We start from the raw sequence: 56,815 nt of genomic DNA, 5'->3' as shown, positions 1-56,815 counted from the left end.
GCAGTGCGACCTTACCGATCTGCTTCAGGTAGTCCTTGACCGCGTCAGCGGTCGCGCCGGTGATCGCGCTGGAATACACCGGCACTTCGTCCTCGTCGTCGACAAGCGAGAGGACAAGTGCGCCAGAGGGCAGCGGTTCGGTCTGCACCGGGCGCTTCGCACCGTCTTCTGTTTCGTCGTCCTCGAACTCGTCGGTGGCGTCTTTCCCAGCGGCCTTGTCCGGTTGCTCGACATCCGACTCGACATCGCCGGCCTTCGAGCGTTTTGCGGGAGCACGCTTCTTAGGAGCCGCCTTCGGGGCGTCGGTGGCCTGTGCGGCCGAAGCCTTCGCACCTGTGGTCTTCGCAGCTGTGGTCTTCGCAGCGGTGCTCTTCACAGCAGCAGCCTTCTTCGGCGCCGCCTTGGGGGCTGCTGCTTTTGACGCTGTGGTCTTCGTCGCTGTGGTCGTCGACGCAGCCGCCTGCGCGGCCTTCGTAGCGGTCTCTTCGGTCGGCTCAGTCTTTGTGGGGGTTGCCATTCGGACACCTCTCATACTGTGTTTTGTGCGCGTACAGCGCTCCCGGAATCCATCCCAGACCGGGCAGTATCACCCGATTTCGGGCAGTACTTGGACCCATGTCAAGTCCCGGGCGCCTCACTACAGCGCCAATGCCGCGATACACCCGGCATTTTGCGGGACCAGAACGGGTCCTATTGACAATTATTGCATGTTTTGCAAGGAGTGCGAGCCACCCGGTCCGCCAGCCATCGATCCGTTATGGCGAGCCCCTGCGGTGCCTCCACGCCCTTACCAATGCAACCCACAGGGGTGCCACCTGTATTCCCTCATCGCGAGACAACTGCAGGCGGGTGCGACGCCGCGCGCGAAGGAGGAAGCCGACGCCCGCGCCAATCACCAGGAATTGCACTGCGAAAGCCAGGCGGAAGGAGTCGAGGGCGTACAGGTCGCTCTGCTCGCCCTGCCCGACGCGGATGCCGTCCTGCAGGTCAAGAAGCACGCCGATCAAGTACATGGTCACGAAGCTCGCCGTGAAACCGCCGACATTCACCACACCGTTGGCCGAGCCAAGGCTTCGCTGCGGGTTGAACGTGCGTGCGAAGTCGAATCCTATGAGGGACCCTGGGCCTCCGACGCCCAGGACAACGAGCAGTGCGACGATCAACCACATCGGTTGCGGACCAGGCCAGAGAAGCACCACCGTCCAGGCGAACCCGATGACGGCGACGATGCCGAGCACGATATTGCTCCGCCTCAGCGGGTAGCGGGCCGTGAGGATTCCGAGCAGCGGTCCGAACACGATTCCAGCGCCCACCACGATGGTGAGCATTGCCGCTGCCAGTGCAGGGTCGTATCCCAGGCCGTAGACCATGAAAGGAAATCCCCAGAGGAGACTGAACACCGTGCCGGAGGACTGAGTCACGTAGTGCGACCAGAAACCGAGCTGCGTACCCGGCCTGGCGAAGCTGTGACGCAGCTGAATCAGGGCGTCCTTCCAACTGGTCGCCCGGTGCTGATCAGTCCCGAGCGCCGGTCGGTCCCTGACGACAATGAAAACCACGATCATCGCGACAACCGCAACGGATGCCGCCGAGACGAAGGCCGGGGTCCACCCCCAGAGATCGAGTACCCAGGCGAGCGGGATGGCGGAGAGCACCTGACCGAGTTGACCGATGTTTCCCATCCACTGGGACAACTGGGGAACGATTCGCCCGGAGAACCACGAGGAGATCAGCCGAATCATCGAGATGAAGATGGTCGCGTCGCCCCCGCCGACCAGAATGCGTCCGATCACAGCCACCGTGATGGTCGGCGCAAACGCGAGAGTCAGTTGACCGGCGACCATCATCGTTGTTCCGGTGACCATGAGCACTCGCGGCCCGAACCTGTCGATCAGGACACCGACTGGAATCTGCGCGCCGGCGTAGACGATCAGCTGCACGACCGCGAGGCTCGAGAGTACCGCTGCGGAGCCACCGAATCGCTCGGTTGCGGCGACACCGGCGATTCCGAGGGACGTGCGCTGCAGAACGGCGGAAAGGTAGGCGAACGATCCGATCGCAAAGATCAACCAGGACCGACGGGAGTTCACTTCTGTCAGTCTAGCCGAAGCTGACAGGTGCCAAACAGGGTCAGCCGAGCTGGCCGTTGTCCCTGGTGCGGCGAATGGCGAGGAACTTCTCGAGTTCAGCGGCGATCTCGTCGGCGCTCGGAAGCTCGCCGTCCTCATCCGTCAGCGGCGAACGCAAAGGACTGCCCTCCATGTAGGCGTCATAACGTTGCTCGAGTGTGCCGACCAGTTTGGCGAGTTCAGGGTTTTCGTGCACCTGCTCGTCGATGCGGGCGACGAATTCCCGGTTCTGTTCGCGGAGTCGGTCGGTGGGGAAGATCAGGCCGGTGGAAGCACTTGTGCTTTCCAGCGCGGAAAGGGCAGCAGAGGGGAACTCGGTGTCGGCGAGGTAATGGGGAACCAGCAGCACGAACCCGACCGTTGTGGCACCGCTCGACTGGAGCCGGTATTCAACCAGGTGCAGGGCATTCGACGGCACCTGTGTGTGCGGGCGCCAGACCGACATGCTTTCGATGAGGTCTGACCGGTTGCCGCTGACCGTGACCCCGATCGGCCTGGTGTGCGGAACCGGCATCGGGATGGCGTGAACCCAGGTAGTGGACGCGACCCGGAAATGCGCGGCGATCTCCAGCACGGCCGCGGTGAACTGCTCCCACCGGAAGTCGGGTTCGAACCCGGCCAGAAGGAGGAACGGCTGGCCGATCTCATCGGACGCGAGGTAGACCCGAAGGGTGGCCGGCTGATAGTCGGTCAGGTGGTCTTGGTCGAAGTAGATGATCGGCCTGCGTGCCCGGTAGTCCAGGAGTAGATCGGTGTCGAACTCCGCAACGATCGTGTGGTCGAGCGTACCGAGCAGGTATTCGGTGAATTGCGACACCGCTCCCCCGGCATCGGCGAACCCGGTGAGGCCCGCGACCAGGTGTAGGCCCTCCGGGACGCCCTCCGCATCCGCGGTCAGCTCGTACAGGTCACCAGGATCGCGCATGCTTCAACTCTAGGCGTCGGCAGAACCCGGTCACCCGGAAACCGGATGCTGGGGTTCATGCCCAGAGCGAACACGGCAACGGTGCGTTTCGGTGCACAGCGAACGGATGCGCTCATCGTTAGCATCGAAGAATGACATTCCCTTCACTTTCGGTATCACCCCTTTCCGCTCTCGATGCACAAGCCGACGTACTCGTTGTTGCAGCCAAAGTGGTCAATGGCAAGCCCACGCTGCACGCTGAGGCGGGCTTTGCTGTCATCGGAGATCACCTGGAGGCGCTCGGTGTCACCGGCGGGAAGGACGAAGTCACCAGGATTCCGGCGATTGTCGGCTCGGCGGCGAGCATTGCGATCGTCGGACTCGGCTCCGAGACCGGCCCAGACGCACTCCGGTATGCCGCAGGCAGTGCACTCCGCCAGCTCACCGGTGTGGAGTCGATCGCGTTTGCCCTGCCTCTGGAGAACGCAGCCGAGGTGGAAGCGGTACTCGAGGGAGCCGCTCTTGGTGCGTACGCCTTCACCGACTATCGGAAGGATTCCCTGGCCGGGACGAAGTCTCCGGCCGACACGGTGACGGTGCACACCTCCCACGATGCCGAAGATGTCCTGGAAAGGGCGATTGCCATCGCAGGGGCGGTTTCCCTGGTCAAGGATCTCGTGAACACCCCGCCGTCTGACCTCTATCCCGCGTCACTGGCGGATCGGGCCATCGAAGCAGCACAGTCACTCCCTGTCGATGTGCGGGTGTGGGATGAGGCCGAACTCGCCGCAGACGGATTCGGCGGCATCCTTGGCGTCGGCCAGGGTTCCACCAGACCCCCACGGCTGGTCAAGGTGAGCTACTCCCCCGTCGGCGCAGTTCGCCACCTCGCACTGGTCGGAAAGGGAATCACCTTCGACTCCGGCGGGCTTTCGCTGAAGCCGGCAGCATCCATGGTCGGGATGAAGTACGACATGACCGGTGCGGCCACGGTGCTCGGCGTCACGCTCGCCGCCGCGAGGCTCGGCCTTCCCGTGCGGATCACGGCCTGGCTCTGCATCGCGGAGAACATGCCGTCCGGTTCCGCCATCCGCCCGGAGGATGTTCTCCGGATACGGGGTGGAAAGACGGTTGAGGTACTCAATACGGATGCCGAGGGTCGGCTGGTGCTCGCAGACGGGCTTGTCGCGGCCAGCGAGGAGCACCCGGACGCGATCATCGACGTCGCTACTCTGACCGGCGCAGCAACCATCGCCCTCGGGACCCGGTATTTCGCCGTCATGGGTGATGACGACCTGGTCGCACAGGTGCGTTCCGCCAGTCAGGTCACAGGGGAACTCGCCTGGCCGATGCCGCTACCGGGGGAACTGCGGGCACTCCTGAAGTCGCCCGTCGCAGACATCGCGAACGCGAAGATCGGGAACAAGGCGGGTGGCATGCTGCTCGCTGGCGTCTTCCTCAAGGAGTTCATCGGCCGGGTGGGCGACGACGAGAATGCATCCACCATCCCGTGGGCCCACCTGGACATCGCGGGGAGCGCTCACAACGAGGGCTCTGGATGGGGATTCACCGCCGCGGGGCCGACGGGCGTTTCGGTGCGCACACTGGTGCAACTGGCCGAGGAGTTTAGCCGCCCGTAGTACAGTCGTATGGGCAAGTGACGCTTGCCGTTGAACAGCTGCCAGGCACGGCACAACCGTGCCGGCAGGACGTGGCACAGATCGTTAAGCGCGAGGGAGTATCTGGGTGTCGGAGCAGAATTTTGACATAGTCGTTCTCGGCGGAGGAAGTGGAGGGTATGCGGCGGCGCTGCGTGCCGTGCAACTCGGTTTCACCGTCGGACTGGTCGAGAAGGGCAAGCTCGGCGGCACCTGTCTCCACCGTGGATGCATCCCCACCAAAGCACTGCTGCACGCGGCTGAAGTTGCGGACGTCAGCCGGGAGTCATCGAAGTTCGGTGTCACGACAACCTTCGAGGGCATCGACGTCGCCGGTGTCACGGCATATCGCGAAGGCATTGTCGCCAGCAAGTTCAAAGGTCTCCAGGGCCTGATCAAGGCCCGCGGCATCACCGTCATCGAGGGCGAGGGCCGACTGGTCTCCCCCACCACCGTGCAGGTCGGCGACGATACGATTGTCGGAAAGAATGTCATCCTCGCGACCGGTTCCTATTCGCGTTCCCTCCCTGGGCTCGAACTCGGCGGACGGGTCATCACCAGCGAGCAGGCGCTCGAGCTCGACTTTGTGCCCAAGAAGGTCGCGGTGCTCGGTGGCGGTGTCATCGGTGTCGAGTTCGCCAGCGTCTGGAAGTCATTCGGCGCAGACGTCAGCATCATCGAAGCCCTCCCTCACCTGGTGCCGAACGAAGAAGAGTCCGTCTCCAAGCAGCTTGAACGAGCCTTCCGCAAGCGCGGTATCGAGTACACGCTCGGTGTTCGTTTCCAGAGCGTCACCCAGAACGACAGCGGAGTTGTCGTCACTCTTGAGAACGGCGCAACTGTCGAAGCAGACCTGCTCCTCGTGGCGGTCGGGCGCGGCCCGTCAACGGCTGGCCTCGGTTTCGAGGAAGTCGGCATCGAGATGGACCGCGGCTTCGTCATCACCGATGAGCGCCTGGCCACGAACGTTCCAGGCGTGTATGCCGTCGGCGACATCGTGCCCGGCCTCCAGCTCGCGCACCGCGGCTTCCAGCAGGGCATCTTCGTCGCCGAGGAGATCGCCGGCCAGAACCCGATCATCGTCGAAGACGTCAACATCCCGAAGATCACCTACTGCGACCCAGAGGTGGCATCCGTCGGCTACACAGAGGCAAAGGCCGGCGAGAAGTTCGGTGCAGACCAGGTGTCGAGTTACGAATACAGCCTCGGAGGCAACGGCAAGAGCGCCATCCTCGGAACAACTGGTTCGATCAAGGTCGTTCGTGTGAAGGATGGCCCCGTGGTCGGCGTGCACATGATCGGCGCTCGCGTCGGTGAACTCATCGGCGAGGGCCAGCTTGTTGTCAACTGGGAAGCATACCCAGAAGACATCGCGCCGCTCATCCACGCACACCCCACTCAGAACGAGGCACTCGGCGAAGCGTTCCTGGCCCTGGCCGGCAAGCCGCTGCACGCCCTCTGAACCGGTGCGGCACTCGATTCTCAGTAAGCTAATGACAGACAATCTGGTTTTGAAGGAGACAATCGCATGAGCGAATCCGTCAGCCTCCCGGCACTCGGCGAGAGTGTCACAGAGGGAACGGTCACCCGCTGGCTCAAGAACGTGGGCGACCGCGTTGAAGTCGACGAGCCTTTGCTCGAGGTGTCGACCGACAAGGTCGACACGGAGATCCCGTCTCCCGTCGCCGGTGTGATCGAAGCGATCCTTGTCCAGGAGGACGAGACCGTGGAAGTCGGCACCGCGCTCGTCACCATCGGTGACGGTTCGGGCGCCGGCGCAGCCCCAGAGGCACCGGCTGCTGAGGCACCGGCCGCTGAAGCACCCACTGCTGAGGCACCGGCTGCTGAAGCACCGGCTGCCGAGGCTCCCGCTGCCGAAGCCCAAGCAGCACCCGCACCCGAAGCGGCACCCACCGCTGCTCCCCAGGCCCAGGCACCCGCCGCCGTGGAGGTGCCATCGACCGACGCCCCGGCACCTGCAGAGGAGACGGCCGCACCAGTGGCGCCGCCGTCGCCAGCTCCCGCCCCGCCGGCACCCGCGGCTCCAGCACCCGCAGCTCCAGCTCCCGCAGCGCCGGCACCCGCAGCACCGGCCCAAGAGGCCGCTCCCGCCGCACCGGCAGAAGCCACCGCTCCAGCGCCGAGCCGGGGTTCGCACGCCGGTACGTCCGGCTACGTGACGCCGATCGTGCGCAAGCTCGCCAATGAGGCCGGCGTCGACCTGTCGACTGTCACCGGAACCGGAGTCGGTGGCCGCATCCGCAAACAGGACATCACTGCGGCCACATCGGATGCCGGTGGCACCGAGAAGGTCGCCGTCGAGGTATCCGAACTCCGCGGGACAACGCAGCCGATGTCGCGCCTCCGCAAGGTGGTCGCTGAACGCGCCGTCATCTCGATGCAGACGTCGGCGCAGCTCACCACCGTTGTCGAGGTCGACGTCACACGTGTCGCCAGACTGCGCGACAGGGTGAAGGCGGACTTCCAGTCCAAGACCGGCAACAAGCTGTCATTCCTGCCGTTCTTCGCGCTTGCTGCCGCGGAAGCCCTTCAGGCGTACCCGATCGTCAACGCGACGATCGACGGGGATTCGATCGTGTATCCGGCACAGGAGAACATCAGCATCGCGGTCGACACCGAGCGTGGCCTGCTGACTCCGGTGGTACGCAACGCAGCCGAACTCGACCTTGCCGGGTTCGCCGCGCAGATCGCCGATCTCGCGGAGCGCACCCGCGACAACAAGCTCAAACCAGACGAGCTCGCCGGCGGCACCTTCACTCTGACCAACACCGGGTCGCGTGGTGCCCTGTTCGATACTCCCGTTGTGTTCCTGCCGCAGAGTGCGATCCTGGGTACCGGGATCGTCTACAAGAAGGCTGCTGTCGTCACAAACGACGGCTTCGACTCGATCGCCATCCGTTCCAGCGTCTACCTCGCGCTCTCGTACGACCACCGCATCATCGACGGAGCCGACGCCGCGCGTTTTCTCACCACGATGAAACAGCGCCTCGAAGCGGGAGCATTCGAGGCAGACCTGGGGATCTGAGTCCTGCCGGGTTCACTGTCTCTCGGTTAATACCCGAAGATCTCACGAATGCCCCAACCGGCCTCGCCCTTGACCACAAGGACCGAGGCCGGTTCGCTGTGCATCTCCTTCCCGTTCAGCGGTGAACTCGGCTCCAGGGCGATGAGGGCTGAGTCACCGGTGCGTTCCACGAGGCTGAGGGTGTAACCCGTCGGATCGCCGATCACCGATGCTTGTGGCGCCGCGGTGGTCTCCCCGGCGTCAGCACCCTGCGCGAGCCGGTATCGATCCGTTGCGAGGGCCGCGGAACCGGCCTGGTCGACGGTATCCAGGCAGGCAACGGATGCGCCGGACAGACACTCATTACGCGCCCGCAGCAGCTCTGACGTTGCGGCCACCGGTTCGTCGCCGCCGACGGCATCAGCGTCATCCTTCGACGCGCTGCCGTCTGGGTCGGCCGGGTCGGTGGTCGCAGCAGGGTGCGGGTCTCCCGCTGCAGAGACCGGAGGATCGGCAGAGGCCGGAGGATCAGCAGAGGCCGGAGGATCAGCAGAAGCCGATGACGCCGCGTGCGGCGGATCGGCCTGACTCGACTGCCCAGCGGGCGGAATAAGGGTCAGTGCCAGAACGACGATAGCAGCCGAGATGCAGCCCGCGACCACGAGCGAACGACGACGAGGGCCAAGAGCCGCCTGCAATAGCGTCTTCACCGTCGTCATCGGCCGGGCGTCCACAAGCCTCGCCGCGACTGGGCCGTCAGTGCCGGCGCGATGGGTGGCTTCGGTGCCGGCGCGGCTTGTGCCTTCGGTTCCGGTGGCGGCCGCAGCCTGCTGCCAGGGTGCGCCGGCGGCATATGGCGGCGCGTTGACTCTGCTCGCAACTGCACGCGTCCCGTCCGAATCGGAAATCATGCCCATGCCGACGGGAGCGGCAGGCGACCACTCGAACAGTCGGCGTTCCAGTTCGTCCAGGCACGGCTCGAACGGGATCTTCGTTGCGGCCATCTCGAACCACGCGGCGACCGCTTCTGCGCGCCTTCCGTCTGAATCGCCGGACTTCAGATGGTCGAAGACGCTGCGGATGAGCACCGTGAGCCGACCGTAGTCGGCGCGAATCAGATCGTTCTGCGCCGCATCCAGTTCACGGAGGCCACCGAGCGCCGTGAGCAGAGGGCGACCAGAGCCCGTCACGTGCACCGCTGCCTGGCTGAGGGTGGTGTGCGCGAAGCCGGCCGCATGGAGGCCGGCGACAGCGACGATGATCGGAGCGAGGAGGGTCACCGCCTCCCCCGCTGCAAGACTGTCGCGAGCGGCGAGCACTGCGGGTAGGGAACGACCGTCGAGGCGTTCGAGAACGATGCACACTCCCTCGTCTGGCATTGTCGCCAGGTCGAGAAGGGCCGCCAGCCCGTCACCGCCGACGGCGACCCGCGCCCGGATCTCCCGATCGATCGAGTCCGACTCGACCTGTGGCCGGAAGACCTTCACTGCAACGCCGGCTGGGCCAGTAGACGGTGACACCCCAGGGTCGAGCGCGTGGCCGAGAAACACCTCAGAACGTTCCCCCACGCCGAGTTTCCGAATCAGGCGATATCCGGCGATGATGTCGAACCGCGGCGAAACTTCCATGTCAGAATCCTGCCGCTCCGCTTCCGCGCGCAGCGAGTCAGAGCCTCAATCTGTGGAGAACTCCGTGTGCAGATGCCCTGTGGAGGGTTGCCCCGTGGAGAGCCTAGACTGGCGGAATGCTCGACATTATCGTCGCGGGGCTAAGCGCCAACTCCGTGCCGTATACCGAGGGCCTTGAGCTCCAGCGCGCCGTCCATCGTTCAGTTGTCTCCGGCGAGAGGCCTGACACGGTCATCCTGCTCGAACATCCCGCTGTCTACACCGCGGGCAAACGCACCGAGCCCCACGAACGCCCCTCAGACGGAACCGCCGTCATCGACGTGGATCGCGGAGGCAAGATCACCTGGCACGGTCCAGGCCAGCTGGTCGGCTATCCGATCCTGCGATTGGATGAGCCCGTTGACGTCGTCGGGTATGTGCGCAGGCTGGAGGGCCTGCTCATCGGTGTCCTGGCCGGGTTCGGAATCGATGGCCGCCGCGTCGCAGGTCGCTCGGGAGTCTGGGTCGGACCGGTTGGGCTCGAAGACAAGATCGCGGCCATCGGCATCCGGGTCGCCGAAGGCGTCACCATGCATGGCTTCGCGCTGAACTGCAGCAACTCGCTCGCACCATACGGCCGAATCATCGCCTGCGGCATCGCCGATGCCGGCGTGACCACCATGTCAGTGGTTCTGGGCCGCACCGTTGACACCGCAGAACTGATCGAGCCGCTCAGTAACGCGTTCACCAGCACGAGCCTGGAGGTGGCAGCATGAGCGCCGTACCGGAAGGGCGACGGATGCTGCGGCTCGAGATCCGCAATGCAGAGACCCCGATCGAACGGAAACCGGACTGGATCAAGACGAAGGCCAGGATGGGCCCGGAATACCAGCAGCTCCAGCAGCTCGTGAAGAGCGAGAATCTGCACACCGTGTGCCAGGAAGCCGGATGCCCGAATATCTTCGAGTGCTGGGAAGACCGGGAGGCGACCTTCCTGATCGGCGGGTCCCAGTGCACCAGGCGGTGCGACTTCTGCCAGATCGACACGGGAAAACCGGCAGACTTCGACCGCGATGAGCCCAGGCGAGTCGCCGAATCCGTTGTCGCGATGCAGCTGCGCTATGCCACCGTCACCGGCGTCGCCCGCGACGACCTGCCGGATGAAGGTTCCTGGCTTTACGCCGAGACCATCCGCGAAATCCACCGGCAGAGCCCAGGCACTGGCGTTGAGATCCTGGTCCCTGACTTCTCGGGCAATCCAGACCACCTGGCCGAGGTGTTCTCGGCCACGCCGGAGGTCTTTGCCCACAACGTCGAGACGGTGCCGCGAATCTTCAAGCGCATCCGGCCCGCGTTCCGCTACGACCGTTCGCTCGACGTCATCACCCAGGGCCGGAACGCCGGACTGATCACCAAGTCGAATCTCATCCTGGGGATGGGAGAAGAACGTGCAGAGGTAAGCCAGGCTCTGCAGGACCTGCACGATGCGGGCACTGACATCATCACGATCACCCAGTACTTGCGGCCAAGTCCCCGGCACCTGCCCGTTGCCAGGTGGGTGAGACCGGAAGAGTTCGTCGAGCTCAAGGAGGAAGCGGAGGAGATCGGTTTCCTCGGTGTGCTGTCTGGACCGTTGGTGAGATCGTCGTATCGCGCCGGCCGGCTCTGGGCGCAGTCGATGCTCGCAACCGGTCGCGAAGTTCCAGCTGAGCTCCGCCATCTCGCCGACGCCACAACCGGTTTTGCGCAGGCCGTCTCGTGACCGAACAGTCACGAACCCGGACCCGGACTCGGTAGTCTTAGAACCATGGCACGCAGCAAGGACAAGTCTCCCCGCACCCCGAAAGAACACGGCCGCCTGAAGCAAATGTGGCAGGTGTTCCAGATGACGAGGCGCTACGACTCGAACATCGTGTTGTTCATGATTCTCGGCTTCCTGGTGCCGGTTGCGATCGGCATTGCGCTTGCCCTGATCTTCTCCCCGGAGAACGGGCTCACGATCGCACTCTGGATCGTTGCCGGCGTGCTCGGCGGCGTGCTCGCGATGCTGATCATCCTCGGCCGTCGGGCGGAGAAGGCCGCGTACTCTCAGATCGAAGGCCAGCCGGGCGCAGTGGGTGCGGTGCTTCGCAGTTCGCTGAAGCGCGGCTGGGTCGGCAGCGAGATGCCGGTTGCCGTCAACGGCAAGACCCAGGATGCCGTCTACCGGGCCGTCGGCCGCGGCGGCGTTGTGCTGATCGGTGAGGGTCCACAGACCCGCACCACGCGCATGGTCGAGGAAGAACGGCGCAAAGTCGCCAGGATCGGCGGTAATGTCGCCGTAACCGTCATTTCCGTCGGACCGGATGAGGATGCCGTGCCGCTGCACAAGCTGTCACGTCGATTGACCAAGATCAAGAACTCCCTGACAAAGGCCGAGGTGCTGGCCGTCAACAACCGGCTGAATTCACTGAAGGACAAGGGCCTGCCGATCCCGAAGGGTGTCGACCCGATGAAGGCGCGCCCGCAGCGCGGCAAGCAGGCGGGTTAGCGAAGCACACCCTCGCCGAACCGCGAGAAATCGTCAGAAGCGGATGAGGACCGTTCCCGCTACCTTGTCGTGGAATCCGCGCTGGTCGGAGTCCCACACCAGGGCGGGGATCACGATCCCGAGCAACACAGAGCGCACGACCGGCCGCCAGAGGCCGACCCACCCGCCGACAAGGGGCACAATCCGCAGGCCGAAGAGGCGATGCCCGATGCTGCCACCGATCGTGGGAATGAAAAGGATCTGCATCACGACGAAGATCAGCGAGGTCGCGAACGGATTGTACGAGAAGAAGATCATCGAGGCGGCGACGGCCAGCCCCCAATCGATGGCCAGCGCGCCCAATCGCCTGCCGACGCGGGCGACTGACCGTGGCCCGGCATCCGGAAGACCCAGCCGTTCACCCGGCCATTTGCTCGGGGGGAGCTGGCCGAAAGTGGTGGGTTTTGAGGCGGATGCTGGCACAGTTCGATTCTATCGACGTGGCCAGTCGCGTAACATGCAGGAAACATCAGCGTCACGGTCGAGTAACGCCACGGGTCTAACCTCAGGCATGGCCGCAATGCGCGACTAACTGATCCACACCATTTGGAGTACACCCCGCATGTTCCGCGATTCGTCAGAAGTGCTCTCGTTCATCAAGGACACCGACGTCAAGTTCCTTGACATCCGATTCACCGACCTTCCCGGCGTGCAGCAGCACTTCAACATCCCGGCTTCCACGGTCGACGAAGAGTTCTTCACGGTCGGCCAGCTGTTCGACGGCTCCTCGATCCGCGGTTTCGCGTCGATCCACGAGTCGGACATGCAGCTCATTCCCGACGTCAGCACGGCATACATCGACCCGTTCCGCGCCGAGCGCACCCTCATCATGCTGTTCGACATCTACAACCCGCGCAACGGCGAGATCTACTCCAAAGACCCCCGTCAGGTCGCCAAGAAGGCAGAGAAGTACCTCGCATCGACCGGCATCGCCGACACCGCGTTCTTCGCCCCAGAAGCCGAGTTCTACATCTTCGACGATGTGCGCTACGAAGTGAACCAGCACTCCAGCTTCTACGCCGTCGATTCCAGCGAGGGCGCCTGGAACTCCGGCCGCACGGAGGAGGGCGGCAACCTCGCAAACAAGACTCCATTCAAGGGCGGCTACTTCCCGGTCAGCCCGGTCGACCAGCACGCCGACCTGCGTGACGACATCTGCCTGAAGCTGATCGACTCCGGGCTGATCCTTGAGCGCAGCCACCACGAGGTGGGCACGGGCGGACAGGGCGAGATCAACTACCGCTTCGACACCATGGTCCACTCGGCAGACGACATCCTGAAATTCAAGTACATCGTCAAGAACACGGCGAATGAGTGGGGCAAGACGGCGACGTTCATGCCGAAGCCGCTGTTCGGCGACAACGGATCAGGTATGCACACGCACCAGTCGCTCTGGGCAGACGGCAAGCCGCTGTTCTATGACGAGGCCGGCTACGGCGGGCTGTCCGACCTTGCCCGCTGGTATATCGGGGGCCTGCTCAAACACGCCCCCGCTGTTCTCGCCTTCACCAACCCGAGCATCAACTCCTTCCGCAGGCTGGTGCCTGGCTTCGAGGCCCCGGTCAACCTGGTGTATTCCGCCGGCAACCGTTCCGCGTGCATCCGTATCCCGATCACGGGAACGAACCCGAAGGCCAAGCGCATCGAGTTCCGCGTTCCAGACGGCTCAAGCAACCCCTACCTCGCGTTTGCGGCTCAGTTGATGGCCGGCCTCGATGGGATCAAGAACCGCATCGAGCCTCACGAACCGATCGACAAAGACCTCTACGAGTTGCCGCCTGAGGAAGCCAAGAGCATCCCCCAGCTGCCGGCCTCGCTCGAAGCCGCATTGGCCGCGCTCGAAGCAGACCATGACTTCCTGCTCGCCGGAAACGTGTTCACGCCTGAGCTCATCGAGACGTGGATCGACTTCAAGCGCGAGCACGAGCTCAAGCCGCTCGCACAGCGCCCGCACCCGTTCGAGTTTGAGCTCTACTACGGGGTGTAGGTCGCAGTGATGACGGGGCGGTGTCCGGAAACGGATGCCGCCCCTTCACCATCTCAGCCTCCGGACGGACCAGGCCGCACTACCGGGCCGTAGAACTCGCGCTCGAAGACAGCGCGGGCGCGGCGGGTGAGCCCGAGGTAGTCCTCCTCGAGTTGGTAGGCGGAACCGGGCGGGTACAACATCACCCGCGCCACACCCTCCAGCTGCGTGCGGTCACTCGGCAGCACGTCGGCGGTCCTGTTGGTCCACAGTGTGATGGCCGACCGGGCTCTGGAGGCGAACACCCACGCGGCCTGCAGGATATCGGCATCCTGCTCGCTCACCAGTCCGGCTACGGTCGCCTCGTGAAGGGCGACCATGGTCGATGTGGTGCGCAGCGCCGGAATCGCGTCGGCGTGCTGTAGCTGCAGCAACTGTACAAACCACTCGACATCGCTGAGCGAACCGCGTCCGAGCTTGAGATGCAGCTGAGGGTCCGCCCCCTGCGGGAGCCGCTCGTTCTCGACCCTTGCCTTGATCCGCTTGACCTCACGCACGTCATGGTCGCTGATCTCGACCGGATATCGCACAGAATCTGCAACGGCCGTGAAATCAACCAGAAGTGCCGCGTCACCCGCCACGCCCTGCGCTCGCAGCAACGCCTGAGCCTCCCACGTCAGCGACCAGCGCCGATAGTAGGCGGCATACGAGTCGAGGGAACGCACGACGACGCCGTTCTTCCCCTCCGGCCTGAGATCGACGTCAAGGTCCAGCGGCAGGCGATTGTCGTCTGTGAGGCGATTGAGTTCCCGCACGATGGCCTTGGCTCGTTCGTGGGCCGCCTCGCCCTCTAGCGTCCCATTGCGGAACACGTACATGACGTCGGCGTCAGACCCGAATCCCAGTTCCGCCCCTCCGAATCGCCCCATGGCGATCACCGCGAACTCGATACCGTCGGGTGGGGCGTCCCCCTCCGCAGGATTCAGAGCCGCTCCCCTGATGGCAGCGAGCACCGCCTGCACGAAGGTGGCGTTCACGTTGGTGAGTCCGGCGGCCAGCTCGGCGACCGTGAGCTCACCGAGGATCGCCGAGAACGCGAGCCGAAGCATCTCCCGTCGTCTGGCCGTTCTCAGTGTCGCCGCCGCGGCATCCGGTCTCTCATGCCTGGAAAGCACGGCGCGCGCCTCGGCCTGGAGGGTGGCAAGCGGACGCGGACGAAGGTCTGCCTTTGATTCGAGCCAGGCCACCGACTCGGGAATGGCCTCAAGAAGTTCACCGACGAACCGTGAACCGGAGAGCACGGTGGTGAGCCGCTCTGCCGCACCGGATGAGTCGCGCAGCATCCGCAGGAACCAATAGGTCGACCCGAGATGGTCGCTCAGTCTGCGAAACGCCAGAAGGCCGTAATCGGGATCAGTTCCATCCGAGAACCACTGCAGCATCACCGGCAGCAGGTGTCGCTGAATGGCTGACCGACGCGACACTCCCCCGGTGAGCGCTGCAATGTGGGCCAGGGCTCCCTTCGGATCCCGGAAGCCGATCGCGGCCAGTCTGGCTTCCGCCTGGGCGCTGGTGAGGCCGAGTCCGTCTGGCAATGCCGCCACGGCTGAGAGGAGAGGCCGGTAGAACAGCCGCTCGTGAAGGCCCCGAACGCGCCGTTTCGTCGCCCCCCAGACGTCCTGAAGCCCCGACGCAGCGGTCGCGAGGCCTGACGCCCTGGCCAGGACCCTCAGTGAGTCTTCGTCGCGGGGCACCAAGTGGGTGCGGCGCAGTTTCGACAGCTGGAGACGGTGCTCCATCAGGCGCAGTACCCGGTAGTCGTGAGCGAACTCTGCGGCCTCAGCGCGTCCGATGTAGCCGGCCGCCGCCAGGGCACCGAGCGCGGGGATGGTGCCGGCCTGCCGCACATCCGGGTCGCTCTGGCCGTGGACCAGCTGCAGGAGTTGCACGGTGAACTCGATGTCGCGAAGGCCACCTGGGCCGAGCTTCAGCTGCACATCGACCTCGTCGTCTGGGATGTTGTCTGTGACCCGTTCGCGCATGAGCTGAACGGACTCGACGAAATTCTCCCTGGCAGCACTCGACCACACCTTCGGGGAGATGGAGTCCAGGTAGCGGTCGCCGAGATCCTTGTCGCCGGCCAGCGGTCTCGCCTTCAGGAGCGCCTGGAACTCCCAGCTCTTTGCCCACCGGTCGTAGTAGGCCACGTGCGACTCCAGGGTGCGAACGAGGGCTCCGTCCTTGCCCTCCGGCCGCAGGTTCGGGTCCACCTCCCAGAGACCCGGTTCGTGCGCCGCCTCGTCGATTCCCCGCATCATCAGGATGGCGAGCCGCGTGGCGATGTCGATTGCCCTCGAGTTGCCGAGTCCGGCTTCCTCATCGCCTTCCGCAACGAAGATGACGTCGACGTCGCTGACGTAGTTGAGTTCGCCGGCTCCAGCCTTCCCCATACCGATGACGGCAAGCCGGGTTGCCGCCACTTCACCGGTCGGAAAGACCCCTGGGCCGGCAACGTCTCCGCTCGACATAGTCCTGGCGACGGCCAGCGCCGCTTCGAGGGCGGCGGCCGACAGATCTGCCAGGCAGCGGCCGATCTCATCGACGCCGGTCACCTGGTCGGCCTGGTCGAGGTCGAAGGAGGCGATCTGGGCGAGCCTCCTTCGATATCGAACGCGAAGAGCGACCCACGCCTCATCGTCGACCTTCGTTGCGAATCCATCGCGCGCACCGACCGAATCGAGGAGATCTGCAGACAGCTCTGCAGCATCCGGAAGTCGGGTGATGGCCTCGGCCAGGGCATCAAGCTGTTCCGGATGACGCTGGAAGAACTCGGCAAGACCGGTGGAGGCTCCGAGCACCCGCACAAGCCGAAGCGCCGTTTCCTTCACCGTAAGAGCGGCGAGTGCTTCGTCTGGGGCGTCACGCAGAAGGGAGACCAGTGCGCCGAGGGCGTCATCGGGGCTGGCCGCCTGCCCAAGCAGGGGGAGCAGCTCCGCGGACTCTGGGCCACCGAGCGAGGCAACTTCTTCCAGGCGCGGCCGTGCGTCGTCAAGACGGACAAATCCGGTTCGCGCGAGTTCGGTCAGTGTGAGCTGCTGCCTGGCCATCTACTCTGCCTGCTCTTCTCTTCTGGCTGCTCTTCTTCTGGCCGCTAGAGCATTTCCAGGTTCTTGTGCAGCTCGAACGGTGTCACCTGTGAGCGGTACTCCGCCCACTCCTGGCGCTTGTTCAGCAGCACAAAGTTGAACACCTGCTCACCCAGGGTCTCCGCGACGAGCTCGGACTCCTCCATGTACTGGATCGCGTGGTCGAGACTAGCCGGCAGCTGGTTATACCCGAGCGCCCTGCGCTCTGTGTCGCTGAGGCTCCAGACATTGTCTTCAGCCTCAGGAGGCAGCTCGTAGCCCTCTTCGATGCCCTTGAGACCCGCAGCGAGCATGAGCGAATAGGCCAAGTACGGGTTCGCTGCCGAGTCGATGGCACGGTACTCGACGCGGGAGCTCTGTCCCTTGTTCGGCTTGTACAGTGGCACCCGCACCAGGGCAGAGCGGTTGTTGTGCCCCCAGCACACGAAGCTCGGCGCCTCGTCGCCGCCCCAGAGCCTCTTGTATGAGTTCACAAACTGGTTGGTCACCGCTGTGATCTCCGGGGCGTGCCGGAGGAGACCGGCGATGAACTGCCGGCCGGTCCTGGAGAGCTGGTACTGCGCGCCGGCCTCGTAAAAGGCGTTTGAATCCCCTTCGAACAGCGACATGTGGGTGTGCATGCCGGATCCTGGGTGTTCGGAGAACGGCTTCGGCATGAACGTCGCATACACGCCCTGTTCGATCGCCACCTCCTTCACCACCGTACGGAAGGTCATGATGTTGTCTGCCGTCGTCAAGCCATCCGCGTAACGCAGGTCGATCTCGTTCTGGCCTGGGCCGCCCTCGTGGTGGCTGAACTCAACCGAGATACCGAGGTCTTCCAGCATCCGCACGGAGCGACGACGGAAATCGTGCGCAGTCCCACCCGGAACATTGTCGAAGTAGCCGGCGGAATCGACGGGGATTGGGCCCTTCTTGCCGAACTTCGACGACCGGAGCAGGTAGAACTCAACCTCCGGATGCGTGTAGAAGGTGAATCCGCGCTCAGCGGCCTTTTCGAGCGTGCGCTTCAGCACGTTCCTCGGGTCCGCGACGGCCGGTTGTCCGTCTGGGGTGGTGATGTCGCAGAACATCCGTGCGGTCGGGTCTACCTCGCCGCGCCACGGCAGGATCTGGAACGTGGTGGGATCCGGATGGGCGAGCACGTCGGCCTCGAACGAGCGGGTGAGTCCTTCGATGGCCGAGCCGTCGAATCCGATGCCCTCGTTGAACGCGCCCTCGACCTCTGCTGGGGCAATGGCGACGGATTTCAGTGTGCCGACGACATCCGTGAACCAGAGCCTGACGAACTTGATTCCCCGCTCCTCGATGGTACGAAGAACGAAGTCGCGCTGCTTATCCATTCACGGCCTTTCCTGTTCCGTCTTAGGCTACCGGCTGGCTGCCCAGATTTGCGTGAAGATGCCGAAGGACTGCGTGCGAGATCGCGCTGGATAGACTTGGCAAATGCCAGAGCAGAGCGTGCCAGATTCATCGAACGCCGTCCAGGAGCAGAACCCGTATGGATCGGCTCCGGCGGGGCCCAAGCGGGTTCGCACCAGGCATTTCCAGAACGCGAAGCAGAATGGCATCCCGATCACCGGGCTGACCAGCTACGACATGCTCACGGCCGGTATCTTCGACCAGGCCGGGATCGACTTCCTGCTGGTCGGTGATTCAGCGGGAAACAACGTCTTCGGCTACGAGACGACGCTGCCGGTCACGGTAGAAGAACTGATCCCCCTCACTCGCGCCGTCGCGCGCGCCGTCAAGCGCGCCCTGGTGGTTGCCGACATGCCGTTCGGCTCATACGAAGGTGGGGCGGAGGAAGCGCTGCACACGGCGGTCAGATTCATGAAGGAAGCGCAGGCGCACGCCGTCAAGCTTGAGGGCGGCGTCCGCAGTCACAAGCAGATCAAGCGCATCGTCTCAAGCGGGATCCCGGTGATGGCGCACGTCGGCTTCACGCCGCAGAGCGAACACGGCCTCGGCGGCCACCTCATTCAGGGCCGTGGCGACGCTGCAGAACGGCTCATCGCCGACGCTCTCGCCGTGCAGGAGGCCGGCGCATTCGCCGTGGTGCTGGAGATGGTGCCGGGTTCCGTGGCGGCCGAGGTCACCAAACGCCTGGAGATTCCGACGATCGGGGTCGGCGCCGGGCCATCCGTTGACGGCCAGCTGCTGGTCTGGACCGACTTCGCCGGCATGACCGAAGGGCGCGTTCCCCGGTTCGTGCGCCAGTACGCGAATCTCCGGGGCGTGCTGACGGATGCTGTGCACCGGTTCAGAGAAGACGTCGACTCCGGCGCGTACCCCGCTCCGGAGCACAACTACGAGTAGCGCGCGCTAGCGGTCTTCCGCAGCGTCTTCCTCTGCCCACTTCGCGCTGTTCGCACGGAGTTTCTCGAGGGCGTGGGCGGCTTCATCGCGGGTCGCGAATGGTCCTACCCTGTCGATCGACGGCGACTCGAAGCCCTGCTCGACTGCGCCGGTGTTCATGTTGTACCAAAACTGGTGTTCAGTGTCTTCGGCCATAAACTTGATCTTATGCCTAAGGATTCTGCCGGTCACCTCGTGCCAGGAACCGTGACGCCGATGCGGTCGGTTCCCGCTCACATTCCTCGTCCGGAGTATGTCGGCAAGAAGGGCCCTCGCCGCTTCGAGGGTTCCGATGTGTACTCGCCGGAGAAGATCGAACTGATCCGGGAGTCCGGCCGGATCGCCGCCCTGGCCATCCAGGCCGTCGGCGACGCCGCACAGCCAGGTGTGACGACGGAGGAACTCGACAGGGTCGGACACGAATTCCTACTCAACAACGACGCCTATCCGTCGACACTCGGGTATCGCGGTTATCCCAAGTCGCTGTGCAGTTCGGTGAACGAGGTCATCTGCCACGGCATCCCCGATGACACCGTCCTCGAAGACGGAGACATCGTCAATATCGACATCACCGCATTCAAGAACGGTGTGCACGGGGACAGCAATGTGACCTTCATCGTCGGTGAGGGTCGCGAAGCGGTCAGCCTGCTGGTCGAGCGCACCAGGGAGGCGCTCACCAGGGGCATCAAGTCCGTCGCGCCGGGCAGGCAGGTCAACGTGATCGGCCGGGCCATCGAGTCTTATGCAAAACGATTCGGCTATGGCGTCGTGCGTGACTTCACCGGTCACGGTGTCGGTGAGGCGTTCCATTCTGGGCTGATCATCCCCCACTACGACTCCGCACCCCTCTACGACACCGTGATGGAACCCGGCATGGTGTTCACCATCGAGCCCATGCTGACCCTGGGAACCTACGAGTGGGATATGTGGGCGGACGACTGGACGGTCACCACCAAGGACAAGAGCATCACGGCACAGTTTGAACACACTCTCGTCGTCACCGAGCGCGGGGCCGATGTCCTGACCCTCCCCTAGCCGGTAGATTGTCCCTATGACCACAACGACGGCCATCGGCATCGACATCGGCGGAACGGGAATCAAGGGAGCGGTGGTCGATCTCGGCACCGGTGAACTCCTCTCCGAGCGAATCAAGCTCGCGACGCCGAAGGGCGGCAAGCCGGACGACATCATCGAAACCACCCGCGAATTACTCGAGACGGTGTCGTCGGGTGTCGGGGATCTGCCGATCGGTGTGTGTTTCCCCGCGATCGTGAAGAACGGCCACACGATGTCTGCCGCGAACGTATCCAAGGAATGGATCGGCCTCGCGGCAGAGGACCTGTTCGAAAATGGCCTCGACCGACCGATTCATTTTGTGAACGACGCGGATGCCGCCGGCTACGCGGAGGCGCGTTTCGGCGCGGCCAGGGATGTCCCGGGTGTTGTTCTCCTCACCACGCTGGGCACCGGAATCGGCTCCGCGCTCTTGAACGATGGAGTGCTGGTTCCCAACACCGAGCTCGGCCACCTCGAGATCGACGGCCACGACTACGAGACGAAGGCGGCATATTCCGCTAAGGAACGCGACGACCTCAGCTGGGAGAAATGGGCGCACCGGCTGCAGAAGTACTACACGACGCTCGAGGCGCTTTTCTCCCCCGACCTGTTCATCGTCGGCGGCGGGGTGTCGAAGAACTATGACGACTTCATCCCGCTGCTTGACCTGAAGACCCGCATCATCCCCGCGGTGCACCGCAACAATGCCGGCATTCTCGGCTCTGCTGCCCTCGCGGTGAAATTCCCCGGCTGATTCCCCGGCTGCCCGGAGGGGCGGAATGGGCCGGCTGTTACGCCGGGTTCTGTCCGGGTGCCGAAGCACCGTGGACGGCCATCTATCTCGTGACTACGTTGCCGCAGCCCTCTAGCGGTCTACCCGGAAACTCGGCGAGCCACCTTGGCGTTTCCTGTCTGACCTTGCTCCGGACGAGGTTTACCTAGCCGACCAGGTCACCCTGGCCTCTGGTGGTCTCTTACACCACCGTTTCACCCTTACCACCTGCTTGCGCAGGCGGCGGTCTACTTTCTGTGGCACTTTCTCGCGGGTTGCCCCGGGTGGGTGTTACCCACCGTCCTGCTCTGTGGAGCCCGGACGTTCCTCGGCATCAACCGTTCCGAAGAACGACGGATGACGCGACCGTCTTGCCGACCCATTCCGTGTGGCAGTTTACAGGGCGCTGCTGGTCGCGTGTTGCAGCGGGCCGAGTCGTGCCATGCTCTGATTCAGGCACCCGAGCCGGCGTCCACAGCGAAACGACTCGCCATGAGCACAGGGCAGGCGAGTCCGTTAGGTCCCGGATTCGTCTAGATTCCGGATTCGTCCGTGCGCACCAGTACTGCACCGCAGTCCGGGCAGAAGACGACTTCATCCTCAGGGGCGCGGCGCACGGCATCCAGGTCACTACCGGTCAAGGTGATGGTGCAGGCGCCACAGGCGCGGGCGCGCAGCAGTGCTGCCCCGTTCCCGTGGCCGACGACCCGGCGCTTCTCATACAGTGCAGTCAGGTCTTCCGGAAGCTGCGCGGAAACCGCCCCTCGGTCACGCCCCAGCTCGCCCAGCTGGCGACGGAGATCGACCAGCGCCGCATCGCGAGCGGTTTCGGTCTCAGCGATGGTTCCGGCCAGCGCGACGCGCGCCGACTCGGTCTCTGCGACGGCGGCCTCGCGCTCCTCCAGGCGTTCCATCACCGCGATCTCAATCTCCTCGAGGTCGAACAATCGCTTCTTGAGAGCAGCGAGTTCTGTCTCAAGCGCCTGAACGTCTTTGACGGAGGACGTCTGCTGAAGTCGCTCGGTGTCGCGTGTGATGCGCTTCTCGACGACCTCGACATCCGATTCGATGCGACCGAGCTCGATGCGCACGTCTTCCAGCTCGCCGTTCCGCGAGGAGAGCGTCATCCGCACCGCGTCTGCCTGTGCGGCCAGGGCAGTCAGCTCCGCGTGCTGAGGCAGCGCCTTCGCCTGGTGCTCGACCTGCTGGATCTTCGTGTCGAGCGACTGAAGCCGCAGCAGCTCCTTCTGGTTCGCTGGGGAGGCCTTCACTATTTCCTGCTTTCACGCGTGTTGAGTTGACGTTTGGTGAAGCCGTCAGGTTATTGCATGACGACGAAATCCCACGGATCCGTGCGCAGCTCGCTGACGCTGACGCACACACCCGGCAGCGCTTCGCGCAGTTGGGTCGCAGCGGTGTCGAGCCAGATCCATTCGCTGGCCCAGTGTGACACGTCAAGCAGTGCGGGCCCTGAACCGGTGATCTTGACCTGTTCTCGGGCTTCGGAGGCTGGGTGATGCCGAAGGTCTGCCGTGATGTACGCGTCCGCACCGGTTACGGCAGGGTGCGCCAACAGGGAATCGCCTGCTCCCCCGCACAGGGCGACGGTTTCGACGCGTGCTCCGTAGTCGCCCGCCACTCGAATGCCTGATGCGGTTGCGGGCAACAGGTCGGCGACCAATCGCGCCAGTTGACCGACGGTGGTCGGCTCAGTGAGCCGGCCGACACGGCCGATGCCGGTGCCTGAGGCAGCACCCGGTTCGATGGGGAGGGCATCCTGAAGGCCGATCTTGGAAGCGAGGATATCTGACACCCCGTCGGTGACGACGTCAGCGTTGGTGTGTGCGGCCAGCAAGGCACAGTTCGCACGGATGAGACGGCTGAGCAGGGCGCCCTTGTAGCGGTCTTCTGCGATCGACGTGACACCGCGCAGGAGAAGCGGGTGATGACTCAAGAGCAGGTCGGCGTTCGCCTCGATGGCTTCGTCCACGGTGTCTGACACGGCATCGACGGCCAGGAGGATCGACTCGATTGGGGAGGCAGGGTCGCCGCTGACCAGGCCGGATGCATCCCAGTCCGATGCTCCGGAAAGGGGCCAGAGGGAATGGATGCTGCGGGTCACGTCATCGAGTGAATGAGGCACGCGGCAAGCCTACCCGGCGCCGGGATGACGAGCCGTGGCAGAATTGCGCGCATGCCTGATTCGCACCCTTTCGAACTGATCCTGCCGACGGAAGCGGATTGGGAGCGGATACGCGACATCCGCATCCGTTCGATCATCGACACCCCTCTTGCCTTCCTGGAGGACCTCGACGTCGCAGAGGGCCAACCAGAGGAGGAGTGGCGGATGCGTGGCAGGCGGAACACGCTGCCGGACAGTCTTTACGCGGCTGCGCGCACACCGGACGGCCTGTGGGTGGGCACGATGGCCGCCTTCATCTCGCAGGGAGCGCCGACCTACCGTGTGGGCGAAGCATCCGTCGGCAATCGGCGCTCGAACCTGGTCGGTGTCTGGGTGGACCCTGAGTGGCGTGGGCCGACTGGACCGGTCGATGGGCTGCTGAAAGCCGTTGAGGAATGGACCACTGCCCAGGGGCTTGACCACCTGTATCTGCATGTGCACGAAGAAAACGAGCGCGCGCGTCGGTATTACCAGAAGCGCGGTTTCGAATCGACCGGGGAGCACGTGACCGATCCGCGTGACGACACCCAGCTCGAACTCGAGATGGTGAAGTCGCTGCGCTGAGGCCTCGCGGGCCGTCCATACCGACCTCCAATTAGGTAAGCATCCGTCTGTAGGAGCCGCTTCTCACAGTCGCACCGCGAGCCGCCACCGGTGGTTGCGGGACGGACGCCGGTGACTCCTACGGGTGCGATCGTCCGGGTTCGCGGAGACGATTGCTGTAGCCAACCCGGCGATTCGACATCGCTGGGGAATACATGCGCAGTCATGTTGTTTGGCTTCTGTGAGATGCAGCTCGCCACCGGCGGCACGTCTCGTCAGACTGTTCGACCTCGGCCGAACGACCAACGCACGCAAACGGAGAAACGATGACTGTGAAATTTGAACTGGGACTCGACTCGTTCGGGGAGGTCGCGACCGATGCGAACGGACGCGTGTTCTCGGACGCGGAGACCGTAAGACTTCTCGTCGAGGAGGCGCAACTGGCCGAGGCCGCCGGGCTGGACATCTTCAGTGTCGGTGAGCACTACCGGGCCGGGCATAACGACTCGTCATCCCCTGTGTTGCTGGCAGCGATAGCCACCGCCACTGAGCGGATCAGGCTGGGCACCTCGGTGACGGTCCTCAGCACCAACGACCCCGTTCGGTTGTATCAGGAGTTCTCAACGGTCGACGCGGTGTCCAACGGTCGCGCCCAGCTCGTACTCGGCCGCGCTTCAGCGACGGAGTCGTTCCCGCTCTTCGGCTATGACCTCGCCGACTATGAGCAACTCTTCGAGGAAAAACTGGAGTTGTTCATGGAACTACAGCAGAAAGAGTCGGTCACCTGGTCTGGCACCGTGCGCGCACCTCTCGTGAATCAGACCCTCCACCCTCGCATGCGGGAGGGCGGCATCCCCACCTGGATCGGTGTGGGCGGCAGCCCGAACTCGGTTATCCGCGCCGCGCGCTACGGGCTGCCTCTGATGCTCGCGATCATCGGAGGGCACCCGAAACGGTTCGCAGGCCATGTCGAGCTGTATCACCGTGCTCTTCTGGAATTCGGGAAGCCGGCTGGGCCGGTCGGTCAACACTCTCTTGGCCTCGTCGCCGACACAGACGAGGAAGCTCGTGAAACCTGGTGGCGGTACTGGGAGCCCGTTGTCTCAGCGCTTGCCGCCGAGCGCGGGTTCTACGCACCGACGCGCGACCGTTTCGAGAGGGAAATCGATGACGGTGCACTGTATGTCGGGTCGCCTGACACTGTTGCGGGCAAGATCGCCGAAAGCGCTCGCGACCTCAGCCTTGGTCGATTCGATTTGAAGTACGACATCATGCATCTGCCCCGCGAGGCGAGGAAGCGAACCATCGAACTTCTGGGCGGCGAGGTCGCGCCCCGCCTGGAACGGCTGCTTGCGAAGGAGCCCGCCAATGTCTGACGTCATTTTCGGCCTCGACACATTCGGTGATGTTCCGGAGGACGACACCGGCGCTCTGGCATCGTACGCACAGGCGATCCGTCAAGTCGTCGACGAAGCAGTCTTAGCCGACCAAATCGGTGTCGACGCCATCGCTCTCGGCGCACGGAATCGTTCCCGCTCTTCGGATACGACCTCAGCGATTACGACATCCTCTTCGAAGAGAAGATCGACCTGTTCGTGAGAATACTTGACGAGAAACCGGTCACCTGGTCCGGCACAGTGAGGGCGTCTCTTGAGGACGCCGACGTGTTCCCTAAAACCGAGTCGGGGCATCTCCGCACGTGGGTGGGTGTCGGCGGGTCGCCACAGTCCGTGATTCGCGCAGCACATTATGGGCTACCGCTGATGCTTGCAGTGGTCGGCGGCCAGCCAGAACGCTTCGCACCGTACATCGACCTGTATCGCCAGGCCGCGGAGCAGTCGGGTACGGCTCCCCAGTCGGTCGGGATGCACTCCCCTGGGTTCATCGCAGAGACCGACGAGGAAGCGCGTGAGTTGTTCTACCCGCGGTACAAAGTGATTCGCGACAGAATCGGCGCGACCCGCGGCTGGCCGCCGTTGCGCCGGCAAGAGTTCGACACGGAACTCGAATTCGGCTCCATGTATGTGGGCTCGCCTGAAACAGTGGCGCGAAGGATGGCGTCATCAATCGCAACCCTCGGCGTTGATCGGTTCGACCTCATCTACACGTCCGGGACTCTGCCGATGAGCGCCCGTATGAAGGCAGTAGAGCTTTTCGGAACACGGGTCATCCCACTGGTCCGCGATATCCTCGCCGGCCGACCGGCAGAAATCAAGTAAGGAGAGAGAGATGATGAACAACGGCGCCCACACGATAGGAATCCTGGGGGCAGGCAAAGTCGGTACGGTGCTCGCCCGCCTCGCCTTGGCCGCGGGCTACCGGGTGCTCATCGCCGGTTCCGGAGACCCGGCGAAGATCGCGTTGACGGTAGACGTGCTCGCGCGCGGCGCCACCGCAACCGACGCCGCGGCGGCGATTGACAGCGCCGACATCGTGGTCCTGGCGCTGCCTCTCGGAAAGTACCGCAGCCTGCCTGCTGTCGGCTTGCAGGGGAAGCTCGTCATTGACGCGATGAACTACTGGTGGGAGGTCGATGGCATCCGCGAAGAGCTCAGCGACCTGCACACGTCGTCGAGCGAGACCGTTCAGTCATTTCTTCCGAGTTCTCGAGTGGTGAAGGCGTTCAACCACATGGGTTACCACGATCTGGAAGCAGAAGCGCGCCCGGCGGGAACAGCGGGACGTAAGGCCCTGGCGATCACCGGGGATGATGTGGACGCCGTGTCTGTGGTCTCCAATCTCGTGGATGCTGTCGGTTTTGACCCGGTGTTTGCGGGGCCCCTGGCAGAAAGCGTGCGGCTTGAACCGGGCGCGGAACTGTTCGGTGCGAACGTCGAAGCTTCTGATGTGCGCGCAATGCTTGACCGATTTCCCAGCTCGCCTCATGGCATCGCCATCCACGACGCACGCGCTGATGCGGAGCGGGCCGCTGCCTGACCCGTGAGATGTCGTCCGGCCTAGGCTGAATCCCACACGCGATCGAGAGGAGGCTGAGGTGGCACAGACGACGATTGCCCGGACGCCCGTAGCCGAGTTGATGGCCGAGCTGGCCGCACTTGAGGACCCGAAGGCACGCGAGGTGAATGAGCGGCACGGTGACGACCACGGGGTGAACCTGGGCAAGCTTCGCGTGATTGCCAAGCGCCTGAAAACCCAACAGGAGCTGGCACTGGAGTTGTGGGATACCGGTGACACCGCGGCGAGGCTGCTGGCGATCCTGATCTGCCGACCGAAGGCCTTTGGGCGCGAGGAACTGGACGCCATGTTGCGCCAGGCGCGCATTCCCAAGGTGAACGATTGGCTGGTGAACTACGTGGTGAAGAAGAACCAGCACGCCGAAGAGCTGCGTCTGGCGTGGTTCGCCGATTCGGACCCGGTGGTCGCGAGTGCCGGTTGGGCGCTGACCACTGAGCGCGTGGCAAAGAAGCCAGAGGGTCTTGAACTTTCAGGACTGCTCGATGTCATCGAAGCGGAGATGAAGGACGCTCCGGATCGTCTGCAATGGGCGATGAACCACTGCCTCGCCCAGATCGGGATCGAGAACGTGAAGCTTCGCGCACGCGCCATCAACATCGGTGAGCGCTTGGAGGTGCTCAAGGACTACCCGACTCCCCCGAATTGCACCTCTCCGTTCGCGCCCATCTGGATCAACGAGATCGTGCGCAGACAGCACGACAAGTAGGTCGCGGGAGACAACCCACTCCAGCCCGGTCGTGCGCCAGAGTGAGCGGAGCCAACATTCGCCGCGCGCAGCGAAGACGGGCAAGATGGTTATGTGCGTCGAAGTGGAGTTGTGATCGCCGCCGGTATCGTGCTGGCGGTCATCGGCGCGGGCGCTTCCACGGCGAACATCATGATCGTGCGCGACCAGCCGGGCGAGATACAGTCCATCGAGCCCGTCGTCGCCACCCCAGACCCCACGCTTCCGACCCCAACCCCGGAGCCGTCCAGGGAACCCACCACTGCGCCGACACCGGCCCCGATTCCGCCGGCGCCACCGCAAGACGTGGATGACGACGATCCGGACAATGGTGACCCGGACAATGGCTGAGCAGCAGCCGGGCCAGAGGAGTGCAGAACCGGATGTGGCGCTGCTTGAAGCCATCGCCGAATCGCTCGACAGGCGGCTCATCTCACATTCCCCCGTCAGCTCTGAGATCAGCGGCGATGGGCTCGTCGTCGCCCATCAGGTCGAGTTCGACACTGTGGACGGGACGCGTGAGAGCCACCTGATCTATATCGAGACCAGTCCGCGCGCCGAAGACCGCGACGGTGTGCTCACGATGCGCGATGAGGAGAGCGGCGATCAGGTGTCCGTCTGGGTCTACCCTCGCGACCCTGCCCTCCCTGCGCTCCAGGCCGCGGCCTCGCCGGATGGTGCCGAGGTGATTCTCCAGCGTCTCGGAGTCGACACCGGCACGGGAATCGCGCTGACGCTGGCGGCCTATCGCCCCGGCAAACGGGCGGTGATCCGCGTGGACACCGACCGGTCCACGCTCTTCCTGAAGATCGTTGCCCCTGGAATTGCCGAAACCTTTGCCCAGCGCCACAACGCCTGGCTCGAGGCTGGACTCCCGGTGCCGCGAGTGCTCGGCTGGAGCGTAGAAGGCCTGCTCGCGCTCTCCGCGCTGGGCGGCACTCCCGCGATCGACGCGATTGCTCACCTCGACGCGCACCAGTTCAGCCAAGAGATCTCCCATCTCCAGCAACTCATGGCCGCAGTGCCGAGCACAACCTCCGCGCGCGCATCGCTGTCATCGCGCCTGTCCTGGTACGAGCGTCGTCTGGCGCAGTCGTCTCCGACCCAGGCGACACGCGTCCACGAGATCGCGCGCCGCATCGAGACGGCGCTCTCCGGCGCCGCGGTGCCGCCGCAGGTCACAGTGCACGGGGACCTCCACATCGGCCAGCTTTTCCTGAGTGAAACAACGGATGCTGTCAGCGGTCTTCTCGACATCGACACCGCGGGGCTCGGAGACCCTGCCGACGATGCGGCGGCGCTCTACGCCCACCTCATCGTCACCGCCGCCATCAACGCCGACCACCATGCGGTCACGACCGGTTGCAAGAGGATCGCCACCCAGTGGCGCGAGAGCTGGAGCGAAGACCCTGCCTTTGCCCGACGAGCATCTGCGATCGCCGCCACACACCTGATCGCTCACGCCTTGAACCAGGCGCTCGACACCGACGCGCTGCTCGAACGCGCTGCGGAACTGCTGACAAACGGAGCCGACGACAAACATTAGAGGGTTGTAACCGACCCCTGACGATTGCCTTAGATCCAGCCTGAATAGTAGTTCCTGTCAGTGATCGTGCGGCACCGTCCGCAGAACAGCATGAAGGAGACTCCCATGAACAACAAGCGCAAATGGACCGTCGTCGGCGCAGCATCCGCTCTCGGCCTCGGCTTGGTTGCCGGCGGAGGAGTCATGGCCGCCAATGCTATGACCATCCACGACACCAGCGGTGAGAAGGTCGGCACGCTGTCGTCTGGTACGTCGAACTCGAGCATCCAGTCGGCGACGTCGGCAACGGATGCCCCCATCACCACGACCAGCACGCCGGCAACCACTAGCGTCGCCACCGCCGGCGCGAGTGCGGTGAGCCCGGTCAGTGCAGTTTCGGCACAGAGTGCGGTTTCGGTACAGAGCACGGTTTCAGCACAGAGCGCGGCTTCAGCACAGACCGCGGTTTCAGCACAGAGCGCAGTTTCAGCACAGAGCGCGGTGTCCGCTCAGAGCGCCGACTGACCCAACACGCGAACAAAGCCGCTGCCCAGATGGGCAGCGGCTTTCGCTATTCGGCGGCGTGCTCCCTCAGGCGGTAGCCCATCCCCCGCACCGTCTCGATGCGCCCGGGCCCGAGCTTCGCGCGCAGGTAGCTGACGTACACATCCACCACGTTCGACCCTGGATCGAAGTCGTAGCCCCACACCCGGCTCAACAGCTGCTCACGGCTCAGCACCTGGTCTGGGTGTCGCAGGAACTCCTCAGTGAGCGCGAACTCGCGAACCGATAGCTCCACGGTGCGGCCATCGACAGCGGCTCGCCGCGATTTGAGGTCGATGCTGAGCCCCTCATGCGCGATGGTCAGGCTCGCCTCCTGGACCCCGCCCGCGGCATCCCTCAGCCGGCTGCGCACCCGCGCCGCCAGTTCGTCGAACTTGAACGGCTTGACCAGGTAGTCGTTGGCGCCGCCGTCCAGACCGGCGACGGTGTCTTCGGTCGCCGTTCGTGCGGTCAGCATGACGATCGGCAACTGTGTGTCGTGCTTGCGGATGCGACGCAACACCTCGAACCCGTCGATACCGGGAAGTCCGACATCCAGCAACACCAGGTCGAACTCACCGGAGAGAGCCAGTTGCAGTCCGTCGACACCATCCTCGACGACGGTGCAGGCATAGCCCTGCGCCTTCAGGCCCTTGCTCACGAAGCTGGAGATGCGCTCTTCGTCCTCAATAATCAGGATGCTGCTCATCCGTTCGCCTCCTGCAATGGGATCTCAATGGCGAAGCGCGAACCGACCGGAGAGCTCTGCAGTGCCACCCGCCCACCGTGTGCTTTGGCGATCGCGGCCACAATGGGAAGTCCAAGGCCCGAGCCACGCACCCCTCGCTGGGCACCCACCCTCCCGAAGCGATCGAAGATACGATCCTCCATGTCTTTCGGGATACCCGGGCCCTGATCCGCCACCCAGAACTCGAGAAGCTGGCCATCGGTGATCCGGCTGCCGAGCGAGATCGGCGAGCCCGGTGGCGCGTACTTGCCTGCGTTGTCGGCCAACTGCAACCATGCCTGCGTGATCCTCGCCGAATCGATGAGACACGCGACCTCCGCAAACTCGGCGAGATTCCACTTATGGTTGCCGTCGGTGGAGGCCTTGGCGAACACCTGCTCTGTGAAGTCGCGGATGTCTATCGGCGACCGGTTGAGCAGCGACTGCTGGCTGTCGGCCAGAGACTCGATCTCGTCAACCAGTGCAGACATCCGATCGAGTTCGTCGATCGCGATCGCTATCGCCTGCCGCATGTCGTCTGGATCTTCAGGGTTGGCCACCTCAAGCTGCCCGCGCACGATCGTGATGGGCGTCTTCAGCTCGTGCCGCACGTCATTGAGCAGCTGTTTTTGCGCGCTGACCGCCCCGTCGATGCGATCGAGCATGGTGTTCACGGTGGAGGTCAGACCGGAAAGGTCGTCGTTGCCCTGCACCGGGATGCGCTTGGTCAGGTCGGTTGCGCTGATGCGAGACGCTGCATCCCGCAGGTCGCGCAACGGCCTGAGCAACCGCCCGGCGACGAGCCAGCCCACCAGTCCGACGGCCACCAGCCCGCCAGCAGCAACAATCGCGTATGTCGAGAACGCGCTGATGCTGTCCTTCAACTCGGCATCGATGTCGAACGCGGCGATGTAGAGGCCCTGCTGTGGGTCGCCCTCAATGTTGACCGGTGTCGCGACATACCGCAGCGAGCCGAGCGGACCCACCGACGTTCCGAGGCGAACCGTTCCGTCTGAAACCTCAGCGACGATGCGGTCGACCAGCGCGGGATCTTCCTCCAGGTGAGCATCGACGTCGATTGCCGACACGAGTGCCGGCTTGCCGTCAATCACGCCCAGTGAGCTCTCGTTGCGGCCAGGCAGTACGCGGGAGAACACGGCCTCCAGGGCTTCCCTGGTGGTGGCATGCGAAGAAGGGGCCGGCGCACTGCCTTCAGTGCCCGAGACATCCGTTGCCGGGGACCCGCTCACCACAACCCGCACCGCTTCCACCCTGGACAGCAGCCGATCATCGATCTCGTGCATGACCCGATCCCGCTGAACGAGGTATGCCGTGAATCCTGCCCCCGCCATGCTCAGGGCCGTGACCGCGAGTATGGCGGCCAGGATACGCGTGCGCACCGACCAGCGCGGCAGGCGGGAAGAAGGCATGACTCCAGTATCGCCTGTCTGTATCGACGCACTTCCAGAGCGGCGGAGGCGCAGATCGATTCGCGTTCTGACGTGTCCGCGGCAGTCGTTTCGACCGTCGAGAACGGGTCCCAGCCCTCACCGCGCAGCATCTCCGCTGCGAGCACGAGCGCTTCGCGGGTCTCCCGCTGTTATTTGGCGCGGCTCTGTAGCGTGCGGGGCGCTGAGCGGCAGCGAAGGACTACATCGCCGATTTCTTTCGAAATCGACCCAGGCGCGCTCTTCGCCCACCGCACAGGGAACACGCCTTCGAACGCAGGGAAAACCCCCGCAGCAACCGGTGGTCGCGCGGGGGCTTCAACGAGGTCCAACATCGTGGACATCTCAGGTGGATGGAAAGTGGGCCCTACCGGGCTCGAACCGATGACATCCACGGTGTAAACGTGGCGCTCTACCAACTGAGCTAAAGGCCCCCGCCGAGTCGAAACCCGAACAGATCGTTGTACAGCATACAGGCGCCGTGGCCGGGATGCACCGCGAGGCTACGCTGGCTGTAGTTCCTCAAGGGCCGCGCGGTAGGCGAGCAGGGAACGCGCTTCGCCGGGTGCGGTGATGAAACTCGAACGGATGATTCCGCCCTGATCGATGAGGAATGTCGCGCGGTTCGCGAACCCCTTTTCCTCAAGGAACACCCCGTATTCCTTGGCGACGGCGCCGTGCGGCCAGAAATCTGCAACCAGGTTGAACCGGTAGCCCTCCTGGTCACCCCAGGCCCGCAGGGTGTGGCGGGAATCCACCGAGATCCCGATGAGTTCAACGGAACTGTCCTCGAAGAGACCCAGGTTGTCGCGCAACTCGCAGAACTCGTTGCTGCAGATCCCAGAGAATGCCAGCGGGAAGAACACCAGCGCCACGGATTTCAGTTCACGAAACTGGCTGAGCTGGATCCGCTGGCCGAACTGGTTGATCAGTTCGAAGTCGGGTGCCTGAGTGTCGTTCTCCAGAGCCATGGTGCGCTTCCTTTCCGTGCCGCGAGAGGATCCGCGGCTGACACGGTTGCCTAGCCTAGACCCGCTGCTCGCTGGAACCAAGAACGCGGTTAAACAAGCACTACAGCTGGACGTTGACCCAGTTGAAGGCGGACGTGTTCCGTGATCTATTCCTCTGCCCTAGACGGCCGAACTCCGCAAGAAAGTACTACCGGAAGACCCACCCTTCTAATCCACGGCTCTGAAGATCGGGCCACCGGGTTTCGAGCGCCTCGGCGGCGGAACGCGTGCTTTCTGGCGCGTACGCAGTACGAGGGAAGAATCAGTAGGCTTGTGAGGATGCCGCCGGTCGTGATCCGACCCACCATGTGCGGCACCACAAATACCCGGCACGATCTGCGCCAGCATGATCTCATCAACGGGATCTGAACAACAGGATCTGAACAACAGGATCTCAACAACAGAGAGAGGTCGAGTGTGACCGTCAACGACCAGGACCCGTACTCGATGGACAACACTGACACCGATCCGGAGGAGACGGCCGAATGGTCTGAGTCGCTGGATGCCCTCGTCGCCGAACACGGCCACCAGCGCGGCCGCGAGATCATGCTCAGCCTGCTCAAGCGCTCGAAAGAACTCCACCTCGGTGTGCCGATGGTTCCGACCACCGATTACATCAACACCATCGCGGCGGGAAACGAGCCCTCCTTCCCGGGCAACGAAGAGATCGAACGCCGCTACCGCGCCTGGATCCGCTGGAACGCCGCCATCCTGGTGCACCGCGCCCAGCGCCCCGGTATCGCCGTCGGCGGCCACATCTCCACCTATGCTTCCTCCGCCGCCCTCTACGAGGTGGGCTTCAACCACTTCTTCCGCGGCCAGAACCACCCGGGCGGCGGCGACCAGATCTTCATCCAGGGCCACGCCTCCCCCGGTACCTATGCGAGGGCATTCCTCGAGGGCCGGCTCAGCACAGACCAGCTCGACGGATTCCGCCAGGAGAAGTCACACGCCCCCAACGGTCTCTCCTCCTACCCGCACCCGCGCCTGATGCCGGAATTCTGGCAGTTCCCAACGGTATCGATGGGCCTCGGCCCGATCAACGCGATCTATCAGGCTCAGGTCAACAAGTACCTCACCAACCGTGGCATCAAAGATGCCAGCGACCAGCAGGTCTGGGCGTTTCTCGGCGACGGGGAGATGGACGAGGTCGAGAGCCGCGGTCAGCTCCAGGTCGCCGCGAACGAGGGCCTCGACAACCTGAACTTCGTCATCAACTGCAACCTCCAACGCCTCGACGGCCCGGTGCGCGGCAATGGCAAGATCATCCAGGAACTGGAAAGCTTCTTCCGGGGCGCCGGCTGGAACGTCATCAAGGTGGTCTGGGGCCGCGAATGGGACGACCTGCTCGCCCGCGACACCGACGGCGCGCTGCTGAACCTCATGAACGTCACGCCGGATGGCGACTACCAGACCTACAAGGCCGAGAGCGGCGCATACGTTCGCGAGAACTTCTTCGGCCGCGACCCGCGCGCCCTCCAGCTCGTCGAAGGCTACACAGACGACCAGGTCTGGAACCTCAAGCGCGGCGGTCACGACTACCGCAAGGTCTTTGCCGCCTTCAAAGCGGCAGCTGAGCACACCGGCCAGCCCACCGTCATCCTGGCCAAGACTGTCAAGGGTTACGGCCTCGGCCCGAGTTTCGAGGGCCGCAACGCGACCCACCAGATGAAGAAGATGACGCTGGAGAACCTCAAGACCTTCCGCGACAGCATGCACGTGCCAATCACGGATGCCCAGCTCGAGGAGAACCCGTATCTTCCGCCGTATTACACGCCGGGCGATTCCGATGAGGCGATCCAGTACCTGCACGAGCGCCGCCGCGCGCTCGGCGGCTACATTCCAGAACGCCGCACCAAGTACACCCAGCTGAACCTCCCTGAAGACTCCACCTACGCCATCGCGAAGAAGGGTTCGGGCACCCAGGAGATTGCCACCACCATGGCCTTCGTCCGCCTGCTCAAAGACCTGCTCCGGTCGAAGGACTTCGGCAATCGCATCGTGCCGATCATCCCGGACGAAGCCCGCACCTTCGGCATCGACGCCTTCTTCCCGAACGCGAAGATCTACAACCCCAATGGTCAGCACTACACGTCTGTCGACCGTGAGCTGCTGCTGGCATACAAGGAAAGCGCGCAGGGTCAGATTCTTCACGTCGGCATCAACGAAGCCGGCGCGATGGCCGCGTTCACCAACGTCGGTACGTCGTACTCGACCCAGGGCGAGCCGCTCATCCCGATCTACGTGTTCTATTCGATGTTCGGATTCCAGCGCACCGGCGACGCCATGTGGGCTGCGGGCGACCAGATGGCCCGCGGCTTCATCATGGGGGCCACCGCCGGTCGCACGACACTGACCGGCGAAGGCCTGCAGCACGCAGATGGCCACTCGCACCTGCTCGCGTCGACAAACCCGGCCGTGGTGTCGTATGACCCCGCCTATGGTTACGAGATCGGCCACATCGTGCACTCCGGCCTCGACCGGATGTACGGCGGAACGCACCCAGACCCGAACGTGATGTACTACATCACCCTCTACAACGAGCCGCTCGTGCAGCCCAAAGAACCAGAAGGCGTCGACTCCGACGGAATCGTGCGCGGCATCTACCGCCTGAACGAATCCGCCGTCACCGGTCCGAAGGCACAGCTGCTGGCATCCGGCGTATCCGTTCCCTGGGCACTCGAGGCCCAGCAGCTACTGGCCGATGACTGGGGCGTCTCCGCCGATGTCTGGTCAGTGACGTCATGGACCGAACTGCGCCGCGACGGCCTGGCCGCAGAGGAGCACAACTTCCTCAACCCGAACGACGAGGAGCGTACGGCGTACGTCACGCAGAAGCTGGCGAACGCCCAGGGCCCCTTCGTGGCGGTCTCCGATTACATGCACGCCGTACCGGACCAGATTCGTCAGTTCGTCCCCGGCGACTTCGCGACACTCGGAGCAGACGATTTCGGCTTCTCCGACACCCGCGCCGCCGCTCGCCGATTCTTCAAGATCGACGGACCGTCGATGGTCGTTCGCACCCTCGAGATGCTCGGCCGCCGCGGCGACGTCGATCGCTCTCTGGCACAGCAGGCGATCGAGAAGTACCGGCTGCACGAGGTGACGGCAGGAACCACCGGCTCAGCCGGGGGCGAGAGCTAGCCTCCCCGTGGCACCGGCGCCCAAGACCAAACAGCAGACACTCGCCTGGCTTCGCACGATCTCAGGCGAGTTGTCGACCGCGACCCTGAAACGTCTCGAAGACACCCTGTCCTGGTATGGCGACATGCCGCCGGGGAGGCGGTCTGCCGTCGGCCTTGTGGCCCAGGCGGGTATCACCTCGTTCATCTCCTGGTTCGACGACCCGAAATCGACACCGTGGATCGCCGCCGACGTCTTCGGCGCCGCCCCACGTGAACTGCTGCGCTCGATCAGCCTGCAACAGACCCTCCAGCTGATCAGGGTCACCGTCGAAGTGGTCGAAGAACGGGTCAAAGACGGCGGCGAGTCACTCCGGGAAGCGATCCTGCTCTACTCGAGGGAGATCGCATTCGGCGCAGCGGATGTCTACGCCCGCGCGGCAGAGGCACGCGGGCTCTGGGACGCCAGGCTTGAGGCGCTCGTCGTCGACTCCATTCTCAGTGGCGAGTACGACGATGAGCTCCCCAGCCGAATCGCCGCACTGGGGTGGCACGGCCACGGCGAGGTCTGCGTGCTCGTCGGCACCACTCCGAAAATGCTCGACGTCGACCAGTTGCGTCGCTCGGCACGCCATATGACCGCCGACGTGCTGATCGGCGTGCAGGGTAATCGTCTGGTTCTGGTCATCGGGCGCGCGCATCCGACCCCAGCAGAAGGCGACGAGACGATCGGTACGGCGCCCATCCTGTCGTTCATGGAGATCGCCATGCAACTGGAACCGAGCTTCGGGCCCGGGCACCTGGTGCTGGGGCACGAAGTACCGAACCTCGTCGACGCCTCAAAGAGCGCCAAAGCCGCCCTGGCCGGTTTCGCCGTTGCCAGATCGTGGCGCAATGCACCGCGCCCCGTTCCGGCAGACGATCTCCTGCCAGAGCGTGCTCTCGCCGGCGATCCGCTGGCCAGGGCAACACTCATCCACCGGATCTACCGTCCGTTGCAGGCGCACTCTACCGAGCTCCTCACCACGCTCTGGTGTTACCTCGACAACGGTCGATCACTCGAAGCGACGGCCAGGGAACTCTTCGTACACCCGAACACGGTGCGCTACCGCCTGAAGCGGGTCTCCGAGGTGATCGGCTACGACGCGACAGGCTCGCGAGAGGCGCTCATTCTCCAGGCGGCATTGATCATCGGATCGATCAGCGATCACGACGGATCGACTCGTCGTCGCTGACGCTGCACCGACGCGACTGCAAACTGTCGATACGCGATAATGGATTCGCGAATACTTAGTGCATCTTCGACACACGCCTCGGGCGTGAGATTGAGAAACTAGAACACGTGATTGTCGTCGTCTGCCCAGGTCAGGGCTCCCAGACCCCTGGCTTCCTCGAACCCTGGCTCGAGATTCCGGAATACGCCCGCGAGTTACAGGAGATCTCCGACGCCGTCGGCATCGACCTGGTCGCACATGGAACCGTAAGCGACGCGGACACCATTCGCGATACAGCGATTGCTCAACCGTTGATCGTCGCGGCCGGGCTGCTCACACTAGGTGCGCTGCTGGCGGACGGCCGACAGGATCGCATCGCCGGAATAGCCGGGCACTCGGTCGGCGAAGTGACCGCCGCAGCCGGCGCCGGCATCCTGAGCAACGCGGATGCCGTTCGGTTCGTGCGCGAACGCGGAACGGCGATGGCTGCTGCGGCCGCCCTCGAGCCAACCGGCATGAGCGCCGTCATCGGGGCGGACGAGACCGAACTCCTGGCACAACTGGATTCGCTCGGTCTCTCCCCGGCGAACTTCAACGGCGGCGGCCAGATCGTGGTAGCCGGCGCTCGTGATGCGTTGGCAGCACTCGGCGAAAACCCGCCGGCGCGGGCACGTGTCATTCCGCTGCAGGTCGCAGGAGCGTTCCATACGCGTTACATGCAGCCGGCAGCGGCGCACCTCGCCGGCGTCGCAGACGGCCTGGCCACCAGCGATCCCACCACCCGGATCTGGACGAACCGAGACGGCAGCCGGGTGCACAGCGGTGCGGAATTCGTCAGCCTTCTGGTCGGACAGGTGCACTCCCCCGTCCGTTGGGATCGCTGCATGGAGTCGTTCGCGAGTGCCGGTGTCACCGGGATCATCGAGGTTGCGCCCGCCGGTGCACTGGTCGGGCTCGCAAAGCGTGCGCTCAAAGGAGTGCCGAGCGTCGCCATCAAGACACCGGACGATCTCCCCAGAGCAATCGAACTCATCGACGCGTCCGCACCGATCGCCTGACCCGCACCGCGTGCACCGACCGGCCTGACATACATACCCAGAGAGAGACGAATGACGAAGCCAACACTGCAGCAGTCACACGGCCCCCAGTACACCCGTATCCTCTCGGTCGGGGCCGCGAGGGGCGACCAGATCGTGCCGAACGACGACCTGATCGGGCCGATCAACTCCTCAGACGAATGGATTCAACAGCGCACCGGCATCATCACGCGCACCAGGGCCAGCCAAGACGTGTTGGCCGTCGACCTGGCAACGGACGCCGCCCGGGAAGCGATCCAACGCTCCGGAATCGCCCCTGAGTTGATCGATGCCGTCATCATCGCCACGATCAGCAATACCCAGCAGACGCCCTCAATGGCCGCCGTCGTCGCCGAACGGGTCGGCGCCAATCCCGCGGCGGCATACGACATGAACGCCGCGTGTGCCGGGTACACCTATGCGATCGCCCAGGCCGATGCGCTCATCCGCACCGGTGTCGCCCACTTCGCACTCGTGATCGGCGCCGAGAAGCTCTCTGATGTCGTCGACCCGACCGACCGATCCATCTCGTTCCTGCTCGGCGACGGCGCCGGCGCGGTGGTGATCGGACCGAGCGAGTTCCCGGGGATCTCCAGCACGGTGTGGGGCTCAGACGGCTCGAAAGCGGATGCCGTCGGCATGGACCACACGCTGCAGGAGTTCCGCAGGGGTGAGGCCGCCTGGCCCACCCTCCGCCAGGAGGGCCAGACTGTTTTCCGCTGGGCGGTGTGGGACATGGCCAAGGTCGCCAAGCGGGCACTCGACGCGGCCGGCATCACCAGCGATCAGCTCTCGGCCTTCATCCCCCACCAGGCGAACATGCGCATCATCGACGAGTTCGCCAAGCAACTGAAGCTGCCGGAATCCGTTGTGATTGCGCGTGACATCGCGACCACCGGCAACACGTCGGCCGCATCCATCCCGCTTGCCACCCACCGACTTCTCGAAGAGAACCCCGAACTCAGCGGCGGCCTCGCACTCCAGATCGGCTTCGGAGCCGGTCTGGTGTTCGGCGCGCAGGTCGTGGTGCTGCCTTAGTCGGGCGCACTCCCCCTAAACTGAGTCTCGGTCAAACGCGACACCCCAAGGAGATATAACAATGGCATTGTCCACCGAAGAAGTTCTTGCCGGCCTGGCCGAACTCATCAACGACGAGACCGGCATTGCAACCGACACGGTTGAGCTGGACAAGTCGTTCACCGACGACCTGGACATCGACTCCATCTCGATGATGACCATTGTCGTCAACGCGGAGGAGAAGTTCGACGTGAAGATTCCTGACGAAGAGGTGAAGAACCTCAAGACTGTCGGAGACGCTGTCGAGTTCATCGTCAAGGCGCAGGACTAGCACCTCTCGCACAGGGCAGGCCGGCCGACTCCCGTCGACCGGTCCGCCTCGTGCTGGCAGCCAACCGTTCTACCGTTCCACGGAGAGTTGACGTTATGACCAAGAAGATCGTTATCACCGGCCTCGGCGCCACGTCGCCCCTCGGCGGCACGGCCGCCGACAGCTGGTCTGCACTGCTGGCAGGCGAATCCGGAGCCAGCACCCTTGAACAGGAGTGGGTCGCACGGACCCAGATACCGGTGACCTTCGCCGCACAGGCCAAAGTGCCCTCGAACAGCGTGCTCGAGCGCCACGAACAGAAGCGCCTCGACCCTTCAAGCCAGTTCGCTTTGATCGCAGGCCGTGAAGCCTGGGCAGACGCCGGCTCCCCCGAGGTCGAACCCGGCCGGCTCGCCGTCGACTGGGCAACCGGTATCGGCGGGGTGTGGACGCTCCTCGACGCCTGGGACACCCTGCGCGAACGCGGCCCACGCCGGGTACTGCCGATGACGGTTCCCATGCTGATGCCGAACGGCCCTGGAGCGGCGATCGGAATGGACCTGCACGCCCGTGCAGGCATCCGTACCGTCGTCTCGGCGTGTGCCTCGAGCACGGAGTCGCTGGCGAACGCATACGACCATCTGCAGCAGGGTCTCGCCGATGTCATCATCGCCGGTGGTTCTGAGGCCGCGATCCACCCGCTGCCGATCGCATCGTTTGCCGCCATGCAGGCGCTCTCCAAGCGAAATGACGACCCGGCCACCGCCTCAAGGCCATACGACGTCACTCGAGACGGCTTTGTGCTCGGCGAAGGTGCTGCGGCGCTCGTCGTCGAAACGGAAGAGCATGCCAAGGCACGCGGCGCGCGAATCTACGCCGAGCTTCTCGGTGGTTCGGTGACCAGCGACGCCTACCACATCACGGCGCCTGACCCAGAAGGTACTGCTGCCGCACGTGCGATGATCGCTGCAGTGCAGAATGCGGGAGCAGAGCTGGGCGACGTCGCTCACATCAATGCGCACGCCACCAGCACCCCGGTCGGGGACATCGCAGAGTACAACGCACTCCGGCGCGTGTTCGGCGGTCTCCTCGACGGCATCCCCGTCTCGGCCACCAAGGGGTCGACCGGGCACCTGCTCGGTGGCGCTGGTGCCATCGAAGCTCTCTTCACTGTGATGTCACTCTCCGAGCGAGTGGCGCCGCCGACCATCAACCTGACCGAGCAAGATCCGCAGATCCCACTCGACGTCGTGACCAAGCCGCGGGCTCTGCCGGACGGCGACCTTCTCGCCATCAGCAACTCATTCGGTTTCGGCGGACACAATGCTGTCGTCGCCTTCCGGAGCGTGTAGCGGGTTCGACCAACAGCCTCACGTCTGAACGGGAAAGACCCCGACCGGGAAGCCACCGGTCGGGGTCTGTTCTCTTGAATGCGATCCAGGTGTTTCGCGTACACGCTGTTCGGGAAACTCACCGACCCGCGCTTATTGCGCCACGTTGCCTGACTCGCACGATTGTGGGGTTGCGCTGTCGATCTGTGCCGTCAGCCAACCTGTGCCGTCAGCCGACCTGGTGAAGCCAGACGACCGAGTTCATATCGCTGGCGTGGCGGAACGGTTCGAGCTCGTCGTCCCAGGCCTGGCCGAGGGCGAGCCGCAATTCGCGATGCAGCTCGATCGTGTTGGCACCGGCGACTTCGATCGCATAGCGCACACGGTCCTCAGGAATCACGATGTTGCCTGCGGTGTCGGTCTGGGCGTAGAAGATACCGAGGTCTGGGGTGTGCAGCCAGCGACCGCCATCCGTTCCGAGCCCTGCATCCTCCGTCACTTCGAAACGCAGGTGTTCCCAGCCACGCAGCGCCGATGCGAGCTTCGCGCCGGTGCCTCGTTCGCCTTCCCAGTAGAACTCGGCGCGTTGCGCGCCCTTCTGCACTGGCTGCTCCGACCACTCAAAATTCACCGCCTCACCGAGAGCCGTGCCGGCCGCCCACTCGACGTGGGGGCACAACGCTCGGGGCGAAGAGTGCACAAAAAGCACGCCTCGCGCAGTTGGTGCCTGACGGGCTGGTGTTGCCGCCATCGTTTTCTCCGTTCCTCTGAGGTGCGTCTTCCCCAACGACCTCTGAACGGATGATGTGCGGTATGCGTGTGAAGTTGTGCGGATCAGATGTTGTGATACATCGTGGCCACTAGCTGAATTATGCCCCAGTCCACACCATAATGACAAGCCTGTCATTCCAATGTCGGGGGCGTGTCGCTGGTGTCGTGGCCGGTCACGCCTCTCTCTGTTCTCTATACTCGGTATAGGTATTCAGATCCAGGAGGCAGCGTGGCGGTACGGAATGGAACCGTGCGGAACGGGACGGTTCGCAATGGCCTGTTGTCGATCCTGACCATCGGACCCGCATACGGATTTCAGTTGCACGGTGAACTCAGCTCTCGCACGGCAGGCAGACGAAACGTCAACGTCGGGCAGGTCTACGGGACCCTGGAACGGCTGGCACGCCAGGGCTCCATCGAGTCGGCAGGTTCCACCGACGACGGGCTGCCGTTGTATCGCCTGACAGCTGCCGGCCGCGCGGAGGCTTCAGAGTGGCTGACCAGCACCGAGAGCGCTGTCGGTGAGGAATGGAATGACCTCATCGATCGTGTGCTGCTTGCGTCTTCGCTGCCCGATGGCGACGCGCTCGGCCTGATTGCCGCCTACCGCGAGCACTGGCTGGGTGTGGGTGGGAACCTCGGCGCATCCGGCCAGGATCGTCTGGCCGCCGGGGCAGACCAGGCTCTGGCAACTGCGGCGCTGGACTGGTTGGAACACGCACGTCGACTCGTGGAGGACGGATCATCCGACTCGTTCAGACGCGACCTCAGCGCCGTGCGGCCACGACGCGGCCGCCGACCGGCGACTGCGTCTGCGTCTGGCGCACCGATGTCGGCAGCCGGCTGACCGACTACGTGGCCTCTGCGTAGCTGTCGACGACCGCCACCGTGAGTGGGAAGTCGACGGGGAAATCACCGAACAGCAGCCGTCCGGCGGTTGCGGCGGCATCCGTCACGATAGCGGACACCCGATCGGCCAGGTCAGCCGGAGAGTGCACGATGACCTCGTCGTGCAGGAAGAAAACCAAATGTGGCGTGTCGGCGAAGACGGATGCTGCCGTGTCACGACCCGTATTCGGCTCCGACAAAGCGCGGAGTGTCTTGCGAATCTCGGCCATCCAGCACAGTGCCCACTCAGCAGCGCTGCCCTGCACGACAAAGTTGCGCGTGAAGCGTCCCCAGTCGCGCGCCTGGCTGCGTGCGCGGCGTTCGTCGACCGCCGATGCCGCCGGGTCATACGCCTGGGCCTGCACCGCTTGCCAGCTCTCCCCCGGCCGTGGTGACGAGCGACCGAGCCGCGTCGTCACGATGTCGCCGCGTTCGCCTGCTCGCGCAGCTTCCTCCGTCAGACCGAGTGCGCGGGGGTACGCGCGCGCCAGCCGTGGCAGGAGCCTGCCGCTCTCCCCCGTCGTCGCTCCGTACATTGCTCCGAGCATGGCGATCTTTGCGTGCGCACGGGTCTCGACGACTCCGCTCGCAACGATTCCGGCGTAGAGGTCTGTGCCACGGCCGGCCGCGGCCATCTCCGTGTCGGTGGACAGTGCCGCGAGGATACGAGGTTCCAATTGGGCGGCGTCCGCCACAACCAGTTTCCAGCCGTCGTCGGCGATGACGGCTCCGCGCACCTGTTTGGGAAGCTGCAACGCTCCCCCGCCACGGGTGGCCCACCTGCCGGTGACGACGCCTCCTGGCACGTATTCAGGGTGGAAGCGGCCGTCGACGATCCAGGTGTCCATCCAGTACCAGCCGTTGGCACTCAGCAGGCGAGCAAGCTTCTTGTACTCGAGGAGCGGTGCAATGACCGGATGTTCGAGCTCCATCAGCTCCCAGGCCCTGGTTGACGTCACGGAGAGACCGGCCCTCCGCAGGGCCTTCAGGAGGTCCTGGTTCGAGTCGGGGTTGACGGATGCATCGTCCAGCGCCGTTCGGATGTTCCCGGCCAATGACTCCAGGCGTTCCGGACGCCGTCCGTGAGCGACGCGAGGGCCGAGTTCAGCCGTGAGCAGTCGATCGTGGATGTCGGTGCTCCAGGGCAGCCCGGCGAACTGCATCTCCGCGGCGATGAGTGCGCCGGCAGATTCGGCCGCGAGGAGCAGTCGCAACCGGCCGGGGTTCGCGCAGAAAGAGACGGCATCGAGCTGCCGGAGCAACTCGGTGAGGGTGTCGTCGTCGACGGGGTGGTCGCTTCGTCCCGGGTCGTCGTCGCCGTGCTCCCCCGCCGTGAAGTCACCGTCGAGATCGAACAGGGTCATTCCCGGAGCCTGCTGCTGCGGCTCGAACGGCGGCGCAGCATCCCATCGCCCGGGAACCGCTCCGGCAAGTCCGCTCGACGCCGTGAGCTCGGAGGAACGGAGGATAGCGTGGCTGAGCCGCAGGTCGTGGCAGCGCTGCACACGGATTCCGGAGGCGAGCAGGGCGGGATACCAGCGTGAGGTGTCGTCCCACACCCAGCGGGGCGCATCCGTTTGTGTGGATTCCAACTCCGTGGTGCGCACGTACTCGGTGAACTCGTCGTAAGACAAAGTGAGCGCCGGCCGAATCGGCTGCCCGGCCGAGTTAAGAGGCGCGGCCAGAACGCCCTGATTGCCGGTTCGAGTCACCAGGATGTACACGGCAACCCGGCATCGGCAGACAGGAATTTCGGCACAGATCTATTCTGTCGTCTGCCTCGGACAGTTTCTGTCCTATTTGAACCATTCGTGGCTCCCGTATGCTCACGCTCATCAGGACTCGCCGTCACCTGACCACATCTGCCGCAGCATGCCTATCGTCTCGTCATCGGTGAGCTGATGGAAGTCGGTGTAGAACTGGCCGATCGCCCAGAACTCCGTTGGCATCTCGAGTGCAATGACCTGGTCGGCGTATCCGTTCAGCTCTCGCTCGGTGTCGTCGGGTGCGACTGGCACCGCCAGAACCGTCCTGGACGCGCCCATTCGCCGCACGGCGGTGAGAGCTGCCTTCGCGGTTGCGCCGGTTGCGAGGCCGTCATCGACCACGATCGCTGTGCGGCCGGACGGATCGAGCGGTGCCCGGTCACCGAGGTAGCGACTCCTGCGCCGTTCGATTTCAGCGAGTTCGCGACGACGGATGCGTTCCAGCGCTTCGGCATCACGGCCGGTCGCCGCGTAGACGTCGTCGTTGATGATCGTCTGGGGGTCGTCGCCGTCGACGACCGCGCCGAGAGCAACTTCCGGATACCCCGGCGCGCCGATCTTGCGCACGATGAGCAGGTCGAGTGGGGCGCGGAGCATCCTGGCTACCTCGATAGCGACGGGGACACCGCCGCGCGGCAGGGCGTACACAATGGGATCGTGCAGTTTGTCGTCAGGTAGGCGTCTGGTGAGTTCGGTAGCCAGCAGCCGACCGGCCTCGGAGCGGTCTCGAAACATGTCCACCCTCTCCTCGGCCCTCGAAAGCAGCGTAACTCGCATTTCGGCACTGTCGCAGAATTTCTGATCTTCAGCGCAGGGCATCCGTTCTGCCTGCGGAGTTCGTCTCAAAAAGTGTCAGGGCAGGGCGCCGGCGCACGGCCGAGTCACGCGAGCGGCAACAATTCCCCGCCGAGCGAGGTCTGAAGGATGGCGAGCTCATTCGGATCCGTGCCCAAAGACACCGTGATGAGCCAGTTCGGTCCGATCAGGAAGAGACCGGGTTCCATGCCTGTCCTTCCGCCATCCGATCATGCAAGGTCGCACATATCCGTGCCGAGTTCCCAGCTTCAGTCGAGTTGCCGAGAATACTCTGGATACCCCGATCTGCAAGGAGACACGACCATGGGATTCCTCGACCGACTTCTGGGCCGCGAAGAGCCCGAAACACCTCCGCAGCAACGCCCGGCGTCCCAACCTGAGCGTTCTGCAGACGAAATCGCCGTCGAACGCTACCGGTATCTGCTGCGTACGGCACCGCCAGAGACGATCGAGCAGGTACACACGGAGGCTTTCGCGAAGCTGACTGAAGAACAACGGGAATTGCTGTTCCAGCAGTTGATGGCCGATGCTCCTCCGAGCGAGCGTCCGCGCGACAACGCTCCGGCCAGCCTCGCCCAGGCCGCGACGAGGCAGGAACTGCGGAGCCCGGGCACCATGGAGCGCACACTTGACTCTGCCGGCCAACGCGGTGGCCCCGGCCTCGGCAGCATGTTCGCCAGTTCTCTGCTCGGAACGGTAACGGGTTTTGTCATCGGTTCCGCGATCGCGTCGGCATTCCTGCCTGGCCCGGCTGACACTGCCGCGGCCGACGGTAACACTGACAGCGGCGGAGACGGTGGAGATTCAGGTGGTGGAGATTCAGGTGGTGGAGATTCAGGTGGTGGAGATTCAGGTGGCACGGATGCCGGCTCCGGCTCCGGCGGCGAAGCCACGGCCGACGGTGGCGGTGGCGACTTCGGAGGCGGAGACTTCGGAGGCGGAGACTTCGGTGGTGGAGGCGATTTCGGTGGCGGTTTCGACTTCTAGCGGGGTCGCCTCCCGTCGAGAATCGCCGCCTCCACCCGTTGACCCCGCTACGCCGGCGATTGTGGGTGCGAACGGCGACGATCGGCGCACGACGATCGTCGTGGCTTCGGACACGACGCCTCGTCTACGTCGATACGCCACGCTCTCAGTAGGGCGGACGGGACTTGAACCCGTGACCGACGGATTATGAGTCCGCTGCTCTAACCAGCTGAGCTACCGCCCCGAGAATCCGCCTACTCTGACGAGTGTGCGGAGGCTCCGTCGATGATCGGATCGACCACCGGTTCACCACGATACAGGCTTTCGAAGGTGTTCAAGGTGCGGTTGATATCGTGCGAGCCGATCAGTTTGAGCGACTCGCGCTTCTGCGCAGTCAGCTCGGCTGGTGCGGCCGTCAACACCTGCGTCAGCTTGTCCGCGAGGTCCTGGGCATTGCCTGGCTCGAACAGGTACCCGTTCTCCTTGTCGTGCACCAGGTGCGGCAGCGCCATGGCGTTGGCTGCGACCACGGGGAGCCCAGACGCCATCGCCTCCATGGTGGCAATGCTCTGCAGCTCGGCAATCGACGGCATCGCAAAGACCGTCGCGCGCGAATAGGCGGCCCGCAATTCCTCATCCGTCACATAGCCGGTGAACGACACCCGATCACTGATGCCGAGGGTGTCGGCCAGGTGCTCGAGGTTGCGCTTCTGGTCGCCTCCGCCGACGATCTCGACTTTCACGTCGAGCTCGGGCGAAAGCAATGCAACGGCGTTCAGCAGGACGTCGATCTGCTTCTCACCAGTGACCCGGCCGACGAACAGGATGCGGTTCTCGGTGCGTGGTTCGAAACTCGGCGAATAGTTGTCTGCGTTGATCCCGCAGGAGATCGCGTGAACCTCGGTGAGCCCCGTGTACTTCTTCAAGAACTGCGCCGCACGCACCGTCGGGGTCGTCACCGCTTCCGCCCGACCGAACGTGCGCCGGGCGGCACGCCACGCTGCCTTGATCACGCGGTCCTGGAAGCCCTTGGGAATCAAAGAGAACTCCACCATGTTCTCTGGCATGAAGTGATTGGTGCCGATGATGCGGATGCCGCGTTTCTCAGCCTCGATCGTCACACCGCGCCCGACATTGAGGTGTGACTGGAAGTGCACGACGTCTGGCTTCACGGAGTCGAGAATGCGACGACTGTCGCGCCGAACCAGCCACGGAAGTGCGAATCGCAACCAGTCGTGGGGGTACCAGCGCCAGCTGTGCAAGCGATGCACGGTCATCGGCTGGCCCTCGTGCGTCTCAGTCCAGGTGCCGCTCTTGCGAGACGCAGCAGGCGCCATCACGTGCACGTCGTGTCCACGCGACACCAGGCCGGCCGCCAGTCGTTCTGCGAACCGGGCAGCGCCGTTCACGTCTGGCGCGAAAGTGTCGGCCGCGATCAGGACGCGGATCGGCTTCTTCGCCGCGTGGGCATCGCCTGCCGGCGAATCGCTTGGCGGATAGATCGGATCTGACAAGTGGCGTAATCCCTACGTTGGCGGGCCGGGAATCGACATCCGGCTGAAAAAGTCTTGTACCCCCGAAGCAGACGCCGGAGGGGTATCCATGCACTTTATTCTAAACGGCCCCGGTTCGGCGTGCGGCTCAAAACGGCGCGTCATCAATTCGGTGACGGTTTCTCACTCGGACTGCGGGTGGTATTTGGCCAGCACGAACACGCCCCAGATGGCGACGGCGCCCGCCAGGACGAACAGGATCGCCGCCCACAGCGGCGCCTGCGACGCTTCGCCGAGCACGATGATGCCGATGCCGACGGCGATGAGTGGATCGACGACGGTCAGGCCAGCGATCACCAGGTCGGGCGGACCTGAGGAGTATGCGTTCTGCACGAAGTAGGCACCGAGGGCAGCTGCGAGGAGCAGCCCCAGCAGGCACAGCAACGTCAGCCACTCGACGTTGCCGTCCTGGATGCGGCTGATGACAACCTTGGCCAAGGTCGCCACGAACCCGTAGAGCACTCCGGCGCCGATGATGTAGAAAATCGCCTTGAACCGGTTGCGCAGCATCCCGAACGCTACGGCGAACGCGGCAAGCACACACGCCAGGATGATCAGGATAGTGACCAGGTTCTGGTCGGTGACCGGTTTGTCGACAGCGGTGAACGCCGCAACGGTCACGAACAGCCCAACACCGCCGACGCACATGACAATCGCGATGACCGATTGCCGATTGAGGCTGACTTTACTCACCCGTGCGTTCAATATCGAGGTGATGACAAGTGCCACAGCGCCAAGTGGCTGCACAACGATGATCGGCGCGAACGACAGGCTGGAGAGCTGGAAGACAATCGCCAACCCGAGCATCAGCGAACCGAACACCCACGACGGCCTGGCCAGCAGCAGGGCGAGCTGGTGCATGTTCAGCCCGCCGGTGACCTCCACCGTGTTCGCCTCGACCTTGGCGACGCCACGATGCTGGAACTGGGCACCGAGCGACAGGAACACCGCACCGACGAGCGCGAGCGGGATACCGATGGCCTGGGCAGGATCAATAGCGATATCCACGGCGAGTTCGGGCAGGTCGAGGGTCACCTGTCGACCCTACCCAGAATGGTGCCGATATTCTTGCTGAATGGCCGTGCGACCGATAGTAATTTCCGGAGATCCCGTGCTCCACTCCCCCGCCTCCCCCGTTGTCGACTTCGACGACGGACTACGCACCCTGGTGAGCGATATGTTCGAGACCATGGATGCCGCCCCCGGCGTCGGCCTGGCCGGCCCGCAGGTCGGGGTGGGACTGCGGCTCTTCACCTTCGGTTACTCAGACGACGACGACGTCAGTTGGCGGGGGGTCGCGATCAACCCTGAGCTATGGATCACCCCGGTTTCGGCCCATGCGCCAGACGAAGACGAGGACGCGGAGGGGTGCCTGTCATTCCCCGGCGAGCGTTTTCCTTTGCAGCGCGCCAGGTCGGCACTCCTTCGCGCGGTCGATCTCGACCAGAGACCTTTCGAGATCCGGGCAGACGGCTGGCTCGCTCGAATCTTCCAGCACGAGTTCGACCATCTCGACGGAACCCTGTACGTCGATCGGCTCGAGCATCCGTACGCCAAGGTCGCTGCCAAGATCGAGCGCAAACGTAGCTGGGGCGTGCCAGGTCAGAGCTGGGTTCCCGGTATCGACAACCTCGAGAGCTGAACCCGTTGCCAGGCCCCGCACAACACTGGCACAGCCGGGTCAGGTGAATGCGCGGATGCCGGCGGCCACCAACGCGGCCACCAGAACCACCACGATGAACGGCACACGAAGCGCAAACAGCGCGACGGCAACGATCACTGCCGGCACCCTGGCATCGACGACGATTGCCTCACCGACACCGAGCGTCCGCACCGCGATCAGGGCAGCGAGCAAGGCAACCGTCAACAGATCGGCGATACGAGCGGGTGCCGGTCGTTCCAGCAGCGACGGTGGAACCAGATAGCCGGCGAGCTTCAGCAGCAGGCAGGCGATCGACGCCAGGATGATGATCTGCCACATGGTCATGATGGCGACCCCTCACGTGCTGCGCCGGCTTGCGTGACGGATGTTGCGGCATCCGTCACCGGAGAACCCAGCAGGTTGAACAGGCCGACAATCACGGCGACGACGGCGGCCACCAGCACAGGAAGCCCGGGCATGAGCACCGGCGTCAGCGCCGCTGCGACAACGGCGGCGGCCGCAGCCACTGCAACAGCCTGCAGCCGCTTCAGTCGCGGCCACAGCAGACCGACGAAGGCCGCCGCCGCGGCCGCGTCGAGGCCATACGCACGGGTGTCACCCAGTGCGTCACCGACGAACGCTCCGATCAGCGTCGTCAGGTTCCAGCCGATGAAGACAGCGAGCCCGGTCGCCCAGAACCCGATCCGGCGGCTGCGCGGGGTCGGCTGTGCAAGCGCGACGGCGGTCGATTCGTCGATGGTGATCCAGGCGGCGGCGATCCGTTTCAGCCACCCGCGCCCGACGATCGGAGACGTTCGGATACCGTAGATCCCGTTGCGGGTGCCGAGAAGTGCTGCGCTGGCGATCGCGGCAGGCCCGGCAGCCACGCCACCGGCCGCGAGAACACCGATCAGAGCGAACTGGGAGCCGCCGGAGAACATCACCAGGCTGATGAAGCAGCTCTGCCAGATGTCGAGCCCTGCGGCCACGGCCAGTGCTCCGAATGAGACCCCATAGGCGGCGGTCGCAATGCCGACGGCCATGCTGTCCCTGACGGCTTCACGCGCCGCCAGGCGTTCGGCATCCGCGCCGCCGATGGTGCCCGACGCGTTCATGATTGCGCTGCGAAGGCGAGTGCGCTGACCATCAGCCAGAGATCCACCGCGCACGCCCTTCACAAGAATGTGAAAGGCCGTCCAGGGTGGAGCCCGGAACGGCCTTTCGCTCCCCGAGTTGGACTCGAACCAACAACCTGCCGGTTAACAGCCGGCTGCTCTGCCAATTGAGCTATCGAGGAATGCTTGAACAGCGTTGCTACTTTACCAAAGGTTGGCCGTGTACCAAATCGGCGGCGACCCCGGGGATGTCGGCAACCGCTTTCGGAGAAGACGCTGCAGGCGAAACCGATGCACTCGAGGTCACCGTGGAGGCATCCGTGGGTGCGGCAGCATGGCACCAGTGTCCTTCGGGAGAGACTTCAGGTTCGGTGCGGTCGCGTTGACGGCCTCGGCAGCGGGTTCGCCACCGGCTTCGTCGTCATCGGCTTGTTCGTCATCGGCTTGTTCGTCATCGGCGTCGTCGTCATCGGGCTCGTACGCCTCATCGTCCATCGGCACGGACAGTGCGTCGGCGAGCCCGGCGACGTACGGATGCCACGGGTCGTCGAACACCTCCTGGATCGTTCCGAGGCCGACCAGCACCCCCTGGTGCATGACCGCGATGCGGTTGGCGACCCGGCGGAGGACGGCCAGATCGTGGCTGATGATCAACGCAGAGAACGCACGCTCTCGCTGCAGTTCCCCGATGAGATCGATGACCGCGTCGCGCACGGTGACATCGATGCCCGCTGTCGGCTCATCGGCGATCAGAAGCGTCGGGCCGAAGACCAGGGCGCGCGCCAGCGCAACCCGCTGGCGCTGCCCACTGCTGAGTTCGTACGGAAACTTTCCGAGAAACGCGAGCGGCAGCCGCACGGCGTCGATCATCGTCGCCACCCGGGTGTTCAGCGAACGGCGGTTGTAATGCCGGTCGCGTTCCAGGATGGGAGAGGCGACGATCTCTGCAACGCTCATCGTCGACGGAAGCGTCTCTGCGGCATCCTGTGCCAGCAAGCCGACCTCGAACGTCAGTTTGGCGAGCGTACGACGGTTGATCCTTCGCAGCTCGTGGCCGAGCACCGTGGCCTCTCCCCCGGTGATCTGGGGGCGTACCTCGGCCGAACCTCCGGCGGCCGTCGCGGGTGACGCGGCATCGCCGGAGAGTACCCTGGCCAGCGTGCTCTTGCCGGAGCCGCTCTCACCGAGGAGCCCTACCACCTCGCCGGGTGCAATGCGCAGGTTGAGACCGTGCACGGCGACAAAAGCCGGGCTCGCACCGTGCGGCGGATACTCAATCGTCAGATCACTCGTCGTGACCGGGTAGACGGATGCCGCACCGCGTTTCATGGCTCTATCCTGCCGTACGCAGCCTGCGAAGTTCTTCCCGCCTGTCGGCCTGCTCCGCCGGGTCGGGCACCGGAAGCGACGCAAGCAATCTCTGGGTGTACGGATCTTGCGGGTTCCCGAGCACCTCGGAACCCGTGCCTTCCTCCACCAGTTTGCCCTTGTAGAGCACCGCGATACGGTCTGCCAGGATGTCGACGACGGCAAGATCGTGGCTGATGAACAGTGCTGCGAAGCCGAACTCACGCTGCAGCTCTGCGAACAGCTCGAGCACCCGCGCCTGCACAGACACGTCGAGCGCAGACGTCGGTTCGTCGGCGATCAGCAGCGTCGGCTCGAGAGCGAGCGACCGAGCCAGGCTCGCACGCTGGCGCTGGCCTCCGCTGAGTTCGTGCGGATACCGGTCGCCATAGGCGCGCGGCAGTTGCACTGCCTCCAGAAGGTCGTCGACGCGCGATCGGGCGGTGGAAGGACTCGATGCCCTGCCGTGCACAATGAGGGGTTCTGCAACACACTCGGCGATCGTGAGGAGCGGGTTGAAGCTCGACGCCGGGTCCTGGAAAACGAACCCGATGTCGCTTCGTAATTTCTTGAACCGGCGTTCCCGGAAACCGTTCATCTCGTGGCCGAGCACGCTCAGCGATCCGCCGGTCACTCGGGTGAGCCCGCCGATCGCACGCCCGATCGTGGTCTTGCCTGATCCGCTCTCCCCGACCAGCCCCAGCACTTCGCCGGGACGGATGTCGAAACTCACACCATCGACGGCGGTGAATCCACCCCGGCCGAGGCGACCGGGATACTCGATGCGGAGATCCTGTGCACGCACAATCGGTTCGACCTCTGCCCAGCCCGGCGCTCGCGCCTCGAGCCGTTCCGTCGCGCGCACGATGCCCTGGCCGACGTGTGGAACTGCCGCAAGCAGCTTCCTGGTGTATTCATCCTTCGGGGAGCTGAAGAGCGTCTGTGCGTCTGCCTCTTCGACGACCTTGCCCTGGTACATCACGACGACACGGTCGGCGAGATCGGCGACGACGCCCATGTTGTGGGTGATCAGCACGATCGCGGTGCCGAACTCGTCGCGGCAGCGCCGAAGGAGGTCGAGGATCTCCGCCTGGACGGTCACATCCAGGGCTGTGGTCGGTTCGTCAGCGACGATCAGACCAGGATCGAGCACAAGCGCCATCGCGATGACCACGCGCTGCTTCTGGCCACCGGAGAACTGGTGCGGGTAGTAGTTGACCCGAACCTCAGGCTCGGGGATCCCGACCCTGCCCAGGATCTCGATGGCCTTGGCCTTCGCTTCCGCGCGGCTGAACTCGCCGTGCGCGCGGATCCCCTCCATGATCTGCCACCCCACCGTGTAGACGGGGTTGAGGGAAGTGGAGGGTTCCTGGAAGACCATCGAGACATCCGTGCCGCGTACCTTGCGCAGCTGCTGACGGCTTAGTGCGATGACGTTGTTCTCACTCTTTCCGTCTTTGCTGGTGAGCAGCACCGCACCCCTGGCCGTCGCCGTCTCCGGGAGGAGCCCGAGGATTGCCTTGGCGGTGACCGTCTTTCCGCTGCCGCTCTCGCCGACGATGGCGAGCACTTCGCCGGGGGCAACGCTGAGGCTGACTCCGTCGACCGCCCGCACCACGCCGGCGTCGGTGGCGAACGAAACACCCAGGTCAGTGATGGTTACGACGTCGCTCATAGCCGGTCCTCCGTTCTGTTCTCGGTACTGTCATTCTCGGCGGTATCCCGGATGTCATTCCGCTGGTACTCCAGGCCAACAAGCCCTCCAGGGCCCGCCTCGAGGGTGCCGCCGGGAACGACGGAGGTCTCGGCGATCTCACCCGACTCCTCACCAGCCGCACGGCGCCCACGCAGGCGCGGGTCGGCCAGGTCGTTGAGGCTCTCTCCGACCAGGGTGATTCCCAGAACGACCAGCACGATGGCGAGGCCGGGGAACAGCGCGGTCCACCAGATTCCACTGCTCACATCGGCGAGTGCCTTGTTGAGGTCATAACCCCATTCCGCCGCTGCGGTCGGTTCGATACCAAACCCGATGAAGCCGAGGCCGGCCAGGGTGAGGATGGCCTCGGAGGCGTTCAGGGTAAAAATGAGCGGCAGTGTGCGGGTCGCGTTCCGCAGCACGTGACGGAACATGATCCGGCTGTTGCTGGCACCCAGCACCCTGGCCGACTCGACATATGCCTCAGCCTTGATCCGCACGGTCTCTGCCCTGATCACGCGGAAATACTGCGGGATGAAGACGACCGTGATGGAGATCGCCGCAGCGAATACCCCGCCGACGAGGTCTGATTTGCCCCCCGAGATCACGATCGACATGACGATGGCGAGCAGCAGCGACGGGAAAGCGTACACGGCGTCGCAGATGACAACGAGGATCCGGTCGAGCCAGCCGCCGAAGTATCCGGAGACCAGCCCGAGCAGAACGCCCGCGACGATCGAGAGCGCAACAGCGACGACGATCACGAAGATGGCGGTCTGCGAGCCCCAGATGACACGCGAAAGCACGTCGTAGCCACCGACGGTGGTGCCGAGGAGGTGCTGGCCGCCCGGAGGCTGCTGGGCGCCGAATGCGCCCTCGTCACCGCGCAGCTGGCTGTAGCCGAATGGCGCGAGTATGGGGGCAAAGATGGCGGTCAGAATGAAGAGAGCGGTAATGATCAGGCCGGCAACCAGCATTCCGCGCTGCAGACCGACGCTCTGCCGCAACTGGTGCACGATCGGCAACCGGGAGAACAGGCTCTTCTTTTGTTTGGGCTTCTGCTGAGGCTTCGGTGGTGTGGCCACTGCGGTCATGCTCAGTACCTCACCCTCGGGTCGATGAGCGCGGCGATGATGTCGACGATGAAGTTGGAGACCGCCACGATCACCGCCAGCAGTGCGACGATGCCCTGCACCGCCACGAAGTCGCGTGCCTTGATGAACTCGATGAGCATGAAGCCGAGGCCCTTCCATTCGAAGGTCGTCTCTGTCAGCACCGCTCCGCCGAGGAGGAGCGCGATCTGCAGGCCGATGACGGTGATGATCGGGATGAGCGCCGGTCGATAGGCGTGCTTACTGACCAGGCGGAACTCGTTCACGCCACGCGACCTGGCCGCATCGACGTAGTCGGTGCCGAGAGTGCCGATGACATTGGTGCGCACCAGACGGAGGAAGACGCCCGCCGTCAGGAGTCCGAGTGCCAGGGCCGGAAGAACCGCGTGTGCCAGCACATCGCCGATTACCTCAGGATTGCCGGTTCGCAACGCGTCGATCGTATAGATGCCCGTCGGGTCTGGAAGCAGTTGCAGTTGCAGCTCAGAGCTGGTGTTCGCGCGACCGGAGACGGGGAGAACCTTGAACCACACGGAGAAGACCAGTTTGAACAGCAGGCCGGAGAAGAACACCGGGGTGGCGTAACAGAGGATCGCGAAGATGCGCAGCGTTGCATCCGTTGCCTTGTCCCGCAGGTAGGCGGCCAGCATTCCGAGCGGGATTCCGACCATGAACGCAACGATCAGTGCATAGAAGGCGAGCTCCGCCGTTGCGGCACCGTAGGTGGTGAGAATCTCGGACACCGGGCGGTTGGTGCTGATGGTTGTTCCGAAGTTGCCGGTGAAGACCTGTCCGAGGTACTCGAAGTACTGGACGATCACGGGCCGATCGTAGCCGGCGGCATGGATTCTCTCCGCGAGCTGGTCGGCCGAGAGCCGGCCGCCGAGAGCCGCGGTAATCGGATCCCCCGTCGTTCGCATCAGCCAGAAAACCATCGAAACCAGGATGAAGATGGTCGGGATGATGAGGAGGAACCTGACCAGGATGTAGCGGCCGAGCCCTCCTCCTTTCGGACGCTTTCGCCGGGCTGGCCTGGCGGCCTGCGCTGGCGGCTTCGTTGCCACAGTGGTCATTCTTACCTCACGTTTGACACGGGTCGGGGGTATCCTGCGCGAATTCCGCAGGATACCCCCGTGTTTGCACAATAAATCTAAATCAGCTTACCTGCGAATGACTCAGCCCTTCGCCAATGCGGCGTAACGGAACTTGAAGGACGGGTCGAGCGCGTTCTCTGTGCCCGTGACATCCGTTCCGGTGACGGCGACCTGTGCACCCTGGAGCAGCGGGACTGTCGACAGCTGGGCAGCGACCTTGTCCTGGATCTCCTCGATCAGTGCGGTTCGTTCTGCCGGGTCTGCCGTGACGGCCTGCTGCAGGATCAGGTCGTTGACTTCCTGGTCGCTGTAGTGGTTCGAGAGGAAGTTCTCGGTCAGGAAGAACGGCGTCAGGTAGTTGTCCGCGTCGGAGTAGTCGGGGAACCAGCCCAGCTGGTACGCCGGGTAGACGTCCTCTGTGCGGTCCTTCGAGTACTGCACCCACTCGGTGGTCTGCAGGTTCACCGTGAACAGGCCTGAGGCCTCCAACTGGTCCTTGACCAGTGCATATTCGTCGCCGGACGACGGACCATAGTGGTCGTTGCTGTACTGGAGGTTCAGTTCAACAGGAGTCGTCACACCTGCGGCCTCGAGAGTGGCCTTGGCCTTGTCGGCATCCGGACCGCCGTTCCCGTCGCCATAGAGGCCCTTCAGGGACTCAGTCGCGCCGGTGAGGCCTTCTGGAATGTAGGAGTACACGGGCGTGTATGTGCCCTTGTAGACCTGGTCGGCGATCTCTTCGCGGTCGACGAGGTCGGCAACCGCCTGGCGAACGGCGAGTGCCTTGGCCGGGTCGGCTTCTGGAGTCGTCGCGCCGTACGGCTGGGAATCGAAGTTGAAGACGATGTAGCGGAGTTCGCCACCCGGTCCGTCGACGACCTTCACCTTGTCATTGCCACGCAAGTCGTCAATGTCGGTCGCGGAGAGGCTTCGGAACGCCACGTCGATCTCGTTCTCCTGCACGGCCAGCTTCAGGTTCGAAGCCTCCGCGTAGTACTTAACGTTGACCACGTCGGTTTCCGCCGGCTCGAGCAGCCCCTGATAATCAGGGTTCGCCTTGTAGCCGATCAGCTCGTTGAACTTGTACGAGGTGATCACGTACTGCCCGGCG

At 64.2% G+C, this 56,815-nt stretch carries 52 protein-coding genes, 3 tRNA genes, 1 other RNA gene and 1 pseudogene (2 of these 57 only partly in view); 27 read left to right on the top strand and 30 right to left on the bottom strand.

Annotated elements, in window-relative coordinates; translation table 11 throughout:
- From K323_RS0104145 to K323_RS0104135, 3 genes are all read right to left on the bottom strand, one after another.
- Positions 1–517, bottom strand: partial view of an RNA polymerase sigma factor gene (locus tag K323_RS0104145; RefSeq protein ID WP_022884025.1) — the beginning only. It extends 860 nt beyond the left edge of the window; 517 of the gene's 1,377 nt are visible here — the first part of the coding sequence; the start codon lies at positions 515–517; its stop codon lies beyond the left edge, outside the window.
- Positions 518–755: 238 nt separating this feature from the next.
- Positions 756–2,090, bottom strand: a complete 1,335-nt coding sequence (locus tag K323_RS0104140; RefSeq protein ID WP_022884024.1) for an MFS transporter — start codon at positions 2,088–2,090, stop codon at positions 756–758.
- A 40-nt stretch (positions 2,091–2,130) separates the two neighbouring features.
- A complete protein-coding gene (locus K323_RS0104135; RefSeq protein WP_022884023.1) occupies positions 2,131–3,054 on the bottom strand; it encodes a proteasome assembly chaperone family protein in 924 nt (307 codons plus the stop codon).
- Between the two features lie 131 nt (positions 3,055–3,185).
- Between K323_RS0104135 and K323_RS0104125 the strand changes: the two genes are divergently transcribed.
- The 3 genes from K323_RS0104125 to K323_RS0104115 all read left to right on the top strand — a co-directional run bounded on the left by K323_RS0104125 (position 3,186) and on the right by K323_RS0104115 (position 7,737).
- On the top strand, positions 3,186–4,673 hold the full coding sequence (locus tag K323_RS0104125; RefSeq protein WP_022884021.1) for a leucyl aminopeptidase: 1,488 nt from the start codon (positions 3,186–3,188) through the stop codon (positions 4,671–4,673).
- A 106-nt stretch (positions 4,674–4,779) separates the two neighbouring features.
- Complete coding sequence (gene lpdA, locus K323_RS0104120; protein ID WP_022884020.1) at positions 4,780–6,153, top strand: dihydrolipoyl dehydrogenase; 1,374 nt, start codon at positions 4,780–4,782, stop codon at positions 6,151–6,153.
- Positions 6,154–6,219: 66 nt separating this feature from the next.
- The gene (locus K323_RS0104115; protein WP_022884019.1) at positions 6,220–7,737 is read left to right on the top strand and encodes a 2-oxo acid dehydrogenase subunit E2; all 1,518 of its coding nucleotides are present in this window, start codon (positions 6,220–6,222) and stop codon (positions 7,735–7,737) included.
- A 26-nt stretch (positions 7,738–7,763) separates the two neighbouring features.
- Here the strand turns inward: K323_RS0104115 and K323_RS0104110 are convergent, their stop codons facing one another.
- A complete protein-coding gene (locus K323_RS0104110) occupies positions 7,764–9,344 on the bottom strand; it encodes a serine/threonine-protein kinase (protein ID WP_022884018.1) in 1,581 nt (526 codons plus the stop codon).
- 116 nt (positions 9,345–9,460) lie between these two features.
- On the opposite strand from K323_RS0104110, the gene lipB reads away from it, so the two are divergent.
- From lipB to K323_RS0104095, 3 genes are read left to right on the top strand one after another with little or no spacing between them, the layout of a single operon-like run.
- On the top strand, positions 9,461–10,099 hold the full coding sequence (gene lipB / locus K323_RS0104105) for a lipoyl(octanoyl) transferase LipB (RefSeq protein ID WP_022884017.1): 639 nt from the start codon (positions 9,461–9,463) through the stop codon (positions 10,097–10,099).
- On the top strand, positions 10,096–11,085 hold the full coding sequence (gene lipA / locus K323_RS0104100; protein ID WP_022884016.1) for a lipoyl synthase: 990 nt from the start codon (positions 10,096–10,098) through the stop codon (positions 11,083–11,085). The genes lipB and lipA overlap by 4 nt, the downstream gene beginning before the upstream one ends.
- Positions 11,086–11,130: 45 nt before the next feature.
- Entirely contained in the window at positions 11,131–11,853 is a 723-nt protein-coding gene (locus K323_RS0104095; protein ID WP_022884015.1) for a DUF4191 domain-containing protein, read from the top strand.
- 33 nt (positions 11,854–11,886) lie between these two features.
- On the opposite strand, the gene K323_RS0104090 is transcribed toward K323_RS0104095, so the two are convergent.
- Complete coding sequence (locus K323_RS0104090; RefSeq protein WP_022884014.1) at positions 11,887–12,315, bottom strand: RDD family protein; 429 nt, start codon at positions 12,313–12,315, stop codon at positions 11,887–11,889.
- 139 nt (positions 12,316–12,454) lie between these two features.
- Here K323_RS0104090 and glnA point away from each other — a divergent pair, with 139 nt between their 5' ends.
- Positions 12,455–13,879 (top strand): type I glutamate--ammonia ligase, encoded by a 1,425-nt coding sequence (glnA, locus tag K323_RS0104085; RefSeq protein WP_022884013.1) that lies wholly within the window; start codon positions 12,455–12,457, stop codon positions 13,877–13,879.
- A gap of 53 nt (positions 13,880–13,932) precedes the next feature.
- On the opposite strand, the gene K323_RS0104080 is transcribed toward glnA, so the two are convergent.
- Entirely contained in the window at positions 13,933–16,965 is a 3,033-nt protein-coding gene (locus tag K323_RS0104080) for a bifunctional [glutamine synthetase] adenylyltransferase/[glutamine synthetase]-adenylyl-L-tyrosine phosphorylase (protein WP_022884012.1), read from the bottom strand.
- A gap of 44 nt (positions 16,966–17,009) precedes the next feature.
- Positions 17,010–18,347, bottom strand: a complete 1,338-nt coding sequence (locus K323_RS0104075; protein WP_022884011.1) for a glutamine synthetase family protein — start codon at positions 18,345–18,347, stop codon at positions 17,010–17,012.
- Positions 18,348–18,450: 103 nt separating this feature from the next.
- On the opposite strand from K323_RS0104075, the gene panB reads away from it, so the two are divergent.
- Positions 18,451–19,323, top strand: coding sequence for a 3-methyl-2-oxobutanoate hydroxymethyltransferase (gene panB, locus K323_RS0104070; RefSeq protein WP_022884010.1), 873 nt, complete (start codon positions 18,451–18,453; stop codon positions 19,321–19,323).
- 6 nt (positions 19,324–19,329) lie between these two features.
- Here the strand turns inward: panB and K323_RS0104065 are convergent, their stop codons facing one another.
- Positions 19,330–19,518, bottom strand: coding sequence for an SPOR domain-containing protein (locus tag K323_RS0104065; RefSeq protein ID WP_022884009.1), 189 nt, complete (start codon positions 19,516–19,518; stop codon positions 19,330–19,332).
- 12 nt (positions 19,519–19,530) lie between these two features.
- Here K323_RS0104065 and map point away from each other — a divergent pair, with 12 nt between their 5' ends.
- The gene (map, locus tag K323_RS0104060; RefSeq protein WP_026851201.1) at positions 19,531–20,397 is read left to right on the top strand and encodes a type I methionyl aminopeptidase; all 867 of its coding nucleotides are present in this window, start codon (positions 19,531–19,533) and stop codon (positions 20,395–20,397) included.
- Positions 20,398–20,413: 16 nt separating this feature from the next.
- On the top strand, positions 20,414–21,172 hold the full coding sequence (ppgK, locus tag K323_RS0104055) for a polyphosphate--glucose phosphotransferase (protein ID WP_022884007.1): 759 nt from the start codon (positions 20,414–20,416) through the stop codon (positions 21,170–21,172).
- Between the two features lie 22 nt (positions 21,173–21,194).
- On the opposite strand, the gene rnpB is transcribed toward ppgK, so the two are convergent.
- The 3 genes from rnpB to K323_RS0104045 form a co-directional block, all read right to left on the bottom strand.
- An RNA gene (gene rnpB / locus K323_RS28745) (RNase P RNA component class A) lies at positions 21,195–21,572 on the bottom strand.
- A gap of 151 nt (positions 21,573–21,723) precedes the next feature.
- A complete protein-coding gene (locus K323_RS0104050) occupies positions 21,724–22,461 on the bottom strand; it encodes a zinc ribbon domain-containing protein (RefSeq protein ID WP_022884006.1) in 738 nt (245 codons plus the stop codon).
- Positions 22,462–22,511: 50 nt separating this feature from the next.
- Positions 22,512–23,333: a Nif3-like dinuclear metal center hexameric protein gene (locus K323_RS0104045; protein WP_022884005.1), complete on the bottom strand. Its 822-nt coding sequence runs from the start codon at positions 23,331–23,333 to the stop codon at positions 22,512–22,514.
- A 51-nt stretch (positions 23,334–23,384) separates the two neighbouring features.
- On the opposite strand from K323_RS0104045, the gene K323_RS0104040 reads away from it, so the two are divergent.
- From K323_RS0104040 to K323_RS0104005, 8 genes and pseudogenes are all read left to right on the top strand, one after another.
- Positions 23,385–23,936 (top strand): GNAT family N-acetyltransferase, encoded by a 552-nt coding sequence (locus K323_RS0104040; protein WP_022884004.1) that lies wholly within the window; start codon positions 23,385–23,387, stop codon positions 23,934–23,936.
- A 305-nt stretch (positions 23,937–24,241) separates the two neighbouring features.
- Positions 24,242–25,291 (top strand): LLM class flavin-dependent oxidoreductase, encoded by a 1,050-nt coding sequence (locus tag K323_RS0104035; protein WP_022884003.1) that lies wholly within the window; start codon positions 24,242–24,244, stop codon positions 25,289–25,291.
- A pseudogene (locus K323_RS28370) lies at positions 25,284–26,134 on the top strand (LLM class flavin-dependent oxidoreductase). Before K323_RS0104035 ends, K323_RS28370 begins: the two are co-directional and overlap by 8 nt.
- Before the next feature lie 10 nt (positions 26,135–26,144).
- On the top strand, positions 26,145–26,852 hold the full coding sequence (locus K323_RS0104025; RefSeq protein WP_022884002.1) for an NADPH-dependent F420 reductase: 708 nt from the start codon (positions 26,145–26,147) through the stop codon (positions 26,850–26,852).
- 100 nt (positions 26,853–26,952) lie between these two features.
- Positions 26,953–27,597 carry a DNA alkylation repair protein gene (locus tag K323_RS0104020; RefSeq protein WP_211219813.1) on the top strand — a complete coding sequence of 215 codons (645 nt, stop codon included), beginning with the start codon at positions 26,953–26,955 and terminating at the stop codon, positions 27,595–27,597.
- A gap of 93 nt (positions 27,598–27,690) precedes the next feature.
- A complete protein-coding gene (locus K323_RS0104015) occupies positions 27,691–27,966 on the top strand; it encodes a hypothetical protein (RefSeq protein ID WP_157509334.1) in 276 nt (91 codons plus the stop codon).
- Positions 27,959–29,161 carry a phosphotransferase family protein gene (locus K323_RS0104010; protein WP_022883999.1) on the top strand — a complete coding sequence of 401 codons (1,203 nt, stop codon included), beginning with the start codon at positions 27,959–27,961 and terminating at the stop codon, positions 29,159–29,161. Before K323_RS0104015 ends, K323_RS0104010 begins: the two co-directional genes overlap by 8 nt.
- 105 nt (positions 29,162–29,266) lie before the next feature.
- Positions 29,267–29,665, top strand: a complete 399-nt coding sequence (locus tag K323_RS0104005) for a hypothetical protein (protein ID WP_157509333.1) — start codon at positions 29,267–29,269, stop codon at positions 29,663–29,665.
- A 46-nt stretch (positions 29,666–29,711) separates the two neighbouring features.
- Here K323_RS0104005 and K323_RS0104000 read toward each other — a convergent pair whose 3' ends face one another.
- The 4 genes from K323_RS0104000 to K323_RS0103985 form a co-directional block, all read right to left on the bottom strand.
- On the bottom strand, positions 29,712–30,392 hold the full coding sequence (locus tag K323_RS0104000) for a response regulator transcription factor (protein ID WP_022883997.1): 681 nt from the start codon (positions 30,390–30,392) through the stop codon (positions 29,712–29,714).
- The gene (locus K323_RS24150) at positions 30,389–31,840 is read right to left on the bottom strand and encodes a sensor histidine kinase (protein WP_022883996.1); all 1,452 of its coding nucleotides are present in this window, start codon (positions 31,838–31,840) and stop codon (positions 30,389–30,391) included. Before K323_RS24150 ends, K323_RS0104000 begins: the two co-directional genes overlap by 4 nt.
- Positions 31,841–32,219: 379 nt before the next feature.
- Positions 32,220–32,292: transfer RNA gene (locus tag K323_RS0103990), tRNA-Val, on the bottom strand.
- Positions 32,293–32,361: 69 nt separating this feature from the next.
- On the bottom strand, positions 32,362–32,829 hold the full coding sequence (locus K323_RS0103985; protein ID WP_022883995.1) for a peroxiredoxin: 468 nt from the start codon (positions 32,827–32,829) through the stop codon (positions 32,362–32,364).
- A gap of 456 nt (positions 32,830–33,285) precedes the next feature.
- Here K323_RS0103985 and aceE point away from each other — a divergent pair, with 456 nt between their 5' ends.
- From aceE to K323_RS0103955, 6 genes are all read left to right on the top strand, one after another.
- Positions 33,286–36,012: a pyruvate dehydrogenase (acetyl-transferring), homodimeric type gene (gene aceE, locus K323_RS0103980; RefSeq protein ID WP_022883994.1), complete on the top strand. Its 2,727-nt coding sequence runs from the start codon at positions 33,286–33,288 to the stop codon at positions 36,010–36,012.
- 7 nt (positions 36,013–36,019) lie between these two features.
- Positions 36,020–37,225 carry a PucR family transcriptional regulator gene (locus K323_RS0103975; RefSeq protein WP_022883993.1) on the top strand — a complete coding sequence of 402 codons (1,206 nt, stop codon included), beginning with the start codon at positions 36,020–36,022 and terminating at the stop codon, positions 37,223–37,225.
- Positions 37,226–37,332: 107 nt separating this feature from the next.
- Positions 37,333–38,262, top strand: coding sequence for an ACP S-malonyltransferase (locus K323_RS0103970; protein ID WP_022883992.1), 930 nt, complete (start codon positions 37,333–37,335; stop codon positions 38,260–38,262).
- Between the two features lie 51 nt (positions 38,263–38,313).
- Positions 38,314–39,318, top strand: a complete 1,005-nt coding sequence (locus tag K323_RS0103965; protein ID WP_022883991.1) for a beta-ketoacyl-ACP synthase III — start codon at positions 38,314–38,316, stop codon at positions 39,316–39,318.
- Positions 39,319–39,379: 61 nt separating this feature from the next.
- Positions 39,380–39,628 carry an acyl carrier protein gene (locus tag K323_RS0103960; protein WP_022883990.1) on the top strand — a complete coding sequence of 83 codons (249 nt, stop codon included), beginning with the start codon at positions 39,380–39,382 and terminating at the stop codon, positions 39,626–39,628.
- A 95-nt stretch (positions 39,629–39,723) separates the two neighbouring features.
- Positions 39,724–40,959: a beta-ketoacyl-[acyl-carrier-protein] synthase family protein gene (locus K323_RS0103955; protein ID WP_022883989.1), complete on the top strand. Its 1,236-nt coding sequence runs from the start codon at positions 39,724–39,726 to the stop codon at positions 40,957–40,959.
- A gap of 208 nt (positions 40,960–41,167) precedes the next feature.
- Here the strand turns inward: K323_RS0103955 and K323_RS0103950 are convergent, their stop codons facing one another.
- The gene (locus K323_RS0103950) at positions 41,168–41,689 is read right to left on the bottom strand and encodes a DUF3145 domain-containing protein (RefSeq protein ID WP_022883988.1); all 522 of its coding nucleotides are present in this window, start codon (positions 41,687–41,689) and stop codon (positions 41,168–41,170) included.
- A gap of 249 nt (positions 41,690–41,938) precedes the next feature.
- On the opposite strand from K323_RS0103950, the gene K323_RS0103945 reads away from it, so the two are divergent.
- Positions 41,939–42,556, top strand: coding sequence for a PadR family transcriptional regulator (locus K323_RS0103945; protein ID WP_022883987.1), 618 nt, complete (start codon positions 41,939–41,941; stop codon positions 42,554–42,556).
- Between the two features lie 4 nt (positions 42,557–42,560).
- Here K323_RS0103945 and K323_RS0103940 read toward each other — a convergent pair whose 3' ends face one another.
- From K323_RS0103940 to K323_RS30645, 3 genes are all read right to left on the bottom strand, one after another.
- Positions 42,561–44,321, bottom strand: a complete 1,761-nt coding sequence (locus K323_RS0103940) for a bifunctional 3'-5' exonuclease/DNA polymerase (RefSeq protein ID WP_022883986.1) — start codon at positions 44,319–44,321, stop codon at positions 42,561–42,563.
- A 111-nt stretch (positions 44,322–44,432) separates the two neighbouring features.
- Positions 44,433–45,098: a phosphoribosyltransferase gene (locus tag K323_RS0103935; protein ID WP_022883985.1), complete on the bottom strand. Its 666-nt coding sequence runs from the start codon at positions 45,096–45,098 to the stop codon at positions 44,433–44,435.
- A gap of 146 nt (positions 45,099–45,244) precedes the next feature.
- On the bottom strand, positions 45,245–45,367 hold the full coding sequence (locus K323_RS30645; protein WP_022883984.1) for a hypothetical protein: 123 nt from the start codon (positions 45,365–45,367) through the stop codon (positions 45,245–45,247).
- Positions 45,368–45,482: 115 nt separating this feature from the next.
- Here K323_RS30645 and K323_RS0103925 point away from each other — a divergent pair, with 115 nt between their 5' ends.
- Entirely contained in the window at positions 45,483–46,166 is a 684-nt protein-coding gene (locus tag K323_RS0103925) for a hypothetical protein (protein WP_022883983.1), read from the top strand.
- Between the two features lie 149 nt (positions 46,167–46,315).
- Here K323_RS0103925 and K323_RS0103920 read toward each other — a convergent pair.
- The 3 genes from K323_RS0103920 to K323_RS0103910 all read right to left on the bottom strand — a co-directional run bounded on the left by K323_RS0103920 (position 46,316) and on the right by K323_RS0103910 (position 48,733).
- A tRNA-Ile gene (locus K323_RS0103920) sits at positions 46,316–46,389 on the bottom strand.
- A gap of 10 nt (positions 46,390–46,399) precedes the next feature.
- Positions 46,400–47,659, bottom strand: a complete 1,260-nt coding sequence (locus K323_RS0103915) for a glycosyltransferase (protein WP_022883982.1) — start codon at positions 47,657–47,659, stop codon at positions 46,400–46,402.
- Between the two features lie 162 nt (positions 47,660–47,821).
- Positions 47,822–48,733: a DMT family transporter gene (locus K323_RS0103910; RefSeq protein WP_022883981.1), complete on the bottom strand. Its 912-nt coding sequence runs from the start codon at positions 48,731–48,733 to the stop codon at positions 47,822–47,824.
- Positions 48,734–48,773: 40 nt separating this feature from the next.
- On the opposite strand from K323_RS0103910, the gene def reads away from it, so the two are divergent.
- Positions 48,774–49,340, top strand: coding sequence for a peptide deformylase (def, locus tag K323_RS0103905; RefSeq protein WP_022883980.1), 567 nt, complete (start codon positions 48,774–48,776; stop codon positions 49,338–49,340).
- 39 nt (positions 49,341–49,379) lie between these two features.
- Here the strand turns inward: def and K323_RS0103900 are convergent, their stop codons facing one another.
- The 8 genes from K323_RS0103900 to K323_RS0103865 form a co-directional block, all read right to left on the bottom strand.
- On the bottom strand, positions 49,380–49,685 hold the full coding sequence (locus K323_RS0103900) for an AzlD domain-containing protein (RefSeq protein WP_022883979.1): 306 nt from the start codon (positions 49,683–49,685) through the stop codon (positions 49,380–49,382).
- Positions 49,682–50,455, bottom strand: coding sequence for an AzlC family ABC transporter permease (locus K323_RS24145; protein WP_051147196.1), 774 nt, complete (start codon positions 50,453–50,455; stop codon positions 49,682–49,684). The genes K323_RS0103900 and K323_RS24145 overlap by 4 nt, the downstream gene beginning before the upstream one ends.
- A 109-nt stretch (positions 50,456–50,564) precedes the next feature.
- Positions 50,565–50,637 (bottom strand) — tRNA-Asn (locus K323_RS0103890).
- A gap of 121 nt (positions 50,638–50,758) precedes the next feature.
- Positions 50,759–51,784 (bottom strand): ATP-binding cassette domain-containing protein, encoded by a 1,026-nt coding sequence (locus K323_RS24140; protein ID WP_022883977.1) that lies wholly within the window; start codon positions 51,782–51,784, stop codon positions 50,759–50,761.
- Positions 51,785–51,788: 4 nt separating this feature from the next.
- Positions 51,789–53,477 carry an ABC transporter ATP-binding protein gene (locus K323_RS0103880; RefSeq protein WP_022883976.1) on the bottom strand — a complete coding sequence of 563 codons (1,689 nt, stop codon included), beginning with the start codon at positions 53,475–53,477 and terminating at the stop codon, positions 51,789–51,791.
- Positions 53,474–54,592, bottom strand: coding sequence for an ABC transporter permease (locus tag K323_RS24135; RefSeq protein ID WP_022883975.1), 1,119 nt, complete (start codon positions 54,590–54,592; stop codon positions 53,474–53,476). Before K323_RS24135 ends, K323_RS0103880 begins: the two co-directional genes overlap by 4 nt.
- Positions 54,593–54,594: 2 nt before the next feature.
- The gene (locus K323_RS0103870) at positions 54,595–55,683 is read right to left on the bottom strand and encodes an ABC transporter permease (RefSeq protein ID WP_022883974.1); all 1,089 of its coding nucleotides are present in this window, start codon (positions 55,681–55,683) and stop codon (positions 54,595–54,597) included.
- A 102-nt stretch (positions 55,684–55,785) separates the two neighbouring features.
- Positions 55,786–56,815 carry the 3' portion of an ABC transporter substrate-binding protein gene (locus K323_RS0103865; RefSeq protein ID WP_022883973.1) on the bottom strand. It continues 605 nt past the right edge of the window, so the window shows 1,030 of its 1,635 coding nt (coding positions 606–1,635); the start codon falls outside the window, past its right edge — the gene reads right to left on this strand; the stop codon is at positions 55,786–55,788.

It is taken from the genome of Glaciibacter superstes DSM 21135 (assembly GCF_000421145.1).
Classification (GTDB): domain Bacteria; phylum Actinomycetota; class Actinomycetes; order Actinomycetales; family Microbacteriaceae; genus Cryobacterium; species Cryobacterium superstes.
Note: the sequence above shows the minus strand (reverse complement) of the source record. Positions and strands in the feature narration are given on the sequence as shown.

What these genes read in the sequence shown, in the direction of transcription:
- K323_RS24145 (WP_051147196.1), bottom strand. Translation starts at nt 50,455, where the DNA reads ATGAACGCGTCGGGCACCATCGGCGGCGCGGATGCCGAACGCCTGGCG.
- lipA (WP_022884016.1), top strand. Translation starts at nt 10,096, where the DNA reads ATGAGCGCCGTACCGGAAGGGCGACGGATGCTGCGGCTCGAGATCCGC.
- panB (WP_022884010.1), top strand. Translation starts at nt 18,451, where the DNA reads ATGCCAGAGCAGAGCGTGCCAGATTCATCGAACGCCGTCCAGGAGCAG.
- K323_RS0104075 (WP_022884011.1), bottom strand. Translation starts at nt 18,347, where the DNA reads ATGGATAAGCAGCGCGACTTCGTTCTTCGTACCATCGAGGAGCGGGGA.
- K323_RS24150 (WP_022883996.1), bottom strand. Translation starts at nt 31,840, where the DNA reads ATGCCTTCTTCCCGCCTGCCGCGCTGGTCGGTGCGCACGCGTATCCTG.
- K323_RS0103960 (WP_022883990.1), top strand. Translation starts at nt 39,380, where the DNA reads ATGGCATTGTCCACCGAAGAAGTTCTTGCCGGCCTGGCCGAACTCATC.
- K323_RS0104040 (WP_022884004.1), top strand. Translation starts at nt 23,385, where the DNA reads ATGCCTGATTCGCACCCTTTCGAACTGATCCTGCCGACGGAAGCGGAT.
- lipB (WP_022884017.1), top strand. Translation starts at nt 9,461, where the DNA reads ATGCTCGACATTATCGTCGCGGGGCTAAGCGCCAACTCCGTGCCGTAT.
- K323_RS0104125 (WP_022884021.1), top strand. Translation starts at nt 3,186, where the DNA reads ATGACATTCCCTTCACTTTCGGTATCACCCCTTTCCGCTCTCGATGCA.
- K323_RS0103955 (WP_022883989.1), top strand. Translation starts at nt 39,724, where the DNA reads ATGACCAAGAAGATCGTTATCACCGGCCTCGGCGCCACGTCGCCCCTC.
- K323_RS0104065 (WP_022884009.1), bottom strand. Translation starts at nt 19,518, where the DNA reads ATGGCCGAAGACACTGAACACCAGTTTTGGTACAACATGAACACCGGC.
- K323_RS0104020 (WP_211219813.1), top strand. Translation starts at nt 26,953, where the DNA reads ATGGCCGAGCTGGCCGCACTTGAGGACCCGAAGGCACGCGAGGTGAAT.
- K323_RS0103965 (WP_022883991.1), top strand. Translation starts at nt 38,314, where the DNA reads ATGACGAAGCCAACACTGCAGCAGTCACACGGCCCCCAGTACACCCGT.
- K323_RS0104095 (WP_022884015.1), top strand. Translation starts at nt 11,131, where the DNA reads ATGGCACGCAGCAAGGACAAGTCTCCCCGCACCCCGAAAGAACACGGC.
- K323_RS24135 (WP_022883975.1), bottom strand. Translation starts at nt 54,592, where the DNA reads ATGACCGCAGTGGCCACACCACCGAAGCCTCAGCAGAAGCCCAAACAA.
- glnA (WP_022884013.1), top strand. Translation starts at nt 12,455, where the DNA reads ATGTTCCGCGATTCGTCAGAAGTGCTCTCGTTCATCAAGGACACCGAC.
- K323_RS0103950 (WP_022883988.1), bottom strand. Translation starts at nt 41,689, where the DNA reads ATGGCGGCAACACCAGCCCGTCAGGCACCAACTGCGCGAGGCGTGCTT.
- K323_RS0103985 (WP_022883995.1), bottom strand. Translation starts at nt 32,829, where the DNA reads ATGGCTCTGGAGAACGACACTCAGGCACCCGACTTCGAACTGATCAAC.
- K323_RS0104080 (WP_022884012.1), bottom strand. Translation starts at nt 16,965, where the DNA reads ATGGCCAGGCAGCAGCTCACACTGACCGAACTCGCGCGAACCGGATTT.
- K323_RS0104000 (WP_022883997.1), bottom strand. Translation starts at nt 30,392, where the DNA reads ATGAGCAGCATCCTGATTATTGAGGACGAAGAGCGCATCTCCAGCTTC.
- K323_RS0104135 (WP_022884023.1), bottom strand. Translation starts at nt 3,054, where the DNA reads ATGCGCGATCCTGGTGACCTGTACGAGCTGACCGCGGATGCGGAGGGC.
- K323_RS0104035 (WP_022884003.1), top strand. Translation starts at nt 24,242, where the DNA reads ATGACTGTGAAATTTGAACTGGGACTCGACTCGTTCGGGGAGGTCGCG.
- K323_RS0103925 (WP_022883983.1), top strand. Translation starts at nt 45,483, where the DNA reads ATGGGATTCCTCGACCGACTTCTGGGCCGCGAAGAGCCCGAAACACCT.
- K323_RS0104025 (WP_022884002.1), top strand. Translation starts at nt 26,145, where the DNA reads ATGATGAACAACGGCGCCCACACGATAGGAATCCTGGGGGCAGGCAAA.
- K323_RS24140 (WP_022883977.1), bottom strand. Translation starts at nt 51,784, where the DNA reads ATGAAACGCGGTGCGGCATCCGTCTACCCGGTCACGACGAGTGATCTG.
- ppgK (WP_022884007.1), top strand. Translation starts at nt 20,414, where the DNA reads ATGACCACAACGACGGCCATCGGCATCGACATCGGCGGAACGGGAATC.
- K323_RS30645 (WP_022883984.1), bottom strand. Translation starts at nt 45,367, where the DNA reads ATGGAACCCGGTCTCTTCCTGATCGGACCGAACTGGCTCATCACGGTG.
- K323_RS0104115 (WP_022884019.1), top strand. Translation starts at nt 6,220, where the DNA reads ATGAGCGAATCCGTCAGCCTCCCGGCACTCGGCGAGAGTGTCACAGAG.
- K323_RS0103870 (WP_022883974.1), bottom strand. Translation starts at nt 55,683, where the DNA reads ATGACCACTGTGGCAACGAAGCCGCCAGCGCAGGCCGCCAGGCCAGCC.
- K323_RS0103935 (WP_022883985.1), bottom strand. Translation starts at nt 45,098, where the DNA reads ATGTTTCGAGACCGCTCCGAGGCCGGTCGGCTGCTGGCTACCGAACTC.
- K323_RS0104005 (WP_157509333.1), top strand. Translation starts at nt 29,267, where the DNA reads ATGAACAACAAGCGCAAATGGACCGTCGTCGGCGCAGCATCCGCTCTC.
- K323_RS0103880 (WP_022883976.1), bottom strand. Translation starts at nt 53,477, where the DNA reads ATGAGCGACGTCGTAACCATCACTGACCTGGGTGTTTCGTTCGCCACC.
- K323_RS0103900 (WP_022883979.1), bottom strand. Translation starts at nt 49,685, where the DNA reads ATGACCATGTGGCAGATCATCATCCTGGCGTCGATCGCCTGCCTGCTG.
- def (WP_022883980.1), top strand. Translation starts at nt 48,774, where the DNA reads ATGGCCGTGCGACCGATAGTAATTTCCGGAGATCCCGTGCTCCACTCC.
- map (WP_026851201.1), top strand. Translation starts at nt 19,531, where the DNA reads ATGCCTAAGGATTCTGCCGGTCACCTCGTGCCAGGAACCGTGACGCCG.
- K323_RS0104110 (WP_022884018.1), bottom strand. Translation starts at nt 9,344, where the DNA reads ATGGAAGTTTCGCCGCGGTTCGACATCATCGCCGGATATCGCCTGATT.
- K323_RS0104010 (WP_022883999.1), top strand. Translation starts at nt 27,959, where the DNA reads ATGGCTGAGCAGCAGCCGGGCCAGAGGAGTGCAGAACCGGATGTGGCG.